Annotated in this window: 55 protein-coding genes (1 of these 55 running past the window's edge); 37 read left to right on the forward strand and 18 right to left on the reverse strand. The window is 63.8% G+C overall.

Annotated features, from left to right (window positions below; genetic code table 11):
• Positions 1-148: 148 nt before the first annotated feature.
• Positions 149-628 (reverse strand): ribose 5-phosphate isomerase B, encoded by a 480-nt coding sequence (gene rpiB / locus HX881_RS30630; protein ID WP_177088317.1) that lies wholly within the window; start codon positions 626-628, stop codon positions 149-151.
• Between the two features lie 269 nt (positions 629-897).
• On the opposite strand from rpiB, the gene HX881_RS30635 reads away from it, so the two are divergent.
• From HX881_RS30635 to dhaL, 5 genes are all read left to right on the forward strand, one after another.
• The gene (locus tag HX881_RS30635) at positions 898-2,385 is read left to right on the forward strand and encodes a sugar ABC transporter ATP-binding protein (RefSeq protein ID WP_177088319.1); all 1,488 of its coding nucleotides are present in this window, start codon (positions 898-900) and stop codon (positions 2,383-2,385) included.
• Positions 2,382-3,377, forward strand: a complete 996-nt coding sequence (locus HX881_RS30640) for an ABC transporter permease (protein WP_017128301.1) — start codon at positions 2,382-2,384, stop codon at positions 3,375-3,377. The genes HX881_RS30635 and HX881_RS30640 overlap by 4 nt, the downstream gene beginning before the upstream one ends.
• 104 nt (positions 3,378-3,481) lie before the next feature.
• Positions 3,482-4,240, forward strand: coding sequence for an SDR family oxidoreductase (locus tag HX881_RS30645; RefSeq protein WP_017128300.1), 759 nt, complete (start codon positions 3,482-3,484; stop codon positions 4,238-4,240).
• A 35-nt stretch (positions 4,241-4,275) separates the two neighbouring features.
• Positions 4,276-5,277 carry a dihydroxyacetone kinase subunit DhaK gene (locus tag HX881_RS30650; protein WP_177088321.1) on the forward strand — a complete coding sequence of 334 codons (1,002 nt, stop codon included), beginning with the start codon at positions 4,276-4,278 and terminating at the stop codon, positions 5,275-5,277.
• Positions 5,278-5,280: 3 nt separating this feature from the next.
• Positions 5,281-5,928: a dihydroxyacetone kinase subunit DhaL gene (gene dhaL / locus HX881_RS30655; protein WP_017128298.1), complete on the forward strand. Its 648-nt coding sequence runs from the start codon at positions 5,281-5,283 to the stop codon at positions 5,926-5,928.
• Between the two features lie 63 nt (positions 5,929-5,991).
• Here dhaL and HX881_RS30660 read toward each other — a convergent pair whose 3' ends face one another.
• Together HX881_RS30660 and fabF are read right to left on the reverse strand one after the other, a co-directional pair.
• Entirely contained in the window at positions 5,992-6,975 is a 984-nt protein-coding gene (locus HX881_RS30660; protein WP_017128297.1) for a sugar-binding transcriptional regulator, read from the reverse strand.
• Between the two features lie 157 nt (positions 6,976-7,132).
• A complete protein-coding gene (fabF, locus tag HX881_RS30665) occupies positions 7,133-8,401 on the reverse strand; it encodes a beta-ketoacyl-ACP synthase II (protein WP_177088323.1) in 1,269 nt (422 codons plus the stop codon).
• A gap of 113 nt (positions 8,402-8,514) precedes the next feature.
• Between fabF and HX881_RS30670 the strand changes: the two genes are divergently transcribed.
• Entirely contained in the window at positions 8,515-8,997 is a 483-nt protein-coding gene (locus HX881_RS30670; protein WP_017128295.1) for a winged helix-turn-helix transcriptional regulator, read from the forward strand.
• On the opposite strand, the gene HX881_RS30675 is transcribed toward HX881_RS30670, so the two are convergent.
• Positions 8,973-9,392: a VOC family protein gene (locus HX881_RS30675; RefSeq protein WP_177088325.1), complete on the reverse strand. Its 420-nt coding sequence runs from the start codon at positions 9,390-9,392 to the stop codon at positions 8,973-8,975. The two genes, HX881_RS30670 and HX881_RS30675, sit on opposite strands and share 25 nt — an antisense overlap.
• Positions 9,389-9,940 carry an ester cyclase gene (locus HX881_RS30680; RefSeq protein ID WP_177088327.1) on the reverse strand — a complete coding sequence of 184 codons (552 nt, stop codon included), beginning with the start codon at positions 9,938-9,940 and terminating at the stop codon, positions 9,389-9,391. The genes HX881_RS30675 and HX881_RS30680 overlap by 4 nt, the downstream gene beginning before the upstream one ends.
• 301 nt (positions 9,941-10,241) lie before the next feature.
• Between HX881_RS30680 and HX881_RS30685 the strand changes: the two genes are divergently transcribed.
• The 15 genes from HX881_RS30685 to HX881_RS30755 all read left to right on the forward strand — a co-directional run bounded on the left by HX881_RS30685 (position 10,242) and on the right by HX881_RS30755 (position 24,778).
• The gene (locus HX881_RS30685) at positions 10,242-11,102 is read left to right on the forward strand and encodes a MurR/RpiR family transcriptional regulator (protein WP_017128292.1); all 861 of its coding nucleotides are present in this window, start codon (positions 10,242-10,244) and stop codon (positions 11,100-11,102) included.
• A 35-nt stretch (positions 11,103-11,137) separates the two neighbouring features.
• Positions 11,138-11,677 (forward strand): D-alanyl-D-alanine dipeptidase, encoded by a 540-nt coding sequence (gene ddpX / locus HX881_RS30690; RefSeq protein ID WP_177088329.1) that lies wholly within the window; start codon positions 11,138-11,140, stop codon positions 11,675-11,677.
• 206 nt (positions 11,678-11,883) lie between these two features.
• A complete protein-coding gene (locus tag HX881_RS30695) occupies positions 11,884-13,464 on the forward strand; it encodes an ABC transporter substrate-binding protein (RefSeq protein WP_177088331.1) in 1,581 nt (526 codons plus the stop codon).
• A 74-nt stretch (positions 13,465-13,538) separates the two neighbouring features.
• Positions 13,539-14,555 (forward strand): ABC transporter permease, encoded by a 1,017-nt coding sequence (locus HX881_RS30700; RefSeq protein WP_017128289.1) that lies wholly within the window; start codon positions 13,539-13,541, stop codon positions 14,553-14,555.
• Between the two features lies 1 nt (position 14,556).
• Positions 14,557-15,438, forward strand: coding sequence for a D,D-dipeptide ABC transporter permease (gene ddpC / locus HX881_RS30705; RefSeq protein ID WP_177088332.1), 882 nt, complete (start codon positions 14,557-14,559; stop codon positions 15,436-15,438).
• Between the two features lie 2 nt (positions 15,439-15,440).
• Positions 15,441-16,430, forward strand: a complete 990-nt coding sequence (locus HX881_RS30710; RefSeq protein ID WP_425503551.1) for an ABC transporter ATP-binding protein — start codon at positions 15,441-15,443, stop codon at positions 16,428-16,430.
• The gene (locus HX881_RS30715) at positions 16,430-17,401 is read left to right on the forward strand and encodes an oligopeptide/dipeptide ABC transporter ATP-binding protein (RefSeq protein ID WP_177088334.1); all 972 of its coding nucleotides are present in this window, start codon (positions 16,430-16,432) and stop codon (positions 17,399-17,401) included. Before HX881_RS30710 ends, HX881_RS30715 begins: the two co-directional genes overlap by 1 nt.
• Positions 17,402-17,527: 126 nt before the next feature.
• On the forward strand, positions 17,528-17,773 hold the full coding sequence (locus tag HX881_RS30720) for a type II toxin-antitoxin system ParD family antitoxin (protein WP_177088335.1): 246 nt from the start codon (positions 17,528-17,530) through the stop codon (positions 17,771-17,773).
• Positions 17,766-18,059 carry a type II toxin-antitoxin system RelE/ParE family toxin gene (locus HX881_RS30725; protein WP_017128284.1) on the forward strand — a complete coding sequence of 98 codons (294 nt, stop codon included), beginning with the start codon at positions 17,766-17,768 and terminating at the stop codon, positions 18,057-18,059. The genes HX881_RS30720 and HX881_RS30725 overlap by 8 nt, the downstream gene beginning before the upstream one ends.
• Positions 18,060-18,310: 251 nt before the next feature.
• Positions 18,311-19,120: a response regulator transcription factor gene (locus HX881_RS30730; RefSeq protein ID WP_017128283.1), complete on the forward strand. Its 810-nt coding sequence runs from the start codon at positions 18,311-18,313 to the stop codon at positions 19,118-19,120.
• Between the two features lie 105 nt (positions 19,121-19,225).
• Positions 19,226-20,353 (forward strand): ABC transporter ATP-binding protein, encoded by a 1,128-nt coding sequence (locus HX881_RS30735; protein WP_343054873.1) that lies wholly within the window; start codon positions 19,226-19,228, stop codon positions 20,351-20,353.
• Between the two features lie 39 nt (positions 20,354-20,392).
• Positions 20,393-21,535: an ABC transporter substrate-binding protein gene (locus HX881_RS30740; RefSeq protein WP_017128281.1), complete on the forward strand. Its 1,143-nt coding sequence runs from the start codon at positions 20,393-20,395 to the stop codon at positions 21,533-21,535.
• 31 nt (positions 21,536-21,566) lie between these two features.
• Entirely contained in the window at positions 21,567-22,484 is a 918-nt protein-coding gene (locus HX881_RS30745; protein ID WP_017128280.1) for an ABC transporter permease, read from the forward strand.
• Between the two features lies 1 nt (position 22,485).
• Positions 22,486-23,313, forward strand: a complete 828-nt coding sequence (locus HX881_RS30750) for an ABC transporter permease (protein ID WP_177088336.1) — start codon at positions 22,486-22,488, stop codon at positions 23,311-23,313.
• A complete protein-coding gene (locus HX881_RS30755; protein ID WP_177088337.1) occupies positions 23,306-24,778 on the forward strand; it encodes an aldehyde dehydrogenase family protein in 1,473 nt (490 codons plus the stop codon). The genes HX881_RS30750 and HX881_RS30755 overlap by 8 nt, the downstream gene beginning before the upstream one ends.
• Here the strand turns inward: HX881_RS30755 and HX881_RS30760 are convergent.
• On the reverse strand, positions 24,751-26,244 hold the full coding sequence (locus HX881_RS30760) for an FAD-dependent oxidoreductase (protein ID WP_177088338.1): 1,494 nt from the start codon (positions 26,242-26,244) through the stop codon (positions 24,751-24,753). The two genes, HX881_RS30755 and HX881_RS30760, sit on opposite strands and share 28 nt — an antisense overlap.
• Before the next feature lie 55 nt (positions 26,245-26,299).
• On the opposite strand from HX881_RS30760, the gene HX881_RS30765 reads away from it, so the two are divergent.
• Positions 26,300-26,773, forward strand: coding sequence for a MarR family winged helix-turn-helix transcriptional regulator (locus HX881_RS30765; protein WP_042936356.1), 474 nt, complete (start codon positions 26,300-26,302; stop codon positions 26,771-26,773).
• Positions 26,774-26,796: 23 nt separating this feature from the next.
• On the opposite strand, the gene HX881_RS30770 is transcribed toward HX881_RS30765, so the two are convergent.
• From HX881_RS30770 to HX881_RS30780, 3 genes are all read right to left on the reverse strand, one after another.
• Positions 26,797-27,234: a RidA family protein gene (locus tag HX881_RS30770; RefSeq protein WP_177088340.1), complete on the reverse strand. Its 438-nt coding sequence runs from the start codon at positions 27,232-27,234 to the stop codon at positions 26,797-26,799.
• Between the two features lie 71 nt (positions 27,235-27,305).
• Positions 27,306-28,625 (reverse strand): flavin-containing monooxygenase, encoded by a 1,320-nt coding sequence (locus HX881_RS30775; RefSeq protein WP_177088343.1) that lies wholly within the window; start codon positions 28,623-28,625, stop codon positions 27,306-27,308.
• Between the two features lie 109 nt (positions 28,626-28,734).
• The gene (locus HX881_RS30780) at positions 28,735-29,358 is read right to left on the reverse strand and encodes a TetR/AcrR family transcriptional regulator (RefSeq protein WP_177088345.1); all 624 of its coding nucleotides are present in this window, start codon (positions 29,356-29,358) and stop codon (positions 28,735-28,737) included.
• A gap of 131 nt (positions 29,359-29,489) precedes the next feature.
• On the opposite strand from HX881_RS30780, the gene HX881_RS30785 reads away from it, so the two are divergent.
• The 3 genes from HX881_RS30785 to argE all read left to right on the forward strand — a co-directional run bounded on the left by HX881_RS30785 (position 29,490) and on the right by argE (position 32,889).
• Positions 29,490-30,872: an aspartate aminotransferase family protein gene (locus tag HX881_RS30785; RefSeq protein ID WP_177088346.1), complete on the forward strand. Its 1,383-nt coding sequence runs from the start codon at positions 29,490-29,492 to the stop codon at positions 30,870-30,872.
• 190 nt (positions 30,873-31,062) lie between these two features.
• A complete protein-coding gene (locus HX881_RS30790) occupies positions 31,063-31,737 on the forward strand; it encodes a DUF1028 domain-containing protein (protein ID WP_017128271.1) in 675 nt (224 codons plus the stop codon).
• Positions 31,738-32,889, forward strand: a complete 1,152-nt coding sequence (argE, locus tag HX881_RS30795; RefSeq protein ID WP_177088348.1) for an acetylornithine deacetylase — start codon at positions 31,738-31,740, stop codon at positions 32,887-32,889. It abuts the gene before it with no gap.
• 6 nt (positions 32,890-32,895) lie between these two features.
• On the opposite strand, the gene HX881_RS30800 is transcribed toward argE, so the two are convergent.
• Positions 32,896-33,810, reverse strand: a complete 915-nt coding sequence (locus tag HX881_RS30800; RefSeq protein WP_017128269.1) for a LysR family transcriptional regulator — start codon at positions 33,808-33,810, stop codon at positions 32,896-32,898.
• 388 nt (positions 33,811-34,198) lie between these two features.
• Here HX881_RS30800 and HX881_RS30805 point away from each other — a divergent pair, with 388 nt between their 5' ends.
• The 5 genes from HX881_RS30805 to HX881_RS30825 all read left to right on the forward strand — a co-directional run bounded on the left by HX881_RS30805 (position 34,199) and on the right by HX881_RS30825 (position 40,319).
• Positions 34,199-35,689, forward strand: a complete 1,491-nt coding sequence (locus HX881_RS30805) for an aldehyde dehydrogenase family protein (protein WP_177088350.1) — start codon at positions 34,199-34,201, stop codon at positions 35,687-35,689.
• A gap of 74 nt (positions 35,690-35,763) precedes the next feature.
• Positions 35,764-37,398, forward strand: a complete 1,635-nt coding sequence (locus tag HX881_RS30810; RefSeq protein ID WP_177088352.1) for a GMC family oxidoreductase — start codon at positions 35,764-35,766, stop codon at positions 37,396-37,398.
• A 298-nt stretch (positions 37,399-37,696) separates the two neighbouring features.
• Positions 37,697-38,683 (forward strand): ABC transporter substrate-binding protein, encoded by a 987-nt coding sequence (locus HX881_RS30815; protein ID WP_017128266.1) that lies wholly within the window; start codon positions 37,697-37,699, stop codon positions 38,681-38,683.
• 8 nt (positions 38,684-38,691) lie between these two features.
• Positions 38,692-39,495: an ABC transporter permease gene (locus tag HX881_RS30820; protein ID WP_017128265.1), complete on the forward strand. Its 804-nt coding sequence runs from the start codon at positions 38,692-38,694 to the stop codon at positions 39,493-39,495.
• Positions 39,483-40,319 (forward strand): ABC transporter ATP-binding protein, encoded by an 837-nt coding sequence (locus HX881_RS30825; protein WP_042936353.1) that lies wholly within the window; start codon positions 39,483-39,485, stop codon positions 40,317-40,319. The genes HX881_RS30820 and HX881_RS30825 overlap by 13 nt, the downstream gene beginning before the upstream one ends.
• A gap of 76 nt (positions 40,320-40,395) precedes the next feature.
• Here the strand turns inward: HX881_RS30825 and HX881_RS30830 are convergent, their stop codons facing one another.
• Entirely contained in the window at positions 40,396-40,614 is a 219-nt protein-coding gene (locus tag HX881_RS30830) for a hypothetical protein (RefSeq protein ID WP_177088354.1), read from the reverse strand.
• 522 nt (positions 40,615-41,136) lie between these two features.
• Here HX881_RS30830 and HX881_RS30835 point away from each other — a divergent pair.
• Both HX881_RS30835 and HX881_RS30840 read left to right on the forward strand, forming a co-directional pair.
• Positions 41,137-41,556: a hypothetical protein gene (locus HX881_RS30835; protein WP_177088356.1), complete on the forward strand. Its 420-nt coding sequence runs from the start codon at positions 41,137-41,139 to the stop codon at positions 41,554-41,556.
• A 66-nt stretch (positions 41,557-41,622) separates the two neighbouring features.
• On the forward strand, positions 41,623-41,928 hold the full coding sequence (locus tag HX881_RS30840; protein WP_177063681.1) for a hypothetical protein: 306 nt from the start codon (positions 41,623-41,625) through the stop codon (positions 41,926-41,928).
• A 28-nt stretch (positions 41,929-41,956) separates the two neighbouring features.
• On the opposite strand, the gene HX881_RS30845 is transcribed toward HX881_RS30840, so the two are convergent.
• Together HX881_RS30845 and HX881_RS30850 are read right to left on the reverse strand one after the other, a co-directional pair.
• The gene (locus HX881_RS30845) at positions 41,957-43,141 is read right to left on the reverse strand and encodes a sugar transporter (RefSeq protein ID WP_017128256.1); all 1,185 of its coding nucleotides are present in this window, start codon (positions 43,139-43,141) and stop codon (positions 41,957-41,959) included.
• A gap of 180 nt (positions 43,142-43,321) precedes the next feature.
• On the reverse strand, positions 43,322-44,941 hold the full coding sequence (locus HX881_RS30850) for a methyl-accepting chemotaxis protein (protein ID WP_177088358.1): 1,620 nt from the start codon (positions 44,939-44,941) through the stop codon (positions 43,322-43,324).
• A gap of 476 nt (positions 44,942-45,417) precedes the next feature.
• Here HX881_RS30850 and HX881_RS30855 point away from each other — a divergent pair, with 476 nt between their 5' ends.
• Positions 45,418-45,627 carry a hypothetical protein gene (locus HX881_RS30855; RefSeq protein ID WP_017128255.1) on the forward strand — a complete coding sequence of 70 codons (210 nt, stop codon included), beginning with the start codon at positions 45,418-45,420 and terminating at the stop codon, positions 45,625-45,627.
• 83 nt (positions 45,628-45,710) lie between these two features.
• On the forward strand, positions 45,711-46,382 hold the full coding sequence (locus HX881_RS30860) for a class I SAM-dependent methyltransferase (protein ID WP_177088360.1): 672 nt from the start codon (positions 45,711-45,713) through the stop codon (positions 46,380-46,382).
• 64 nt (positions 46,383-46,446) lie between these two features.
• On the opposite strand, the gene HX881_RS30865 is transcribed toward HX881_RS30860, so the two are convergent.
• The 5 genes from HX881_RS30865 to HX881_RS30885 all read right to left on the reverse strand — a co-directional run bounded on the left by HX881_RS30865 (position 46,447) and on the right by HX881_RS30885 (position 53,337).
• Complete coding sequence (locus tag HX881_RS30865; protein ID WP_177088362.1) at positions 46,447-48,093, reverse strand: HAL/PAL/TAL family ammonia-lyase; 1,647 nt, start codon at positions 48,091-48,093, stop codon at positions 46,447-46,449.
• Positions 48,094-48,157: 64 nt separating this feature from the next.
• Entirely contained in the window at positions 48,158-49,507 is a 1,350-nt protein-coding gene (locus HX881_RS30870; protein ID WP_218171815.1) for an MFS transporter, read from the reverse strand.
• A 15-nt stretch (positions 49,508-49,522) separates the two neighbouring features.
• Positions 49,523-51,172, reverse strand: coding sequence for a thiourocanate hydratase (locus HX881_RS30875; RefSeq protein WP_103032795.1), 1,650 nt, complete (start codon positions 51,170-51,172; stop codon positions 49,523-49,525).
• Positions 51,169-52,269, reverse strand: coding sequence for a thiohydantoin desulfurase (locus HX881_RS30880; protein ID WP_017128250.1), 1,101 nt, complete (start codon positions 52,267-52,269; stop codon positions 51,169-51,171). Before HX881_RS30880 ends, HX881_RS30875 begins: the two co-directional genes overlap by 4 nt.
• Positions 52,270-52,452: 183 nt before the next feature.
• Entirely contained in the window at positions 52,453-53,337 is an 885-nt protein-coding gene (locus HX881_RS30885; protein WP_017128249.1) for a LysR family transcriptional regulator, read from the reverse strand.
• A 179-nt stretch (positions 53,338-53,516) separates the two neighbouring features.
• On the opposite strand from HX881_RS30885, the gene HX881_RS30890 reads away from it, so the two are divergent.
• The 3 genes from HX881_RS30890 to HX881_RS30900 all read left to right on the forward strand — a co-directional run.
• Complete coding sequence (locus HX881_RS30890) at positions 53,517-54,890, forward strand: dihydroorotase (RefSeq protein ID WP_177088364.1); 1,374 nt, start codon at positions 53,517-53,519, stop codon at positions 54,888-54,890.
• Positions 54,887-56,140 carry a Zn-dependent hydrolase gene (locus tag HX881_RS30895; RefSeq protein WP_177088366.1) on the forward strand — a complete coding sequence of 418 codons (1,254 nt, stop codon included), beginning with the start codon at positions 54,887-54,889 and terminating at the stop codon, positions 56,138-56,140. The genes HX881_RS30890 and HX881_RS30895 overlap by 4 nt, the downstream gene beginning before the upstream one ends.
• A 147-nt stretch (positions 56,141-56,287) precedes the next feature.
• Positions 56,288-56,567: the beginning of a phytanoyl-CoA dioxygenase family protein gene (locus tag HX881_RS30900; RefSeq protein ID WP_177088367.1), read on the forward strand. Its footprint extends 401 nt past the window's final position; only the first 280 of its 681 coding nucleotides appear in the window; its start codon is at positions 56,288-56,290; the stop codon falls past the right edge of the window.

A 56,567-nucleotide genomic window follows, 5' to 3' on the forward strand; every position in this document is an offset into this window, starting at 1 on the left:
TGAGGGCACGAATGGCGTTGGCCAGGGTACGCTGGCTCGGTTTCGGAATCGGTTGCAGGTTGGACATTTCTTGGGCTCTTGTTGATTTTTATTTCAGTCCCTGGCGCTTATCCCGACCAGACTTCATGCAGGCGCGGCAGCCCTGGCCCTAGAGGCCGGTCAGTGCCCTGTTCGCCGCCTCGACGGCGCTGATCCGCTCGACCTTCGGACCGGAGCGCTCGGCTTCGAAGTCGGACTCGAGAAAGATTTTCACAATGCTCTTGGCCAACTCGGGACCGATCACCCGTGCACCAATGGACAGGATCTGCGCATCGTTGCTCTTGCGCGCACGCTCGGCCGAATAGGTGTCGTGGGCCTGGGCCGCACGCACACCCTTGATCTTGTTCGCGGAAATGGCCATGCCGATACCGGTGCCGCAAATCAGGATACCCAGGCGATGCTCCCCGCCACCCACGGCCGTCGCGACCGCGGCGGCGATATCCGGGTAAAGCACGGGGCTGGAGGAGTAACAGCCGAAATCCTGGAGCCCGTAGCCCAGGCTTTCGATATGGAGCTTGAGCAGCTCCTTGAGCTCGTAGCCGGCCTCGTCGCTGCCGACGGCTACCGAAAACAATGTGGTTGCATCCATAAATTTTCCTCTGCTGCCCGACAGAAGCACAGACAGCGATCAAATGATCACTCAATGAAATTTTGCACAAGTATTAGCCCGCTAGAAACAGAGGAGTGTCAAGCTGTTTTTTGAATGATCCGTTGCCATAACAGCCATCACCCATTGAAAAGCACCAAATAACAGAAAGCCTCGTTGACACATACCAGGGATTTGCTTTAAACATATGATCACTCGCCGATCATTTGATCGACTTGATCTAACAAGAAAATCAGCAAGAGGACACCCCGATGGCTACGCCATTACTGCTCCAGGCTGAACATGTCGCCAAAGCCTATGCAGGGATCCCCGCCCTGCGCGACGGGCGCCTCTCTCTCCGTGCAGGTAGCGTGCACGCCTTGTGCGGCGGCAACGGTGCGGGCAAATCGACCTTTCTCAGCATTCTCATGGGCATCACCCAGCGTGACGCCGGCAGCATCCTGCTCAATGGCCAACCGGTGCATTTCCAGCGCCCCGGCGAGGCGCTGGCCGCCGGCGTGGCGATGATCACCCAGGAGCTGGAACCGATCCCCTACATGACCGTCGCCGAGAACATCTGGCTGGGCCGCGAACCCCGCCGCGCCGGCTGTATCGTCGACAGCAGGGAGCTGAACCGGCGCACCCGCGAATTGCTCCACAGCCTGGAGTTCGAGGTGGACGCCACCAGCCCCATGCATCGCCTGAGCGTGGCACAGATCCAGTTGGTGGAAATCGCCAAGGCCTTCAGCCACGACTGCCAGGTGATGATCATGGACGAGCCGACCTCGGCCATCGGCGAACGCGAGACTGAAACATTGTTCAAGGCCATCCGCCGCCTGACCGCCCGCGGCGCCGGGATCATCTATGTATCGCATCGCCTGAGCGAGCTGGCGCAGATCGCCGATGACTACAGCATCTTCCGCGACGGCGCCTTCGTCGAAAGCGGACGCATGGCCAATATCGACCGCGCCCATCTGGTACGCGGCATCGTCGGCCAGGAACTGCAACGCATCGATCACAAGGTCGGCCGCGAATGCACCACGCAGAACTGCCTGGATGTCGAAAACCTGAGCCGCGACGGCGAGTTCCAGGACATCAGCCTGCAACTGCGCCAGGGCGAGATTCTCGGCATCTATGGCCTGATGGGCTCGGGCCGCAGCGAGTTCCTCAACTGCCTCTACGGCCTCACCGAGCCCGACTCGGGGACGGCCACCCTGCAAGGCCGGCCCCTGCCGATCGGCGTACCGGCGGCCACCATCCGCGCCGGCATGTCGCTGGTCACCGAGGATCGCAAGGACAGCGGCCTGGTCCTCAGCGGCAGCATCATGGCCAACATCGCCCTCTCGGCCTACAAGCAGCTATCGAGCTGGTCGGTGATCAGCGCGCGCAAGGAAAACGAACTGGCCCGCAGCATGGTCAAGCGCCTGCAGATCAAGATTTCCTCCCTCGACCTGCCGGTGGCGTCCATGAGCGGCGGCAACCAGCAGAAAGTGGTGCTCGCCAAATGCCTGTCGACCCAGCCGATCTGCCTGCTTTGCGACGAACCGACCCGGGGCATCGACGAAGGCGCCAAACAGGAGATCTACCACCTGCTCGACGAGTTTGTCCGCGCCGGTGGCGCGGCCATCGTGGTCTCGTCCGAAGCCCCGGAACTGCTCCATCTGAGTGATCGCATCGCGGTATTCAAAGGCGGCCGACTGGTCACCGTCAGCACCGATACCGCTCTTTCCCAGGAAGCCCTGTTGAGTCTCGCCTCATGAACAGTAAAATCCTTGCCGCCCCTGCCCCCCTTCCCGTAGCCGCGACCGGCCGCCCGCGCGCGCGCCTGCGCCAGGCCATGGACCGCTTCGGCCTGCCGCTGGTATTCATCCTGCTGTGCATCGCCATGGCCTTTGCCAGCGAATACTTCATGACCTGGCGCAACTGGATGGACATCCTGCGCCAGACCTCCATCAACGGCATTCTCGCCGTGGGCATGACCTACGTGATCCTGACCAAGGGCATCGACCTGTCGGTCGGCTCGATTCTCGCCTTCGCCGGCCTGTGCAGCGCCCTGGTGGCGACCCAGGGCCACGGCCTGCTGGCGTCGGTCAGCGCCGGCATGTTCGCCGGCGCCATGCTTGGCGTGGTCAACGGCTTCATGGTCGCCAACCTGTCGATCCCGCCCTTTGTCGCGACGCTGGGTATGCTCAGCGTCGCCCGCGGCATGACCTTCATCCTCAATGACGGCAGCCCGGTCACCGACCTGCCCGACAGCTACCTGGCCCTGGGCATCGGCAAGATCGGCCCGATCGGCGTGCCGATCATCATCTTCGCGGTGGTCGCGCTGATCTTCTGGATGGTCCTGCGCTACACCACCTACGGCCGCTATATCTACGCGGTGGGCGGCAACGAAAAAAGCGCGCGCACCTCGGGGATCGGCGTGCGCAAGGTGATGTTCTCGGTCTATGTGGTCTCGGGGCTGCTGGCCGGTCTGGCCGGTGTCGTGCTCTCGGCGCGAACCACCTCCGCCCTGCCCCAGGCGGGTACGTCCTATGAACTGGACGCCATCGCCGCCGTGGTGATCGGTGGCACCAGCCTCTCCGGCGGCACCGGGAGCATTGTCGGCACACTGTTCGGTGCCCTGCTGATCGGCGTGATCAACAACGGCCTGAACCTGCTCGGGGTATCCTCTTATTACCAACAGGTCGCCAAGGGGCTGATCATCGTGTTCGCCGTACTGATCGATGTCTGGCGCAAGAAAAAACGCTGAGCCAGGCGTTGCTCTTCGCCCCCGTCAAACGAACGACAACCTATAAGCAAGCGTCTGCCCAATCGAAAACCCGGGCCGGATCCGACCCGTATGGAGTGTATGCAATGTCCAATTTCTGGAACCAGGCGTTCGACCTCAACGGCCGCTGCGCCGTGATCACCGGTGGCGCCGCCGGTATCGGTCTGGCCTGTGCCAGCCTGCTGGTGGAGCGCGGCGCCAGGGTCGCCCTGCTGGATCGCGATCCGGCGGTGGTCGAGGTGGCAGCCGGCCTCGGCGCCGGGCATATCGGCCTGGCCGTCGACCTGCGTCAGCTCGACCAGGTGCAGACCGCCGTCGACCAGGCCGCCGCGCACCTCGGCCGGCTGGATTTCCTGGTCAACAGCGCGGGCGTCGCCCTGCTGGACAAGGCCCTGGACGTCGACGAAAGCGCCTGGGACACCACCCTGGACATCAACCTCAAGGCCAGTTTCTTCGTCGCCCAGGCCTGCGCCCGGCACATGATCGGACAAGGCACCGGCCGCATCGTCAACCTCGCGTCCCAGGCTGCCGTGATTGGCCTGGACCGGCATGTGGCCTACTGTGCCAGCAAGGCGGCGGTAGTCGGCATGACCAAGGTGCTGGCCATGGAGTGGGCGTCCCATGGCATCAACGTCAACGCGGTATCCCCGACCATCGTCGAGACGGCCCTGGGCAAGAAGGCCTGGGCCGGCGAGCTCGGCGAACGGGCCAAATCGCAGATCCCGGTCGGACGCTTCGCCCAGCCGGAAGAAATCGCCGGGCTGGTGCTTTATCTGCTCAGCGACGCAGCGAAGATGATCACCGGCGAGAACGTCGTGATCGACGGCGGCTACAGCATTCAGTAATCGGCTCAGACCTTACAAGAACAAGGAAACACGCCATGAATCGAGTCATCAACGATCCGGACCAGGTAGTCGAGGACATGCTCAAGGGCATCCTCGTGGCCCATCCGGAGCTGGCCCAGTACGAAGCCAACCCACGGGTCATCGGCAAGCGCACTCCTTCGCCAGAGGGTCGGGTGGGGATCGTCACCGGTGGCGGCTCCGGCCATGAACCGGCCTTCCTGGGTTATGTCGGTCCAGGACTGGTCGATGCCGTGGCCGTCGGCGAAATATTCTCCTCGCCCACCGCCAAGAGCTTCTTCGACGCCTTCCGCGCCGCCGACCAGGGCGCCGGGGTCGCCTGCCTGTACGGCAACTACGCCGGCGACAACATGAACGTCAAGCTGGCGATGAAAATGGCCGCCAGCAAGGACATGACCATTCGCACCGTGGTCGCCAACGATGACGTGGCCTCCGCCCCGCCGGCCGATATCGCCAAGCGTCGCGGGGTCGCCGGGGAAATCTTCATGTGGAAAGTCGGTGGCGCCGCCGCCGCCCGGGGCTACGACCTCGACGGCGTGATCCGGGTCGCGCAGAAGGCCGTCGACCACTGCCGCTCCATTGGCGTGGGCCTGACTCCGTGCGTCATCCCGGCGGTGGGCAAGCCGAACTTCCAGATCGCCAATGGCATGATGGAACTGGGGATCGGCCATCACGGCGAACCGGGGATCGAGGTCATACCCGTCGAGTCCGCCGCGGCCATGGCCGAGCGCATGCTCGCACCGATTCTCGCCGACCGCGACTTCAGCCGGGACGACAGCGTGGTGGTCCTGGTCTCCGGCCTGGGCGCCACGCCGGTGATGGAGTTGTATATTTTCTATGCCGAAGTCGAACGCCTGCTCAAGGCCAAGGGCCTGCGGGTTCATCGCTGCTATGTCGGCAATTACTTCACGTCCCTGGAAATGATGGGCGTCACCCTGACCCTGCTCGGACTCGATGCCGAACTGACCACCCTGATCGATCAACCGTGCCGCTCCATCGGCCTGTCGCAGTCGGAGTAAACCATGAGCCAGCATTTCTCCAGCAGCACCGGCAGCGCCATCGTTACCAACCTGGTCTCGGTGATCGTCGCCAACCGCGAATACCTCAGCGAAGTGGACGGTGCCATCGGCGACGGCGACCACGGCATCAACATGGCCAAGGGCTTCTCCCGCTGCGGCAAGAGCCTTGAAGGTCGCCAACTGTCCCTGGCCGACGCGCTCGACGAGCTGACCCTGGCCCTGATGGAAGGTATCGGCGGCTCGATGGGGCCGCTCTACGGCAGCCTGTTCATCGGCATGGCCGACGAAGTACGGGGCCGCGCCGAGATCGATGGGGCCAGTTTCGCCCGGCTGCTGCGCGGCGGCCTCACGTCGTTGCAGGACATCACCGATGCCGGTGTCGGCGACAAATGCCTGATGGACACGCTGATCCCCTCCGTGGAAGCCTTCGAACAGGCCCATGCCAGCGGCGCTTCGTTCCAGGATGCCCTGGGCCAGATGAAAAGCGCGGCGTCCCGGGGCCGCGACTCCACCCGCGACCTGGTGGCGAAAATCGGTCGGGCCAGTCGCCTGGGCGAACGCTCCCTGGGCGTGCTGGATGCCGGTGCGGTGTCCTGCTGCCTGATCCTCACCAACCTCGCCGAATCGGTCGAGGCGCAACTGCTCGACTGAGCATCCAGCCCCCCCTGACCGGGCGCTCGTCGAGAAGCGCCGGTCAGGGCACTCTTGAGCCCTTCACGCGAGTTTGCGAGTCGCATCGTCCAGCGCGAGGATGGTGTAGGCGTTGGACACGGTTGTCGCCAGGGTATTGATCACCCCGGAACGCAACGCGCCGAGCGTCGCCGCCGCCTTGGTATTCTCGCTGGCAATCGCCACGACATCGGGAATCCGCGCCAGCTCCTGGACCGACAGCCCGATCACCCGCCCCTGCATGGTGTTGACCGCCGGCTGGCCATGGATATCGATGAAGTCGTACCCCATCATGTCGCCCACCGTACCGGACAGTCGCGCCTGGGCGATCTCCTGGGGAGAGAACCAGCCCATGCGCACCATGTTGCTGTTCTCGCTCATGTCGCCGATGCCGATCAGCGCGATATCGGCACGACGCGCCCGATCCAGGGTCGAGCGCACCGTGTCGTTGTTGATCAGGGCGCTGCGCAACTCGTGGTTTGCCACCAGCGCCGGGGCGTAGAGGGTTTCGCTTTCCGCACCGAAGCGCAGGGCAAGCCGACGGCAGATGTGGTCGGGATTCATGTATTCGCCGGCCTTGAGCGAACCGCCAATGGCGCAGACGAACGTGCAGTTGCGCGTCACCGGCAGGAACACGTTTTCAGCCACGGCGCCGACATTGCGGCCCATGCCGACGGCGACGATCATGCCGTCGTCCAGGGTCTTGTTCAGGTAGTGGGCCACCAGGCTGGCGACCGCGGAACGCTGGGCATCCGGGTCACCGTGATCGACGGCGATCAGTGCCCGATCCAGCTTGAAACGCTCGACCAGCGTCTGCTCCAGCTCGCTGTTCATCGCCGGGTGCTGCAGTACCCGCACTTCGACGATCCCTTCGTCGCGCGCGCGCTTGAGCAGCCGGCTGACTTTTGCCCGGGACAACTCGAAACGCTTGGCAATAGCCTCCTGCGTGATGTTCTCAAGGTAATAAAGCATGGCAACGTCCGTCATCAGATCGATGTCACTGGGGCCGCGCTGTGCACTGTCACTCATGAGAGCTTCCATTTCCGCATCAAAAACACATTGTCCCCATTCGATGCGGGTCAAGTCCAGTGGCGAGAGGGGGAAAAACGGTCGTGGCCCGCCACTCGATCCCGCGGGACAGGCCACGGCTGGCCGGCCTGTCCCGCGGGATCGTTGCCTGAGCCCTCTACACCCAGCGTTTGAACAGCACGCTGGCATTGACCCCGCCGAAACCGAAGCCATTGGACAACGCGTACTCCATGGTCAACGGCCGCGCCCCGCCGCGAATCAGGTCAAGGCCTGCAGCGGCCTCGTCGGGGTTGTCCAGGTTGAGCGTGGCCGGCGCGATCTGGTCGCGCAAGGCCAGAACTGTGAAGATCGCCTCGATCCCGCCGGCGGCGCCCAACAGGTGGCCGGTGGCGGATTTGGTCGAGCTGATGGCCGGGCCGTCCAGCGTACCGAACAGCGCCTTGATCGCCGCCATCTCGCCCTTGTCGCCCACCGGGGTCGAGGTGGCGTGGGCATTCAGGTGGCGAACTTGAGCCGGCTCGACACCGGCCTGGCGCAAGGCCTGCTGCATCGAACGACGAGCACCGTCGCCGTCTTCGGGGCCGGCGGTCATGTGGTAGGCATCGGAGCTGGTGCCATACCCCACCAGTTCGGCCAGGGGCTTGGCGCCACGGGCCAGGGCATGTTCGAGTTCCTCGATCACCAGCAGGCCGGCGCCCTCGCCCATGACAAAACCATCGCGGGCCTGATCGAAAGGCCGCGAGGCACGCTCCGGTGTGTCGTTGAAATCGCTGGACAGCGCCCTTGCCGCGGCGAAACCGGCCAGGCTGACGCGGTGGATGCAGGCCTCGGCGCCACCGCAGATCGCGACATCGACTTCTCCCGCACGGATCATCCGCGCGGCGTCGCCGATTGCCTGGACGCCGGCCGCGCAAGCGGTCACCGGTGTACCCAGCGGCCCCTTGAAACCGTAGCGGATCGAGACATGCCCGGCGGCCATATTGCCGAGAAACGACGGGATGGTGAACGGCGACAGGCGCCGCGGGCCCTTGCTGTCGGTGGTGCGCACCGCCTCGGCAATGGCCGGAAAGCCGCCGACACCAGTGGCGATGATGGTCGCCGTGCGTTCCCGCGCCTCGTCGGTATCTGGCGCCCAGCCGGCCTGGGCCAGGGCTTCATCGGCGGCCGCCAGGGCGAACAGGATGAAGCGGTCCATCTTGCGCTGCTCCTTGGCCGCCAGCAGTTGGTCGGGATCGAAGCCGGCCTGCGGGTCCTGGAGGCGGTCCGGCACCTGGCCACCGATGCTGATCGACAGGTCGCCGATCAGCTCCGGCGGCAGCGGCCGGATCCCGGACTGTCCGGCCAGCAGGCGCTGCCAGGTCGGTTCGACGCCGCAGCCCAGTGGGGTCAATGCGCCCATGCCCGTGACAACGATGCGTTTGTTCATGACAATCCAACTCCTTCAGGTGATTGAGCGAGGTATTGGCTTATGGACGCTACTATCATCATGAAAGTAACATACTCACCGGACAAAAATCCGCTCGCCCGACAGGAGCCACCATGCAACGCAAGACCCTGATCCATGCCGAATGCCCCATCGCCCGCAGCCTTGAACGGGTTGGCGAGTGGTGGAGCATCCTGATCATGCGCGACGCCTTGCAGGGCCTGAAACGCTTCGACGAATTCTCCCGCAGCCTGGAGATTGCCCCGAACATGCTGACCCGGCGCCTGAATGCGCTGGTGGAAGACGGCCTGCTCGAGCGCGAGGCCTACAGCCAGCGCCCGCTGCGCTACCAGTATGTGCCGACCGCCAAGGGCAGGGATTTTCGCGTGGTGATCCTGGCCCTGGTGGAATGGGGCAATCGCCATTACGCACCGGAGGGCGAAAGCGTGCAGATCGTCGAACGCGACAGCGGCCGGCCATTGCACCTGATGATGGCGGATAGCGCCGATGGCCGTCCGGTGCCGCTGGAGCGCAGCACCGTGCAGGCCGGACCGGCGGCCAGTGAAGGAATGCGTCAGCGACTGGCCGGCGGCGAATAGGCAAAGATCAGCTCGATCCCGATGCCGTTCGGGTCTTCGACGAACAGTTGGTGTTCCGCCAGGTCGGGGACCACCCGCTCGTCAAAGGGCAGGCCGAGGTCGCGCAGGCGTTGGCGCATCCCCGGCAGGTCGCTGCAGCGAAAGGCGATGTGATCGAGCGCGCCTGTTCCCCCTCCACCGACACGGGCGCCCAGATAAGCCTCCAGCGCGGAGTTGCCGCGGTCCAGGTCGGCGATATGCAACAGTGCCCGTTCTCCCGCGTAGAGCCATTGGCCCGGGAACGGAAACGCCGGGCGCCAGCCCACTTCAAGGCCGATGGCATCGCGAAAGAACGCCACCGTCTCGTCGACCCGCGAGGTACGCAGGGTGAAGTGATCGAGATGCTGGATCGTCATAGTGCCCCCAGTTGCTTCATCAAGATCAGGTTGTCTTCAAGGTGCCAGTCGGCGGCAATCTTGCCGTTTTCGATCTGGTAGATATCGAAGGCGATGAAGTCCACCACCTGGCCGCTGCCCTTGCGCTCGCCAAAGGTCCCGGTGAAATGCCCGCGAAAGCGCAGCTGCGCGCTGACCCGATCACCGGCGACGATCATTTGCACGACTTCGCACGTCAGGTCGGGGACCGCGGCCCGAAAGGTCCGGGAAGCCTGCAACGGCCCCTCAGGCCCCTGCTGGCGCCCGGCAGGCAGGGTGTGATCGACGAAGTTGTCCGCCAGTGCCGTACGGGCCAGGGCTTCGTCACCCGTGTGCCAGAACGTGTCATAACGCAGGGCCGCGGTCTGCGCAAGTTTCAGTTGGGCGGCTGGCAGGCTCTTGTCGGCTGCCAGCACGCCCGGCCTCACCAGGTCGGGAGTAGCGGCGCTGGCCAGGCCCGAAAGTGCCAGGGCGATGAACGTACCCGTGATACGGGTGGTGAGACGGCGGGACAGGGTTGAACGTGGCATGGTCCAGGGCTCCATTGAGGGGACTGATCGGGGAAATCGGACGTGGACGCCGCCAGTTGGCAGCCCGTCGCCCGATCGCTGGACACCACGTTAATCATTCGGCCCTGCCTTGATAATCGAGCCTTGATCGAAAATCCATTTCGGTATTTCCGAATAATCAGCCCGAATGGCCCGAGTCGTTTTTACGCGTTGCGACCTCGTCAAAAAAAGGCATTGTGCTATCTCGAAAGCCGATGTTATGTTTATAACAAGGTCAGAACAAATGACACAAACATAACAACCCCCATGCTGGCGCGCCGATATGTCCACGGAAAAGAACAGCTTTCTTCAAGTGCTGGAACAGCAGTTCTCCAGCCTGACCCCCACCGGCAAGCGCATCGCCAGCTACCTGCTGGGCAACCCTGAGCAACTGCCGTTCGAGTCGGCCGACAGCATCGCGCAGCAGGCTTCCACCACGGGGATTTCCGTGGGGCGCTTCCTGCGCTCGCTGGGTTACCAGAACATCGATGAGGTCAAGAAGAGCCTGCGCGGCGAAGCACCGAGCTCATGGCTGATCACCGACCGGATTGCCGCCTTTCGTGCCGAGACCAACCAGGAAGATGCCCTCGACAGGTCCATGAGCCGCGAGCTCGAGGCCATCCAGCATGCCTATGGCCTGGCACGCAGCGAGGCTTTCGCCAGGATCGTGCAACGCATCCATGAAGCCGATGCCGTGTTCATTCTCGGGATTCAATCCACCCGCGGGATTCTCACGGCGTTCCACAGCCACCTCGAATACATTCGTCCCAAGGTCTACTACGTCGATGGCCTGTCGGGGATCTACGCCGAAACGCTGAACTCCGGCTTCGCCAATCCCTACGCCATCATTGCCGACTTCCGCGCCTACTCCAGCGTGACCCAGGCCTTCTGCAACGCAGCGATCGACAACGAGTTGGCCACGGCCCTGATCACCGACCTGCAATGCCCCTGGGCGCGAGACTACCCGCTGGATCTGCTGCAACTGAAAACCGATGTCGGGCAGTTCTGGGACTCCCCTGCTCCACTGGCCTGCCTGTTGAACCTGGTGGTTTCGGCGGTCGCGGAGAAATACGGCGAGCGCCTCGACGAGCGCCTGGCCAGGAACCGTCAACTGCAAAAAGCCTTCGGCCAGTTCGAAGGCTGACCCACCGCCTCGCCGAATCCCACTGGAGTGTTTGCGTGAACGACAGCCCCCTTGTAGAGATTGATGCCCAGCGCTATCAGGTGCAAATCGACCTGATCTACGCCAGTGCAGACAACCTGGCTGGAAAAGTGATCTACCCGACGGCCCGCTGCCTGCTGCATCGCCGCGCCGCCGAGTGCCTGGACAAGGCCAGCCGACTGGCGCGCCTGGCCGGATTGACCCTGCGCCTCTATGACGCCTACCGCCCGCCCTACGCTCAGTACCTGTTGTGGGAAGCCTTGCCGAACAACGACTACGTGCGCGACCCGCACCTGGGCTCCCATCACAGCCGTGGCGTGGCCGTGGACCTGACCCTGGTGGGCAGCGATGGCGAGCCGTTGGACATGGGCACCGCCTTCGACGCCATGGAAGAACGCTCCCATCAGTTCTACCCCGACCTGCCCGCCGATGTGCAACGCAATCGCCTGCTGCTGCTGGGGATCATGCTCGGCGCCGGGTTCCAGGCCATCGATACCGAATGGTGGCATTACGAATTACCGAACGCCGACGACTACCCATTGCTGGAGGAGGATTGAGCCACCGTCCCGAGAAACCCGATCCACGCGCAACGCCAGCACCGACGAAACCGCAGAGTTTCGCAAGCGACACAGCACAGCCCGCCCCGGTGTGGCTGAGAACAACAATAACCCGCATGACTTACGTTTCACCTGCAACTGCCCGGTTATAGCTTTTATAAAAAACCTGACGAACTTCCATACATCGAATGATCAAGGAAACCGGCATGAACCCAACGAACACCGTGACCCGCAACCCCTCTTCCGGCACTGGCAAACTGCTGCTGACCGTCCTGTGCAGCGCCTTGAGCCTGGGGGCCTGGCAGGCTGCCACGGCGGCCGTGCCCCAGGACACGCTGGTCATCGGCAAACCGGCCGATCCGCAGACGCTGGACCCGGCCGTGACCTTCGACAACAACGACTGGACCATCACCTACCCGTCGTACCAGCGCCTGGTCGGCTACAAGGTCGAAGGTGACAAGAGCAGCACCGAAGTCCAGGGCGACCTGGCCGAGAGCTGGACCGTATCCCCGGACAACCTGGTCTGGGAATTCAAGATCAGGCCCGGCAACAAGTTCGATGACGGCGCCCCGGTGGATGCGGCCGCGGTGAAGTTTTCCTTCGACCGCCTGATGACCCTCAAGCAGGGGCCATCGGGGGCCTTTCCGGAAGACATGGTGGTGACCGTGGTCGACCCGCAGACCATCCGTTTCACCCTGAAGACACCGTTCGCGCCATTCCTCTTCACCCTGGCCCATAACGGTGCCTCGATCATCAACCCGGCGGTGATGAGCAAGGGCGCCGACGTCAATGCCTGGCTGTCCAGCCACACCGCCGGCTCCGGGCCCTTCCGCCTGAGCAACTGGCAGAAAGGCCAGTCGTTGACCCTGGAACCGAACAGTTATTTCGCCGGCCCCAAACCGGCGCTGAAAAGCGTGGTGATCAAGATCATCGCCGAGCCTTCCGTGCGTCGCCTGCAGCTCGAACACGGTGACCTGGACATCATCGAAGACATGCCCGAAGACCAGCTCGGCGCGCTCGGCAAAAAGTCCGGCGTGGTGGTCCGGGAGTTCCCGTCGCTGCGGGTGACCTACCTCTACCTGAACAACAAGAAGGGCCCGCTGGCCAACGTCGATGCCCGCCGGGCGATCACCGAGGCCGTGGACTACAACGGCATTGTCAAAGGTATCCTCAAGGACAAGGCCAAGCTGATGAACGGGCCGATCCCGGACGGCATGTGGGCCTATGACAGCTCGCTGCCACCGATGAAACAGGACCTCGCCGGCGCCAGGGACAGCCTCGCCAAGGTCCCGCAGAAGATCACCACCCTGAGCTACATGTACTCGGACAAGGACCCCAACTGGGAACCGATCGGCCTGACCCTGCAAGCGGCGCTGGCCCCCCTGGGCATCAACCTCAAGCTGGAAAAACTCGCCAACGCGACCTTGCGCGAGCGCGTCGGCCAGGCCGACTTCGACATCGCCTCGGGGGCCTGGAGCCCGGACTTTGCCGACCCCTACATGTTCATGAACTTCTGGTTCGATTCCAAGATGCAGGGCCTGCAGGGCAACCGCTCGTTCTACAGCAATCCCGAAGTCGACCAGCTGATCCGCGAAGCGGCCTCCACCAGCGATACCGCCAGGCGCGTCGAGCTGTACCAGACGGCACAGAAAAAAGTGCTCAAGGACAGCGTCTACGCCTACCTCTATCAGAAGAGCTATACCTTGCCGATGCGTGATTCGGTCAAGGGCTACGTGTTCAACCCGATGCTCGAACAGGTCTTCAACCTGGGCAGCATGAGCAAGTAAACCTGCTCGCGCGCGCCGGCCTTGCGGGGGCGGCGCGTGTCTGATTCTCGTCGTTCGTGTGACTGAGGTGCCCGATGGCCTTCCTGACTCTGTTGCGCAAGCGCCTGCTCGGCCTGGTGTTGGTCGTGTTCGGCGTTTCGCTGATTACCTTTGCAATTTCGCACCTGATTCCCGGGGACCCTGCCCGACTGATCGCCGGCGACCGGGCCAGCGACGCGCTGGTGGCCGGTATCCGTCACCAGTTGGGCCTGGACCTGCCGCTGTATCAACAATACGGTCGTTACCTGATGGACCTGCTGCACGGCGACCTGGGTACGTCGATACGTACCAACCGTCCGGTGCTGGAAGACCTGCAGGCGTTCTTCCCGGCCACCCTGGAACTGGCGCTGGTGGCGCTGGTGCTGGCAATCCTGGTCGGCGTGCCGCTGGGCGTGCTGTCGGCGGTCTATCACAACCGGGCCATCGACCAGATCGCCCGCACCCTGGCGGTCACCGGTATTTCCACCCCGGCCTTCTGGCTCGGCCTGGGCGCGATTGTGCTGTTCTACGGCCAATTGGGCTGGTTGCCTGGCGGTGGACGGCTGTCCGAAGGGCTCGTCCCGCCACCGACCTTTACCGGTTTCTACCTGATCGACGCGTTGCTCGCCGGTAACGCCGGCCTGTTTCTCGATGCCCTGCAACACCTGATTCTGCCCGCCGCGACCCTGGGCTTCGTCACCCTCGGCGTGGTTGCCCGGCAGATCCGTTCGGCCATGCTCGATCAACTGGGCGAGGACTATATCCGCACCGCCCGTGCCTACGGCCTGTCGCGCTGGACGGTGATCCTGCGCCACGCCCTGCCCAACGCGCTGATCCCCTCGGTCACCGTGCTCGGCCTGACCCTGGGCGACCTGCTGTATGGCGCCGTGCTGACCGAAACCGTATTCGCCTGGCCGGGCATGGGCGCCTACGTGGTCAAGTCGATCCAGTCGCTGGATTTCCCGGCGGTGATGGGCTTCGCGATCCTGGTGTCATTCATCTATGTGCTGTTGAACATGGCCATCGATCTTCTGTACCGCGTGATCGACCCACGCATCGGCGAGGTGAATTGAAATGTCCGTCCCCCTGACCGCGGCGCGCGGCCCGCGCTGGAGCGAGAAACTCGCCTACCTGGCCTACCAGGTCCGCCGCAGCCCGCTGACCATGGCCGGCCTGGCGATCACCAGCATCGTCCTGCTGTGCATGATCTTCGCCCCCTGGCTCGCCAGCCACGACCCCAACGCACTGGACCTCACCGCGCGGCTTATGCCGCCGTCCGCCGAACACTGGTTCGGCACCGATGAAGTCGGTCGAGACCTGTTCAGCCGAGTCCTGTTCGGCAGCCAGCAATCGGTGGGCGTCGGCCTGTTCGTGGCCTTTGCCTCCTGCCTGATCGGTGGCCTGCTGGGCTGCTTCTCCGGGATCATCGGCGGGCGTTTCGACGCGCTGATCATGCGCCTGATGGACATCATGCTGTCGGTGCCCTCCCTGGTGCTGATCATGGCCCTGGCCGCGGCCCTGGGCGCCAGCCTGTTCAACGCCATGCTGGCGATCACCCTCGTGCGGATCCCGTCCTATGTGCGCCTGGCCCGCGGCCAGGCCCTGAGCATCCGCCAGATGGGCTACGTCAAGGCGGCCCAGACCTTCGGGGCCGGACGCTGGCACATGGTGCACTGGCACGTCGCCCGCAACGCCATGCCGCCGCTGCTGGTGCAACTGAGCCTGGATATAGGCAGCGCCATTCTCATGGCCTCGGCCCTGGGCTTTATCGGCCTGGGGGCACAGCAGCCCACCGCCGAATGGGGCGCCATGGTCGCCACCGGGCGCAACTACATCCTCGACAACTGGTGGTACTCGACCTTTCCCGGCCTGGCGATCCTGATCACCGCCACCGGTTTCAACCTGCTGGGCGATGGCGTGCGCGATCTGCTCGATCCACGGCAACAGGGGAAATGACCATGCACACCGCCACTCCCGTATTGCTCATCGACAACCTGAGCCTGGAATTCCCGGCGTACAAGAACAACGTCAAGGCCCTCAACGGCGTCTCGCTGCACGTCGATCCCGGCGAGATCGTCGGCGTGGTCGGCGAGTCCGGTTCGGGCAAGTCGGTCACCGCGATGCTCAGCATGCGCCTGCTGCCCGAGCGCAGTTATCGCATCACCGCCGGCAGCCTGAGCATGCTCGACCGCGACATGCTCGCCGCCTCGGAAAAGGAACTGCTGCAGATACGCGGCCGCGATGCGGCGATGATCTTCCAGGAGCCGATGACGGCCCTGAACCCGACCCGGCGCATCGGCCGGCAAATGCTCGACGTGATCATTCATCACCAGAAGATCAGCGCGACCGAAGCCCGTCTCAAGGCCATCGCGCTGCTGCGCGACATGCATATCGCCAGCCCCGAGCAGGTGCTGGAAAGCTACCCGTTCGAGCTGTCCGGCGGCATGCGCCAGCGGGTGATGATCGCCCTGGCGTTCTCCTGTGAACCGCAACTGCTGATTGCCGACGAACCGACCACCGCCCTCGATGTGACCGTGCAACGCCAGGTGCTGTTGCTGCTCAGGGAGAAGGCCCGGCAGAAAGGCACGGCCATCCTGCTGATCACCCACGACATGGCCCTGGTTTCGCAGTTCTGCGACCGGGTCTATGTCATGTACACCGGTGCCGTGGTCGAACAGGGCCGCACCGACGAGGTGATGGGCAATCCGCAGCATCCCTACACCCAGGGACTGCTCAGCGGCCTGCCGGAAATGGTCGAACCGGGGCAGCCCCTGATGACCATTCCCGGCCAGGTTCCCAACCTGGCTTCCCTGCCCGTGGGCTGCACCTTCGAGGAGCGCTGCCCCCACAGCATGCCGATCTGCGCCCAGCGCCCGCGCCTCAACCCCGTCAACGGCAATGAGCAACGCCGCAGTGCGTGCTGGCTGCCGGTCAAGGAGCTTTCGTGATGAACAGTGCCGTTATCTCCTCCCCTACGCAAAGGGCCCCCGACATTCTCCGGCTGGAGGATGTTCGCGTGCGTTTTCCGGTGAGCAACGACTGGCTGGGCCGGCCACGGGGCTACGCCCATGCACTGAACGGTATCGACCTGCAGGTCAGGGCCGGTGAAACCCTGGGCATCGTCGGCGAGTCGGGCTGCGGCAAAAGCACCCTGGCCCAGTTGCTGATGGGGCTGCTGGCCCCGAGCAGCGGCGAACTGAACTGGCCTCCTCGCCCCGACGGCAAGGCCAGGAGCAATGTGCAGATCGTCTTCCAGGACCCGCAATCCTCGCTCGATCCACGGTTGCCGATCTGGAAGATCATCACCGAGCCGTTGTACGCCCGTGGTCACGCGCCCCGCCAGCAGATGCGCGACATCGCCGCCCGGGTCGCGTCCCAGGTCGGCATCCGTCCGGAATACCTGGACCGCTTCGCGCATCAGTTTTCCGGCGGCCAGCGCCAGAGGATCGCGATTGCCCGCGCCCTCTCGTCGGACCCGGACATCATCGTCCTGGACGAACCGACTTCCGCCCTGGACATCTCGGTCCAGGCGCAGATCCTCAACCTGCTGGCGGAACTGCAACGGGCACGCAACCTGACCTACATCCTGATTTCCCACAACGTTTCCGTCGTGCGGCACATGGCTGACCGGGTGGCGGTGATGTACCTGGGGCAGATCGTCGAACTGGGCAGCGCTGCCCAGGTGCTTGAACAGCCGCGCCATCCCTACACCCGCCTGCTGTTCGAGGCGGTGCCACGCCTGGGCGTACCCTTGCACGCGGAGCAGGTGGCGGCGCCGACCGAGTTGCCGGGCAACCGTATCCTGCCGCAGGGCTGCTTCTTCCGTGAGCGGTGCGATTTGTGTACCAGCGGTTGTGAAAAACCGCAGGTCTTGCGGGGGGATGAACGACAGCAGACCAGGTGCCACTTACAGGCCTGAAACCGGCGAACGACAACGCCGGGGCGGCGGGCAACCGTCACTCCGGGCGATAATCGTTACGCACAATACCGCACCAATAGTATGATACGCTTTACCCTATCGATGAAATGTCTCTGAGGCCCAATCATGGGAACCGTGCGTAAAACCATTACCGTGACCGCTCAGCAAGACGGCTGGATCAAAGCGCAAATCGACGCCGGTCACTATACCAATGACAGCGAATATATCCGTGACCTGATCAGACGCGAGCAGGAGCGCAGTGCCGAACTTGAAGCGATCCGCAGCGCGCTGCTGGAAGGTGAGGCCAGCGGGGAACCACGCCCATTCGACGCCGATGAATTCAAGCGCAGAATGATAAGCACGCATGGCTGAATATCGCCTTACGCCCGCTGCCGAACGCGATCTTGAAGCGATCTGGATTTATACCGTTCGGCAATGGGGCATGGATCAGGCCAATCGCTATATCGATGTCATGACTGCCGCTTTTGCAGAACTGGCGCAGACGCCCAAGACCGCCCAGGCATGCGATCACATTCGGCCCGGCTATCGCCGCAGCAGCGCCGGACGGCACATGATCTACCTGCGTATCACCGCTTACGGGATCGTGATCGTTCGCATCTTGCACGATCGAATGGATGCACCGCGCTATCTGCTGTAAGCGATGAGTGTTCGTGCCGAAGATCTCGCGGACTGTCCAGGCCCTGGAACAGCAGCCACCGAGCGGCGCCTGGCGACCAGGGCGGGTTTCCTCCGCGAGAATGACCGACCCTGTGGTGCTCGGTAACACACGGCCCTGTTGCGGTGCGTCTTTTCCCGCAAGGGCCGGGACGCAGCGCAGCCCTGCAAGGCTGCAACGGCCCTGGCGTAAATCGTGCATCTGGATGCGCTCCCACTTCGCCTGAAGCCGTCATGCGCCCCAAGGAACTGAAACTCTGGACTACCGGTGTCGCCCATCTGCTCGACCTGCCTCCCGGGCAGGCGCGGCTGATGGGGCTGAGCCACTGGTTGCGGCAGGTGTGCCCGGTCGATCACTTCGTCTTGTTCGTCTACGAGGGCAATCACCGGCCGCTGGCGCTGTTCGACACCTTCGCCGCCGACAAGCGCGCGGTGTATGTCGATGACTATCAGTGCGGGCCCTATCTGCTGGATCCGTTCTACCTCGCCTGTACCCGCGGGCAGGCGCCCGGACTCTGGCGCCTGCGCCAGTTCGCCCCGGACCACTTCTACCTCGGCGAGTACTACCTGACCTATTACCAGCTCACCGGCCTGGCCGAGGAAGTGGCGTTTTTCGTCGACCTCGGCGACGGGGCCATGGCCGTGCTGTCGCTGATGCGCTCCACCGCCAACTGCGCCTTCGGCCGCGACGAGATGCAGTTGATCGAGTGCGCGCAGGCGGTGGTCGAACAGGTCGTCAACCAGGCCTGGCGCCTGCACCAGGCCCAGCAACCGCGCCCGGCGCGAGACCTGGACTTCAAGATCCGCGAAGCCTTCGACCAGTTCGGCGCCCATATCCTCACCCGCCGCGAACAGGAAATCGTCCAGTTGCTGCTGCGCGGGCACTCCAGCGCCTCGGTGGCCGAACAACTGAGCATCAGTCCGGGGACGGTAAAGATCCATCGCAAGAACATCTACGCCAAGCTCGGCATCGGCAGCCAGGCCGAATTGCTCGGGCTGTTCATCCGCGACCTCACCGGCCACCAGCAGGCCGCCGAAGCCTGATGGCTGAAAACGACTCTATCCCCCAAGGGATATATACAGCGCAAAACCCTCGTTGCTAGTTTGGCCCCCGACGCACTGATCCATCACTGCAAGGGAGCCCGCCTCGTGAACAACAGCGTGAATGACAGCCCGCCAAGCGATATCGAATTCTGCAACGTGGTCAAACGCTATGGCGAGGTACCGGCCGTCAACGGGCTGAACTTCGCGGTGCAGCGTGGCGCGTTCCACTCCTTTCTCGGCGGCTCGGGCTGCGGCAAGACCACCACCCTGCGCATGATCGCCGGCTTCGAACAGCCCACCAGCGGCGAAGTGCGCCTGGCCGGGAAAAGCGTTGCCGGGGTCCCGGCGTTCGAACGCCCGGTGAACATGGTGTTCCAGCACTACGCCCTCTTCCCGCACCTGACCGTGGCGCAGAACATCGCCTACGGCCTGCGTTATCGCACCCCGCGCCCGGACAAGAAAAGCCAGCTGCGCATGGCCGACGAAGCCCTGGAGATGGTCCGGCTCAGCGGCTTCGGCCAGCGCAAGCCGAGTGAACTGTCCGGCGGCCAGCAGCAGCGCGTGGCCCTGGCCCGGGCGCTGGTCAACAAACCCACGGTGCTGCTGCTCGACGAGCCGCTGGCCGCGCTGGACCGCAAGTTGCGCAAGGAGATGCAATCGGAACTGCTGCGCCTGCAACGCGAAGTCGGCATCACCTTCGTGCTGGTCACCCACGACCAGGAAGAAGCCCTGTCGATGAGCGACAGCATCAGCGTGATGCACAACGGTTCGATCATCCAGACCGCCACCCCGGAACAGCTCTATGAAGCACCGGCCAGTCGCTACGTGGCCGACTTTATCGGCGAATCCAATCTGTTCAACGGCACGGTTCGCCATCTGCACGGCAACTCGGTGGTCCTGCGCACCGAACAGGGCCTGGAACTGACCAGCCCGCTGACGCCCACCGGCAAGGCCTTGAGCGCGAACGCCGCCGGGTGCATCGCCGTGCGCCCGGAGCTGATCGGCATCGCCGGCGCCCAGGCCGAACTGGTCCGTGAAGTGAAGCTGCAGGGCTGCGTGGAGGACCGCATCTACCTCGGCAACACCACCGAGTACCGCGTGCGCACCCAGGCCTTCGGCGTGGTCTGCGTGCGGGTACCGCGCCAGCAGGATCACGGCGCCAACACATTCGAACACGGCGCGGCAGTGAGCGTCGGCTGGGATCACGCCAATGGCCTGGCCATGGTGTTGTAAATCATCGATTCGTTTCATCAACCGATTGGGGAGCGTGACATGGACCAGAAGACCTTTATCAAGACCCTGCGCAGCTGGCAGAACGGCTCGATCAGCCGCCGCGATTTCCTCGGCCGTACCGGCCTGGGTATCGCCGCGGCGGTGGTCGCCAGCAACATGCCCGGCCTGCTGACCGCCAGCGCCGAAGCCGCCGAAGCTGGCAAACTGGGGGACCGGCTGTCACTGGCCACCTGGCCGAATTACCACAGCCAGGAAAACCTCGACAACTTCGCCAAGACCACCGGCGCCCGCGTCTCCATGAGCGTGTTCGGCTCCAACGAAGAAATGCTCGCCAAGTTGCAGGCCGGCGGCAGCGGCTGGGACGTGCTGGTGCCGACCAACTACACCATCAGCACCTATGTCGGCCTGGGCCTGATCGAACCGCTGGACCTGTCGCGCATTCCCAACTTCCAGGCTTCGGCCTTCCAGCAGAAGTTCATGGCCCAGGGCACGGTGGACGGCAAGGTCTACGCGGTGCCGAAGAACTGGGGCACCACCGGCATGCTCTACGACACCGGCAAACTGAAGAACGGCCCCACCAGTTGGAAAGAGTTCTGGGCCGCCGCCCAGGGGCCCGCCAGCGGCCGGACGATGGTGCACGACTATCAGCTGACAGCCATCGGCAACGCCCTGAAAAGCTTTGGCTACAGCTTCAATTCCCTCGATGCGAAAGAACTCGCCGACGCCGAGAAACTGCTGATCGCGGTCAAGCCACACCTGTTCGCCATCAACTCCGATATCCAGCCGTCGATGCGCAGCGGCGATGCCTGGCTGGCGATGTCCTGGACCGGCGACGCCTCGCAACTGCACCGCGACAACGAGCAGATGCATTTCACCCTGGGCAAGGAAGGTGGCGAACTCTGGAGCGATTTCTTCGCCATCCCGAAAAGCTCGGAACACAAGGACGCCGCCTACGCCTTTATCAACTATCTGCTCGATCCCCAGCACAACAAGCTCGAAGTGCTCAGCCACGGCTACCCCAGTGGCGACAAGCGCGTCGACGCCTTGCTGCCCGTGGCCATGCTCGACGATCCGATCATGTACCCGGCCGCCGAGGCCCTCAGCCCGCTGGAGTTCGGTGCCGCCGCGACGCTGACCAGTCCGGCCCGCGCCGAACTGATGGCCCGCTTCAAGTCCGCCTGATCGCCCCGCCATGGCCAATGAGGAGTCCCCCATGAACGCCGCCGCCCACCCGCAAACGGTGCCGCTGGGCAATGCCCTGTCGGCCGAGGTTCGCCAACGGCGCAGCCTCGGCCGGCGGATCAGCCTGCTGATGCTCTTGCCTTCGACCCTGTGGTTCCTGCTGCTGTTGCTGATGCCATTGGTGATTATCCTGGTGTTCAGCTTCGGCGAACGCAGCACTGTGGGCGGTTACGCCGGCGGCTTCACCCTGGCCAACTACCTGAACCTCGGTTCCCGGGGAGCGGCGTTCGGCAACACGCTGATGCTGGCGCCACTGGGCACCCTGGTGTGCCTGGTGGCGGCTTACCCGCTGGCGTACTTCCTGGCGGTGAAGGTGCGCAAGAACCGCTCGCTGCTGCTGACGCTGGTGATCGTGCCGTTCTGGACCAGCTTCCTGATCCGCACCTATGCATGGATCTTCATCCTCAGCGGCAAGGGCATCCCGGCGTTGCTGGCCAGCCTCGGGCTGGAGGACGTACGTCTGATCAACACGCCCTGGGCGGTGCTGATCGGCATCGTCTACGGCTACCTGCCGCTGATGGTTTTCCCGATCTACGTCAGCCTGGAAAAACTCGACAAGCGCCTGCTCGAAGCGTCGGCGGACCTGGGGGCCAGTGCCTTCGAAAGCTTTCGGCGGATCACCCTGCCGCTGTCGGCGCCGGGCATCATCACCGGGGTGATGCTGGTGTTCATCCTGCTGATGGGCGAGTTCCTGATCCCGGCCATCCTCGGCGGCGGCAAGGTGTTCTTTGTCGGCAACGCGCTGGTCGACCTGTTCCTGCAATCGCGCAACTGGCCCTTCGGCAGTGCGCTGGCGATGAGCCTGGTGGCCATGATGCTGCTGATCATCGGGCTGTATCTGAAACTGGTGGCGCGCTACGGCGGCCGGCCTGCCGATGGAGGTGTGTGATATGTGGCTGCGCAGCTATTCGACGTCGCTGTACCTGTTTCTCTATGCGCCCATCGCCCTGATCGTATTGTTCAGCTTCAACGCCGGACGCAGTGGCCTGGCCTTCGAGTGCTGCTCGACCCAGTGGTTCGGCCGCGCCTTCGGCAATCCGTTCATCATGGAAGCACTGGGTCACAGCGCCTTCATCGCCTTCACTTCGGCGCTGATCGCCACGCTGTTCGGCACCCTGGCGGTGTTCGGCCTGCAGCGTTGCGGACCGAGGATTCGCCTGCTGTTCGATGCACTGACCTACTGCGCGATCATCGTGCCCGGCATTGTCATCGGCATTTCGACGCTGATTGCCTTCATTAGCCTGTTCGACCTGATCAACCCGCTGCTGGCTCGCTGGATACCGGACGTCCCGCGCCTGAACATGGGCTTCTTCACGGTGATCGCCGCCCACTCGCTGTTCACCATGGCGCTGGTCATGGTCATCGTGCGCAGCCGCGTCGACGCCCTGGACAAGGCCTTGCTGGAAGCCTCCGCCGATCTCTATGCGCCGCCGATGCAGACGTTCTGGCGGGTCACCCTACCGCAGATCAGCCCGGCGATCATGGCCGGGTTCCTGCTGGCGTTCACCTTCAGCTTCGACGATTTCATCATCGCGTTCTTCGTCGCCGGCTCGGAAACGACCTTGCCGATCTATATCTTTTCCTCCATTCGCCGGGGGGTGACTCCGGAGATCAATGCGGTCTCGACGGTGATCATCTGCGCGTCGCTGGCCCTGCTGTTTACTTCCCGCCACCTGCAAAACCGCCGCACCGGCGCCCAGGAGTCTCACCATGCGTGACCAGCACTACATCAACGGCGAATGGGTCGGCCCGGACCTGGGCGGCTACCTGCCGGTCATCGACCCGGCCACCGGGCAGGTGTTCCAGCAGATCGCCGCTGGCACCGAGGAGGATGTCGATCATGCGGTGCGGGCGGCCCGGCGGGCGTTCGACAGTGGCTGGAGCCAGACCACCGGGGCCGAGCGCGCGCAGTGGCTGGAGGCGCTGGCCGATGAGCTGGAAGGCAGCCAGCAGGCGCTGGCCGAACTGGAGGTGGGCGACAACGGCAAGCCCTTGCCCGAAGCCCTGTGGGACGTGGGCGATAGCATCGGCTGTTTTCGCTACTACGCCGGCCTGGCCCGCGAACTCGACCAGCGCCAGGACCAGCCGCTGGCCCTGGCCGACGAGCGCTTTCGCTGCCGCATCCGCCATGAACCGATCGGTGTCGCCGGGCAGATCATTCCCTGGAACTACCCATTGCTGATGGCCGCCTGGAAGGTCGCGCCGGCCTTGGCCGCCGGGGCCACGTCAGTGCTCAAGCCCTCCGAACTGACCTCGCTGACGGCGCTGGAACTGGCCGCCGCCGCCGACCGTATCGGCCTGCCGGCCGGTGTCCTGAACGTGGTCACGGGCCTGGGCGCCGATGCCGGCAGCCCGCTGACCGAACATCCCGGCGTGGACAAACTGGCCTTTACCGGCAGCGTGCCGACCGGGGCGCGGATCATGTCGGCGGCCGCCCGCGACATCAAGAACATCAGCCTGGAGCTGGGCGGAAAGTCCGCGTTCATCGTGTTCGACGACGCCGATGTCGAGGCCGCGGTGGAGTGGATCCTGTTCGGGATTTTCTGGAACCAGGGCCAGGTGTGCAGCGCCACTTCGCGCCTGCTGGTGCAGGAGCAGATTGCCCCGCGCCTGATCGAACGGCTGGTGGAAGCCACCCGCAGGATCACCATCGGGCCAGGCCTGGAACCCGGCGTCCTGCTGGGCCCGCTGGTCAGCCAGGGCCAGCACGAAAAGGTCCTGGGGTTCATTGACCAGGGCCAGGCCGGTGGCGCCCGCCTGCTCACCGGCGGGCGACGCCCGACGTATCTGGAACACGGCTATTTCATCGAACCGGCGATCTTCGACGAGCCCGACCACAACAGCATTGTCTGGCGCGAGGAAATCTTCGGTCCGGTGCTGTGCCTCAAGCGCTTCAAGACCGAGGAACAGGCCGTGCAGATGGCCAACGCCAGTCGCTTCGGCCTGGCCGCCGCGGTCATGAGCGCCGACCTGCAACGCACCGCCCGCGTCGCCAACCAGTTGCGAGCCGGGATCATCTGGATCAACTGCTCGCAACCGACCTTCGTCGAGGCGCCGTGGGGCGGCATGAAACACAGCGGCATTGGCCGGGAACTCGGCCAATGGGGGCTGGACAACTACCTGGAGGTCAAGCAGGTGACCGAGTACGTCAGCGATCAACCCTGGGGCTGGTACCTGAAGTAATCCTCCAGCAACGCCAGGTCATCGCTGCCGACAATGGCGGCGATGTAGCCGTCCGGGCGCACCAGTATCCAGTCGCCGTCAGCGGGCGCGTAGGCGTCACGGAAGTGGCCGTGCGCATCGGACAGGTCGCCGTGCGCACCGAACGCATGAATGTGCAGGCCCGGGCGTGGCGGCACCGAACCACGCTCGACCTGGTAACCCAGCAACGTCCAGTGACCGCCCCGGAACAGCTCGAACAGCCGGGTCGATTGGCCGGCCGCGCCCCGCACCGGAGCGTCCGGGGCCCGGTCGCCCGCCACCACGCCGCTGACGCGCGCGGTATTGCGCAGGGCAAGGGAAGCGTCGGGATAACCGATATCGAGCTGATGCACTTCGCGTCCGCGGCGCATGTTGCCTCGCACCTGGGCATCGAGCAGTCGGGTCGACAGGCCGAGCATGGCCGCGGCGACCGGCCGGCGTTCTTCTTCATAGGTATCGAGCAACGCATCAGCCGCGCCCCGGGCGACCGCCGCCAGTTTCCAGCCGAGGTTGTAGGCATCCTGCACGCTGGTGTTGAGCCCCTGGCCACCGGTCGGCGGATGGGTGTGCGCGGCATCCCCGACCAGAAACACCCGAGCGCTGCGGTAGCTGTCGGCCAGCCGGGCATTCATGGTGTAGGCCGAAGCCCAGGAGACGGACTGGATGGCGATATCGTCGCGCCCCGTACGCTGCGCCACCAGGGCGGCCAGGCCTTCGGCGCCAAGGTCGACGTCGATGTCCAGGGCAATCGGTCCCTGTATCTGAAACATCTCGGTGCCGGCGAGCGGGCAAAGGGCGATCTGGCGCAGCCTGTCGCCTTCGTTGAAGCAGTGCCAGGCATCGCGCCCCAGGCCGGTCAGCCGCACATCGGCGACCACGGCACGTACACCGAGGGTCTTGCCGGCAAAGCCGATACCCAGCGCCGTGCGCACGAAGCTGCGACCGCCATCGGCGCCCACCAGCCAGCGCGCTCGAAGGGTTTCTTCACCACCCTCGCCGACCAGCCGTGCCGTGACGCCACCGGCATCCTGCTCGAACCCCACCAGCTCGCAGCCGAATTGCGGCCGCTGGCCCAGTTCGAGCAGGCGTTCACGCAGGATGCCCTCGGTGAGGAACTGCGGCAGCATCAGCGGCTGCTGATAAGGCTCGCCCGGCGTCGGCGGGTTGCGCTCCATGACATCCGCGTCGATGTAACCGCCATCGTCGCGGTACTGGCGCTGGAGGGGGTATTGCCCACCCGCCGCGACCATGCGATCGAGAACGCCGAGGTCCTCGAAGATTTCCTGGGTCCGGGGCTGGATACCCTTGCCGCGCGAACCGCCGAACGGGCCGTCCCGCTTCTCGATCAGGCGCAAGGAAATGCCCCGGCGTGCCAGGTCGATGGCCAGCGTCAGACCGGCTGCTCCCGCACCACAAATCAGTACGTCAACTTCACCTTGTTCTTTCATCTCGACCTCGATATGTGTAATTTGCACATATAAGTGTCAAGCCGGAGCAGAAACCGTGTCAACAAAAAATGTGCAAAATACACATATCAATGCACAGATCCGTGAATTGCATGGGGCATTGGTCGAGATTGTCGGGGTCATGAACCGTCCCCAGCGCGATGAGGCAATGGTTCGCGAGGCCGGCATTTCCCTGGACCGCGCGCTGTTCCCACTGTTGGTGCTGGTCGAGCGGCTGGGCCCTATCGGCGTGGTCGAGCTGGCGGATCGGGTGGGACGCGACTACACCACGGTCAGCCGCCAGGTGGCGAAGCTGGACAGTCTCGGCCTGGTCGGGCGCCAGGAAAACGCCAACGACCGGCGTGTGCGAGAAGCTGTCATCACGGCGAAAGGCAAGGCGATGACCGATCGGATCGACGCCGCCCGGGAAAGGATGGGACAGGGTATTTTCGCGAAATGGGAGCACCAGGATGTGGCTGACCTGGTGCGTCTCATCCGTCGGTTTGCCGACGACCTCAAAGGGGATGACTAGACGGGTCCACCGCCCCGCTCACCTCAAGCCCGACTGGCGGGCCAGTCGTCGGGAATCACCGCGATCACATCGATCTCCATCAGCCACTGCGGCTGGCCCAGGCCCGAGATCACCAGCCCGGTGGAAATCGGGAACACGCCCTTGAGCCATTTGCCGATGACCTGGTACACCGGCTCGCGATAGCGCGGGTCGATGATGTAGGTGGTGGTCTTGACGATATGGGACAGGTCCGAGCCGGCCTCCTCCAGCAACTGCCTGACGTTTTTCATCGCCTGTTCGGCCTGCGCCGCGGGGTCGCCCAGGCCCACCAGGTTGCCGTCGAAATCAGTACCGATCTGACCACGGACATAGACCGTGTTGCCGGCTCGCACGGCCTGGCACAGGTCATTGTCCAGCGCCTGGTTCGGGTAGGTATCCTTGGTGTTGAACATGCGGATGCGGGTATGGGTTGGCTTGGACATCTGCGACTCCTCAAGAAAAAGACTGCGCCGCGCACGGCGCTACGGCGACGGGGCGGTGCGGCAACCGAAGGTCAGGCACTGACGGCGGATCGGCTGGCGATCGGATCGGCGTCGGCCGCGTCCGCTTCGCGCTGCGCGGCATCGCGGTAGGTCAGGTACTGGCGCTGGATCGCAATCTGGTCGGCGATGTACTTGGCATCGTGCCAGACGCCCCAGATAAACGAGGACCCCCGGCGTGACTGCCACGGCAGGCCCAGGAAGTAGATACCCGACTCGGTGGAAATCCCCCGCTGGTGACGCGGCTTGCCGTTGGCCTCGAAGGCATCGACCTTCAGCCAGCTGTAGTCGGTGGCAAAGCCGGTGGCCCAGATGATCGTGGTGATGCCCGCCGCGGCCAGGTCGAGCTGGAGAATCGGCCGGGTCACGCACTCGGGATCCGGAAAGGTCCGGCGGGCCTCGGGGTCCAGTGGCAGGTCGAGGCCGTTGCGCTCGATATAGGCATCGGCGGCATCGAGCAGCGCCAGGTAGTTTTCATCACCGCGGTTGAGGTTGTCGGCCAGGTCCGCCTGGAAGCTGACCACGCCGTTGTCGAACGCGCGGGTCAGGCCCACCAGGTTCAGACCGCGCTGGGCCAGCTCACGGAAATCCACCGTGCGCCCACCTTCTGCGCCACTGACAGCGATGGTCACGTGTTCGCGGCCCGGCTTCATGACCGCGGCATCCCATTCACCGAGCACCCCCAGCCACCAGCAGAAATCCCGGTTGCGATAGGCACGCGGCGGCCGGTCGTGCTGGCCGACCGAGAGGTACACGGTCCTGCCGTTTCGCTGCAGTTCGTCGGCGATCTGCGTGCCCGAGGAACCGGCCCCCACCACCAGCACGGCACCGGCGGGCAGTTGCTGGGGATTGCGGTAATGCGCGGAGTGAATCTGGTTGAGCCCTGGAATCTGCGGGGCGATGGCCGGAATCACCGGACGCTGGAACGGCCCGGTGGCGACCACCACGCGGTTGGCCTGGATCACGCCGTCGGAGGTTTCCACGGTAAAGCCGGGGCGGCCGTGGTTGCGCTCGACCTTGCGCACCTCTACGCCGGTGCGGATCGGCGCGTTGAATTTCTTCGCATAGGCCTCGAAATACGCCGCTACCCGCTCCTTCGGCGCAAAGTCATCGGGGCTGAGATCGTCGAACGCCAGGCCGGGAAAACGATCGTGCCAGGCCGGCCCGTTGGCCACCAGCGAATCCCAGCGACCGGTGCGCCAGGCCTCGGCGATGCGACTGCGCTCGAGCACCAGGTGCGGCACGCCCAGTCTGCTCAGGTGCTCGCTCATGGCCACACCGGCCTGGCCGGCGCCCACCACCAGGGTATCGATTTCAATCATTCCAGCTGTCATGCCTGTGTCCTTCTCGAAGACGGGTGTGCAGGCATTCTGTGCAGATACCGGGAATAGCGAAATTATGTTTTTTGTCGTCGCAAGACAGGAAAAAGCTAGGGCTTGAAAACTAGAACTCGCCTGTGTCCTGGTCGGCCAGCATGCCATGGCACATCAGCGCCAGGACACTGCGCATGTGCCGGGCATGGGCGGCGCGGTCGGGACTCGGCTCGGTGGCCAGGCGGATAAAGGCGACGTTGGCATACTGGTTGAAGAGGGTCGCGGCCACTTCGATGTCCACGTCCTGGCGCACCTTGCCCAGGCGCTGGAAGTGCTGGAGCAACGCCTGGGTTTCTTCGATCACCGCGTCATTCCACGGCTGCAGGGCCTGGGACAGTTCCCCGGTGAACAGCGACGGCGCCAGTTCGCGCCACAGCGACGCCGGCATGGCCCGCAACTGGTATTCGGTCATCAGCCCTTCCAGCTCGCACAGGGCTTCCAGCGGATCGCTGCGCTCGTCGAGATGGGCCCGAGCCTCGCGTATCGCCAGTTCGTCGGGGGCCTTGAGCAAGGCCACCAGGATTTCCTGCTTGCCACCGAAATAATTCACCACCGTCGGCGCCGAGACACCGGCCCGGTTGGCGATCTGCTCCAGGGTGGTGGCGACGAAACCGTGGGTCTTGAACAGCGCCAGCGCGGCATCGGCGATCACCTGCCGACGCTGCTCCTTTTGCCGCTCCCTGAGTCCGGTCATGGGGTGTCCTGATGGGGTTGGGCGATAGCTCCCAGCCTACGGAAATCTCTTTTCGCCAACAAATATTTTCTTTACAAAAATATTTTATGGTGACAAACATTATTCGGAACACCCCACCCTGGAGACCCGCCATGACCGCCGAACTCGACGCCAACCGCCCCACCCGTGACTACCAGGCCGCCGATGCCGCCCACCACATCCATGCGTTCGTCGACCAGAAGGCGCTCAACGCGGAAGGCCCGCGGGTGATGGTCGGCGGCGACCGCCTGACGCTCTGGGACAACGATGGCAAGCGCTACCTGGACGGCATGTCGGGCCTGTGGTGTACCAACCTCGGCTACGGCCGCAAGGACCTCGCCGCCGCCGCCCACGCGCAACTGCAACAGCTGCCCTATTACAATATGTTCTTCCATACCACCCACCCGGCGGTGATCGGGCTGTCGGAGCTACTGTTCAGCCTGTTGCCGGCGCACTACAGCCACGCGATCTATACCAACTCCGGCTCCGAGGCCAACGAGGTGCTGATCCGCACGGTGCGCAAGTTCTGGCAGGTGATGGGCAAGCCCGAGAAGAAAATCATGATCGGCCGCTGGAACGGCTACCACGGCTCGACCCTGGCGGCCACGGCCCTGGGCGGCATGAAGTTCATGCACGAAATGGGCGGCACCATTCCTGATGTGGCGCACATCGACGAGCCGTACTGGTTCGCCCACGAAGGCGACCTGACACCAGAGGCGTTCGGCCTGCGCGCGGCCCGCCAACTGGAAGAGAAAATCCTCGAACTGGGCGCCGACAAGGTCGCCGCCTTTGTCGCCGAGCCGTTCCAGGGCGCTGGCGGGATGATCATTCCACCCGCTACCTATTGGCCGGAAATCCAGCGCATCTGTCGCCAGTACGACGTGCTGCTGTGTGCCGACGAAGTCATCGGCGGCTTCGGTCGCACCGGCGAATGGTTCGCCCACCAGACCTTCGGCTTCGAGCCCGACACGCTGTCCATCGCCAAGGGCCTGACCTCGGGCTACATCCCCATGGGCGGCCTGATCCTGTCACGACGCATGGCCGAGGCGCTGGTGGAAAAAGGCGGAGTGTTCGCCCACGGGCTGACCTACTCCGGCCACCCGGTAGCGGCGGCCGTGGCGATCGCCAACCTCAAGGCGTTGCGCGACGAAGGGGTGGTGCAGCAGGTGAAAACCGATACCGGGCCGTACCTGCAGCGTTGCCTGCGGGAAGTGTTCGGCCAGCATCCGCTGGTGGGTGAAGTGCAGGGCGTCGGCCTGGTCGCCGCGCTGCAGTTCGCCGAGGACAAGGCGACCCGCAAGCGCTTTGCCAACGAGAACGATATGGCCTGGCGCTGCCGCACCCTCGGCTTCGAGGAAGGCCTGATCATCCGCTCGACCCTGGGCCGCATGATCATGGCGCCGGCACTGATCGCCACGCGGGCCGAGCTGGACGAACTGGTGGACAAGACCCGCATCGTCGTCGACCGCACCGCGCGCGAGTATGGGCGCCTGTAGGCTACGCAGGGCGAGTGGCAAGCTTTTACCCTAGCCCAGCTTTTGCCTAAGCCAGCACCATAAAAAACCTCGTTTCGCCCGCGGCCACTCATGGACAGAATGCCGTCATACCCACCCCGCGCCCGGGCGGCCTTGAACAGGTTGCCCGGGACGCGGATGGCGAGTCTGGCCGGAAACAGGATACCCCACCATGACGTTTTCCATCGTCGCCCGTTGTGCCGAAACCGGCCAGCTGGGCATAGCCATCAGTTCTTCCAGTATTGCCGTGGGCGCCCGCTGCCCCTGGCTGCGTCCCAGCGTGGGCGCGGTCGCCACCCAGAACATCACCCTCCCCGCCTTGGGCCCGCACGTCCTCGACCAGCTGGAGCAAGGGCTGTCGCCGACCCAGGCGCTGGACAAGGCGCTGACCAGCAACGGCTACAGCCAGTTCCGCCAACTGACCGCCATCGACCACCTGGGCAATACCGCGCACTTCAGCGGCAGCGAAACCCTGGGCTGTCACAACGCGCTGTCCGGCGAACAGTGCGTGGCCGCCGGCAACCTGCTGGCGAACACCGCGGTGATCGAGGCCATGGTGCGCACCTTCGAGACCAGTGGCGGTCAGCTCGCCGATCGCCTGATCGCAGCGATGCAGGCCGCGGTGGCCGCCGGGGGCGAAGCCGGCCCGGTGCATTCGGCGGCGATGGTGGTGGTCGGCGAACTGATCTGGCCGATCATCGACCTGCGGGTCGACTGGGCCGACGAAGACCCGGTCGGCAAACTCGCACAACTGTGGACCGATTACCGCCCGCAGATGCAGGACTATCTCGTCCGTGCCCTCGATCCGACCAAGGCGCCGAGTTACGGCGTGCCCGGGGACGAATGAATGAGCAGCAGCCGTGAGGTACTGGCCGCGCTGATCGCCTTCGACACCACCAGCCGCGAGTCCAACCTGCAACTGATCGAGTTTGTCCGCGACTACCTGGCGCGCCTCGGCGTGCCTTGCGAATTGATCTTCAATGAAGAGCGCAGCAAGGCCAACCTGTTCGCCACCCTGGGCCCGGTTGATCGCCCGGGTATCGTGCTGTCCGGCCACACCGATGTGGTGCCGGTGGATGGCCAGCCCTGGACGGTGGCGCCATTCGAACTCACCGAGCGGGACGGCCGCCTGTATGGCCGTGGCACCGCCGACATGAAAGGCTATATCGCCTGCGTGCTGACGGCCGTGCCGCAGTTGCTGGCGGCGCCGTTGCGCATGCCGGTACACATTGCCCTGTCCTATGACGAGGAAGTCGGCTGCCTGGGCGTGCGCTCGCTGCTCGCCGAGCTCGCACAGCGACCACACAAGCCGCTGCTGTGCATCATCGGCGAGCCCACCGAACTCAAGCCGGTGCTGGGCCACAAGGGCAAGCTGGCGATGCGTTGCGATGTCCATGGCGCGGCCTGTCACTCGGCCTATGCACCGCAGGGCGTGAATGCCATCGAATACGCCGCCGAACTGATCGGCGAACTGGGCCGCATCGGCTCGCGCCTGCGCGCGGCCCATCTGCATGACCCGCGCTTCGACCCGCCCTTCAGCACCGTGCAGACCGGCGTGATCAGCGGCGGCAAGGCGCTCAATATCGTCCCCGCCGACTGCCGTTTCGACTTCGAGGTGCGCGCCCTCCCCAGCCAGGATCCCCGTGACGTCGCCCAACAGCTGGCGCAGTACGCCGAGCAACAGGTGCTGCCGAAAATGCAGGCGGTGGACGCCGGCAGCAGCATCCGCTTTTCCCAGCTGTCGGCCTACCCCGGACTGGCGACCGACCCGCAGAGCCAGGCGGCGCAGTTGATTGCGCAGTTCTGTGGATCGAGCGACTTCAGCACCGTCGCCTTTGGCACCGAAGGCGGCCTGTTCGACGCCATCGGCATCCCCACCGTGGTCTGTGGCCCTGGCAGCATGGACCAGGGCCACAAGCCCGATGAGTTCGTCAGTGTCGAGCAACTCCAGGCGTGCGATGCCATGCTCGCGCGCCTGATCCAGGCGCTGCGAACCTGACCCGGCTCAGGCGCCCGGCTTGGGCGCCAGCACTTCGCGACAGTGATCGACAAACAGCTGCGCCGGCTTGGTCAACTGCGAGCGGCGCAGCCACGCGGCGGACAACCCCGAGCCGGTGACCGTTTCAGCCAGCGGCACGCGCACCACTTTCTGCCCGTCGTAGGTGTAGTCCGAATGCGGCCGGGTCACCAGGATGGAAAATCCGAACCCGCGCCCGACCATGCCCCGGACCATCTCGATGGAGGGCGAACTGAACAGGATGTTCGGGGTCAGGCCCCGCTCCTCGAAGATGCTCACGAAGTAGGTGCGGCTGGGCTGCACATCCAGCAGCACCATCGGCTCCAGTACCAGGTCGTTCAACGAGACCTTGGCCTGGTTGGCGAAGCGATGACCTTCCGGCAACAGCGCATAAGGTTGCTGCGGCGCCATCAGTGGCACGGTGTCGATGGTGCTGTCCAGGTCGTGCTCGTAAAGAATCGCCAGGTCGATACTGCCTGAGGTCAGCGCCTGCACCAGTTCCTGCTGCTCGCCATCGCGGATACGGATTTCCACCCCCGGCCAGCGGTCGCGAAAGCCGGCGATCAGGCGCGGCAGATAGAGTGGCGCGACGGTTTCGAAGCAGCCGATATCGATCTGCCCGGCGACCACATCGTTGTCCGCCAGGGCGTTCTGCTCGAACTCGTGGGCCACCCGCAGCAGTTCCTGGGCCTTGCGATAGAAACGCGCCCCGCTGGGAGTCAACGACACCCCCTGGGCGTGATGCCGAATGAACAACTGCACGGCAAAGCTTTCTTCCAGGTGCTTGATCGCGGTCGAGACCGAGGGCTGGGCGATATAGAGCTTGCGCGAGGCTTCGGCGACGCTGCCGCACTCGACGGTGGTCACGAAATATTTGAGTTGTCGCAAGTTGTAAGCGGCCATGGCTACCTCGGAAGTGGCAAAGCGAATGCATCGACAGCGCCCATCAAGAATCGGGCCGGGTCCCGCAGGAGCGGTGCTTGCCCGCGCAGCTTTCGCAGGGCTCAAGGGCCCCTTCGCGGGCAAGCCTCGCTCCCACAAGGTTAGGTGATGTTTTCCATCTCCCGTTTTCCCGGATTTTGCGGTGTTCGCGGCGCGCGATAAACCAGTAATTTCCTCGGGCCTGACCTTAAAAAACCTGTCCAGGCGTGCGCCATCACGGTGCAGGGCTGGTGAGTTTTTTTATCGATAGCGAAGACATTTTTACTAATTTCCCGAGTCGCGTGCTTACCCCACTATCGAGGCCACCGATCGTGAACATAGCTCGTCGCGGGCTATCAGGGAGAATGCAGTGACTGACTTGAACACCTGGCAGCGCCTGGCCGGACAACAACGCCTGATCGATCTCGCCTGCATCGACGGGCGCGCCCACGCCGCCCGGGACGGCCATACCTTCGCCGTTATCAACCCCGCCACCAATGCCCTGCTGGCCCATGTCGCCGCCTGCTCCGAGGCCGATATCGACCTGGCCGTGAGCGTGGCCCGCAACAGCTTCGCAAACGGCCCCTGGGCCCGCATGCAACCGCGGGAGCGCAAGGCGATCCTGCTGCGCCTGAGCGAACTGATCCTGGCCCATCGCGAGGAACTGGCCTTGCTGGATTCGTTGAGCATGGGCAAGCCGGTGATGGATGCCTACGCCATTGACGTCCCCGGCGCGGCCCAGGTGTTTGCCTGGTATGCCGAAAGCCTCGACAAGCTGTATGACCAGGTCGCGCCCACCGGGCCGGGCACCCTGGCGACCATCACCCGTGTGCCCCTGGGCGTGATCGCGGCGGTGGTGCCCTGGAATTTCCCCCTGGACATGGCCGCCTGGAAACTCGCCCCGGCCCTCGCCGCAGGCAACAGCGTGATCCTCAAGCCCGCCGAACAGTCGCCCTTCTCCGCCCTGCGCCTGGCCGAACTGGCCCTTGAGGCCGGTGTGCCGCCGGGCGTGCTGAACGTGGTCACCGGCCTTGGCGAACAGGCCGGCCGCGCCCTGGGCCTGCACCCGGATATCGATGCGCTGGCCTTCACCGGTTCGACCCAGGTCGGCAAATACTTCATGCAATACGCCGCGCAATCGAACCTCAAGCAGGTCTGGCTGGAATGCGGCGGCAAAAGCCCGAACCTGGTCTTCGCCGATTGCCAGGACCTCGACCTGGCGGCGGAAAAGTCCGCCTTCGGGATCTTCTTCAACCAGGGCGAAGTCTGTTCGGCCAACTCGCGCCTGCTGGTGGAGCGCTCCATTCACGATGAGTTCGTCGAGCGCCTGCAGGACAAGGCCCGGCACTGGCAACCGGGCGATCCCCTCGACCCGGCCAGCCGGATGGGCGCCCTGGTGGATGCCCGACAAGCCGCGCGGGTGATGGCCCATATCGACCAGGCCAGCGCCGACGGTGCCCGCCGGGTGGCCGGTGGCGAACGGGTGACGATCAACGGTTCGGACAACTTCATCCAGCCAACGCTGTTCACCCGGGTCAGCCCCGAGATGCGCCTGTCCCGCGAGGAAGTGTTCGGCCCGGTGCTGGCGATCAGCGCCTTCGACGACGAAGACCACGCGGTACGAATGGCCAACGACCATGTCTATGGCCTGGCCGCGTCGGTGTGGAGCGACGACCTCAACCGCGCTCATCGCGTCGCCTCGCGCCTCAATGCCGGCACCGTGTCGGTCAATACCGTGGATGCGCTGGATGTCTGCGTGCCCTTTGGCGGCGGCAAGCAATCGGGTTTTGGCCGCGACCTGTCGCTGCATTCGTTCGACAAGTACACCCAGCTGAAGACCACCTGGTTTCAACTGCGCTGACCCTGGACTGTCCATGACCTCGCGGGCCGGCATCACGGCCCGCCTCCATCCATTACCTTAGCGGGGACACGCGCATGAAGACGCACTTCGACTATGTCATCGTCGGCGCCGGCTCATCGGGCTGCGTACTGGCGAACCGGCTGAGCGCCGATCCGGCCATCAGCGTCTGCCTGATCGAGGCCGGCGGCCACGACAACAGCCCACGCATCCAGACACCGGCCGGTACCATCACCCTGTACAAGAGCAGGAAGTACAGCTGGAACTTCTTTTCCGCGCCGCAGCGCCACCTGGGTGGCCGTAGCCTGCACACACCGCGGGGCAAGGCCCTCGGCGGTTCCAGTTCGATGAACAGCATGATCTATATTCGCGGTCATGCCAGCGACTACGACCGCTGGGCGCAAGCCGGTTGCCCGGGTTGGGACTGGGCCGGGGTGCTGCCCTACTTCAAGAAATCCGAGAACAACCGGCTCGGCCAGGACCCGCGCCTGCATGGCAGCGCCGGCGAGCTGAATGTCGAGGCCGCCCGTGATCCCAACCCGGTGTCGACGCTGTTCGTGCAGGCCGCCGAGCGCCTGGGCCTGCGCCGCAACGACGACTTCAACGGCGAACGGCTCGAAGGCTGCGGGATCTACAACCTGACCCAGAAGAATGCCCGCCGGCTGTCCAGCTACCGGGCCTTTGTCGCGCCCGTGATCGACCGCCCCAATCTCACCGTGCTGACCGACTGCACCGTACAGTCGCTGATCGTCGAACTGCGCACCGCCAAGGGCGTCAGGGTCGAGGTGGACGGCAACCACCACACCCTGCACGCCTACCGCGAGGTCATTCTCTGCGCCGGCGCCCTGGGCAGCCCGCAACTGCTGCTGGCGTCCGGTATCGGTCCGGCGCAGGAACTGCAGGCAGCCGGTATTGCGGTGGCCCACGACCTGCCCGGCGTCGGCAAGAACCTGCAGGACCACCTCGACGGCCTGGTCACGATCCGCTCCAGGAGCCCCTTGACCCTGGGATTCTCCCTGAGGTCCCTGCCGAGCGTGCTCGCCGCACCGCTGCGCTATCTGCTGAAAAAGAAAGGCTGGTTGACCACCAACTACGTCGAGGCCGGAGGCTTTGCCCGTACGCCCCTGGCCGATGCCCTGCCGGACGTGCAATTCCACTTTGTGCCGGGTTATCGCAGCCATCGCGGGCGATTGTTCGAATGGGGCCATGGCTACGCCCTGCATACCTGCGTGCTGCGCCCGAAAAGCATCGGCTCGCTGCACCTGGACCGTGACGGCAGGCTGATCATCGATTTCAACTTCCTCGCCGATCCGACCGATGCCAGGGTGCTGGTCGAAGGCCTGAAGCTGGCCCGGCGTATTCTCGCCGCGCCGCAGTTCGACGGGATTCGGGGTGAGGAAATGCTGCCCGGCAAGACCGTGCAAACCGATGAACAACTGATGGACTACGTACGCAACCATGCCTCGACAGTGTTCCACCCGGTGGGCACCTGCAAGATGGGCGTCGATCCCATGAGCGTGGTCGGCCCCGATCTCAAGGTCCATGGCCTCAAGGGGCTGCGGGTGGTCGACGCCTCGATCATGCCGACCCTGGTCAGCGGCAACACCAACGCGCCGTGCATCATGATCGGCGAGAAAGCCGCGGACCTGATCCTGCGACAAGCGCCCCTGGGCGCCGCCGACGCGCGCAGCAGCGACCTTCTGGCAAGCTGATTGCTACTGCTGTGAAAAACGCCGCCACCCCGCACCGGGTGGCGGCGTTGTGCTGCGGGTTCGCCGGCCTGGAACGGCCGTCCCGGAGGATTTCGCCGCCTCAAGGCCAAGACAGCTTTTTCCTCATTAGCGACGACATATTTACTAATTTTCCTGGCTCGCGACATCAGCCAACATCAACCTCGCCCCAAAGAGGCACAAGGTCCGTCAGAGACCGCCAGGTCTGCTCAGTTTTTGGCGTCTAGCCCCACTGCCCCGAAATATACGAACTAAAAAACCATCATTCCGGGAGTGCACAATGATCAAGTCTTTCGTCTCGCGCTGCATCCGTCCGCTGGCCCTGACCGCTATCGCCGCCGGCGTTGCCAGCGGTGCCCAGGCCGGTACCCTGTCGATCGGTCATACCACCTGGGTCGGCTACGGCACCCTCTACCTGGCCAAGGACCTTGGCTACTTCAAGGAAAAGGGCCTGACCGTGGAGTTGCCGACCATCGAAGAAGCCTCCATGTACATGGCCGCCCAGGCCTCGGGCAAATTGTCCGGCTCGGCCTCGACCCTGGACGAGATCCTCAAGTACCGCCCGCAGTTCTGCTTCAAGGCCGTGGCCGCCCTGGACGAGAGCCATGGTGGCGATGGTGTGCTGGTGGGCAAGGACGTCAACAGCCTGCAAGACCTCAAGGGCAAGGCCGTGGCGGTCAACGAAGGTTCCGTCTCGCAGTTCTGGCTCAACTACCTGCTGAAGAACGCCGGCATGAAGATGAGCGACCTGACCATCCAGAACATGACCGCCGACGACGCGGCGACCGCCTTTATCGCCGGCCGCGTCCCCGCCGCCGTGACCTGGGAACCCCACCTGTCCACCGTGCGCGCCAAGCAGACCGGCAAGGTACTCGTGGACAGCAGCAGCACGCCAGGGGTGATCGTCGACGTGGTGGCCCTGAGCTGCGATGTGGTCGACAAGCAGCCGGACGATATCAAGGCCCTGGTCGCCGGCCTGTACAAGGCGGTGCAGTACACCCAGGAGCACCCGCAGGAAGCCTACGCGATCATGGCCAAGGGCGTGGGCGGCTACCTGGCGGATCCGAAGGAACTGGCCTCGGCGGCCAAGGGCGTGCGTTTCTATGACCAGGCCATGAGCGAAGCCCTGCTGGGCAGCAACGGCAGCAAGGGCACGGCTGAAAACGTCATCAAGCTGGCCAACGAGACCGCCAGCGAGTTGCAGGGCAAGCCTTACAACGTCAGCTACAGCGATCTGATCGACAACCGTTTCATCACCCCGAAATAGGAGGCGGCATGTCCAAGCGTAATTCGTGGTTCAACCGTTGCCTGACGCCCAAGACCGGCTTGCCGATCCAGGTGATCTGGAGCGCCAGCGCACTGGCCTGGGCGCTGCTGATCGGCCTCTGGGCCGTGCTGTCCTACGGTGGCGTGGTGCCGGCGATGTTCCTGCCCACCCCGGGCGCGGTCATGGATGCGGCCCTGCGCCTGGCCCATGACGGCACCCTGGGGCCGCATGTCTGGGCCAGCGTGGAAGTGGTCATGGTCGGTTTCGTGATCTCTTCGGTGGTGGCGGTGCCCATCGGCTTGCTGATGGGCAGTTTCCGGGTGGTGCAGGCGTTCCTGGAACCGCTGGTCAACTTCATCCGCTACCTGCCGGTGACCTCGTTCGTGCCGCTGTTCATCCTGTGGATCGGCATCGGCCTGGAACAGCGGGTCTCGGTGATCATCTTCGGGGTGTTCTTCCAGCAACTGGTGATGATCGCCGACGTGTCCAAGGGCATTTCCAAGGACCTGATCAACGCCTCCTACACCCTGGGCTCCACCCGCAGGGATGCGGTATTGCACGTCATCGCCCCGGCCTCGTTGCCGGGTGTGCTGGACACCTTGCGCGTCACCATGGGCTGGGCCTGGACCTACCTGGTGGTGGCCGAACTGGTGGCGGCTTCCAGCGGCCTGGGCTACCTCAGTCTCAAGGCCATGCGAGGCTTTCAGGTCGACGTGATTTTCCTGGCGATCGCTGTCATCGGCCTGCTGGGCCTGGTCACCGATCAACTGTTCAGACTTCTTCGCTTGAAGGTGGCCGCATGGGCTCAGTAACCGCGACAATGCCAAGGCTCGTCACGCCGACGAACATCGCCCCCGAGGCCGCTGCGCGGCTGCGGGTCGACAATGTCAGCCTGCAATACAAGACGCCCTCGGGCGACACCTTCACCGCGTTGGAAAATGTTTCTTTCGAAGTCCCCGACCAGCAGTTCGCGGTCCTGGTCGGCCCTTCGGGCTGCGGCAAATCGAGCCTGCTCTACCTGACGGCGGGGCTGGCCGAGCCTACCTCGGGCGAAATCTACGTCGGCGGCCAGCAGGTCGACGGCCCCGGCGCCGACCGCGGCATGGTGTTCCAGAGCTACACCCTGTTTCCCTGGCTGACGGTACGCAAGAACATCGAGTTCGGCCTCAAGCGCCGTGGCATCCCCGCCGCCGAGCGCCGCGAGACGGTCGACTACTACCTGAACGAAGTCGGCCTGCTGCGCTTTGCCGACAACTACTCCAAGCAACTGTCGGGCGGGATGATGCAACGGGTGGCGATTGCCCGCGCCCTGGCCAACGACCCGCAGATCCTGCTGATGGACGAACCTTTCGGCGCGCTGGACAGCCAGACGCGACTGCAGATGCAGCAACTGCTGCTGAAGGTCTGGGAAAACACCAAGAAAACCGTGTTGTTCGTAACCCATGACATCGACGAAGCCATCCTGCTGGGGGATCGTATCTTCGTCATGGGTGCCCGGCCCGGGCGGATCAAAGAGGTACTGGATGTACCCATCGGTCGCCCGAGAAACCTGGACATGGTCATGGAACCTTCGTTTATCCGGATGAAGCGGGAGATCTTTCACCTGCTCCATGATGGACCGGAGGAACAGCACTAGGCCGGGCTTATCTTCGGGGACTGGAAGGCCCAATCGGTGAGGATTGGGCCAGGTTTCTTCTTGGGGGTTTGGTATTTCAAGCGTCACATTTGAGTTTGTGCTGATCCCATCGCTTCGCCAGCAATTCAAGCTCTTGATTTTCGTTGTGGGCAATGGACTGGCGAGAAAGACGTCCATTGATGATGATCGTGAGAACGGCGGCTTCGGCACCTAGCAGGATTACCACCGTCTGAACCCAAAATCCGATGGTTTCACCAAGAATCTTGAGTGGCTGCTCTATGGCAACTGAATCCATTCAATAATCTTCCCATCCATCCTTTATGCAGGCTGTCATCACATTGTCCTCCTGATTGGTGCTTTCCATGGCTTAACAACATCTCGACGGACGCTACACCACCGAGGAGCCTCAAGTACCTGCCATGAAACGTTTTGAGAAAAAAGCAAACCGTGTCGCGACAAAGGGTAAAAGGAGACGAGCCGTACACAGGTTTGCAGACCGGCAACAAAGGAACCGGCAGGCCAAAGCCTCCTGCGCACAACTCGCCATAACGTGGACACCAAACGCTGATTGCGCGGCGCTGTGCGCCTGCTCCCTATGGCTGCGAAGCTCGCGCCTCCGAATTTTCGGCGACCTCTCGAACCAACGGTATCCGCCGCATTTGGTGCACGCAATGCTCTTCCATGCCTGAAATACGTGGGAAATATTAGATTTTTCAGCAAGCTACTTCTTCATAAAAAGCAATGGCAAGTAGCCATATCCCTTGCGCTGGTTATTTAGTAGCATCTTGGGCTTAACCACTTTTCTACAAGGAATGTTATGAAGCGGGTAGTCACTTTTCTTCTATTGGCAACCCTTTTGGGTTGCTCAAAAAAAGATGCTGAGTCTGCAATTTCCGATATCACCGTCTACGCCATCGCTTATGCCATCCACTACAAGGACACTCACAATCCTGCGCTCGCCGCCCAATGTGCCAGAAGTGTTAGCGAGAAATATGCAAATTTGACTGACATAGAACAAATCGCCGCGTTTGCGCCCAAGGCTTTCAAGGGGTTGAGGGCGACTTACCAATGCGCAGCGTCACAGATGGTTTATGCCAATGACTTGCTCAACGCCAGGGAAATCAGCTCCGTCCCGATTCCGCTGATCTGCTTCGAAAAAGAGAACATGGCGGCCATGCAGGCACTGGAGCCTGCCACTCGGGAATTCATCGTTCCCGTCTGTAGCACCAAGAGCTAATGAAGGACTCCATGGACCTGAGCGTTCACACTGCCCTCAGTTCAAAATGTTGCCTGAGAAGAAACCATGTTTGATTTTATCCTCGGGATTCTGCAAGGAGTGGACCTTCTGGATTCCGAGGCCCAGAAAGACAACTCCCCCACATGGCTTCGACGACATCGAAAGTTGATCCGGGTGTTGTTTATCATCTGCATGTACCCCTTCTACGCAGGACTGCTGATTCTCCTGATCATATGGTTGATCAACCTGGGGCCAGTGGCGCAGAAAGTGGCTATGGGGGTAGTCGCGATCCAGGTGCTGGGCCTCCTCGCATTACTGGATCGCCGGCGCCGAACTCCCCGAGCTGCGGGCCGCCGCTCAAGCGGGACTTGAGCTCATCCCTGCCCATCGATGGTGAGGCTCAGGCCCCCGCTGCAGCCCGATTCGCGCGATAAACCGACCAGCCATAAAACGCCAGGGCCACGCCCGCCAGCACGCCGCCCACCACACCGATATAGGCGAATCCGAGCTGTCGGCCGACCCAACTGCCCACCAGTGCTCCGCCACCGATGCCGATGTTGTAGATCCCCGAGAACAGTGCCATCGCCACATCGGTAGCGTCCGGTGCCAGCACCAGTACCTTGCGCTGCAGCGACAGGCCGAAGCCCATGATCGCCATGCCCCAGAACACGCTGAGCACGCCCAGGGTCGAAACGTCACCGCTCAACGGCAGCAGCAAGGCCAGGCACACCACCAGCAATGAGGTGGCCGCGATCAGAAAGCTTTGCGGGTGCTGGCGGTTGAAGCGACTGAACAGCAGCGATCCGAAAATCCCCGCGCCCCCGAACAGCAGCAGGATCAGGGTCACCACCTCGCCACTCATGCCCGCCACCGTCTTGATGAAGGGCTCGATGTAGCTGTAGGCCGTGAACTGCGCGGTGATCACCGTTGCCGTGAGGATATAGACCGCCACCAGGGCAGGACGCTTGAACAGCACCGGCAAGCTTCTCAGGGACCCCGAGTTCTGGCTTGGCAACAGCGGCAAGGTCCTGGCCAGCCAGAGCACCAGTGCGCCGGCCATCAAGGCGATCACCAGGAAGGTGGTGCGCCAGCCCATGGCTTCGCCGAGCAATCGGCCCAGGGGGATACCCAGCACCATCGCCATGGACGTGCCGGTCGCCAGCAACCCCAGCGCCTGGACCTGCTTGCCCGGTGGCGCCACCCGCACCGCCAGGGAAGCGGTGATGGACCAGAACAACGCATGAGACAAGGCGATGCCGATACGGCTCACCATCAGGACGCCAAAGCCGGTTGCCAGGCTGGACAGCACATGGCTGACAATAAACAGCCCGAACAACACCATCAACAATTTGCGCCGCTCGACGTTGCGGGTGAGCAGCATGATCGGCAGCGAGGTCAGCGACACGACCCAGGCGTAGATGGTGAGCATCAGCCCGACCTGGGCGGTCGACATGTCGAAACTGTCGCCGATGGCGCTCAACAGGCCGACCGGCACGAACTCGGTGGTGTTGAAGACAAAGGCGGCCAAGGCCAGGGCAATGACCTGGTGCCAGTTGCCGGTGTGTTCAGGTGCAGGGGTGTTCATTGGAAATCCGTCATACGCTATCAAGGCTCAAGCGGCCGGGAGGTTATTCGCCGGGCGCTTGAAAGAAAAGCAGGTCGAGGTGAAATGCCTGACTCATGGAGTGCAAGTATCGCTCCTTGGAGAGGATTCGTTGCGGGAAAGTTGCGATCGGCTTCGTGAAATCCCGGCCCCGCCCTCCTCTCAGACCTTGAAGCGCCCGACCGTGGCATGCAGATCGCCGGCCATCTGCGCCAGTTCCTGCCCCGCCCTGTCGGTCTGCTGTGCCCCCAGCATGACCTGCTCCGACAGCGTGCGAATGCCCACCAGGTTACGATCCACCTCCCGCGCCACCTGCGCCTGCTGTTCGGTGGCGGCGGCGATCAACTGATTACGCTCGTTGATCTGCGAGATCGAGCCGGTGATCTCATCCAGCGCCTCGCCCGAGCGTTGCGCGATGGCCAGCGTGGCACCGACCAGGTCACGGCTGTTCTGCATGGCCGTGACCGCCTGCCCGGTGTCCTGGCGGATATTGCCGATCATCTGCTCGATCTCCTGGGTCGACACCTGGGTGCGATGGGCCAACGCCCGCACTTCATCGGCCACTACCGCGAAGCCACGTCCGGCGTCTCCCGCCCGTGCCGCCTCAATGGCCGCATTGAGGGCCAGCAGGTTGGTCTGCTCGGCAATGCTGCGGATCACGTCCAGCACGGCGCTGATGTCCTGCACGCGGCCGGCCAGTTGCTGGATACGCCCGGAAGTGTCGCTCACACCGTTTGCCAGGGCACCGATGGAGGTCACGGTTTCCTGCACCTGTTCACGCCCGCGCTGCGCCGTCTGCTCCGACACCCGCGACGCTTCGCTGGTGCTGATCGCATTGCGCGCCACCTCTTCAACGGCCGCCATCATCTGGTTGACCGCCGTGGCCGCCTGTTCGATCTCCAGTCCCTGGGCCTTGAGGCTGGTGCTGGTCTGGCCGCTGACCCGGCTCAAGGCCTGCGAAGAACTGGCCACGCGATCCACCGAGGCGGCGATCTGCGTGACCAGGGTGTGCAGGTTCTGCTGCATCGCCTGCATATGAGTCATCACACTGACGCCGTTGCCCGGGCGCGCCGGCACCTCGATGGTCAGGTCGCCCTGGGCGATCAGGCTCAGCACTCGCGCGGCATCGGCCGGTTCGCCCCCCAAGGGACGGGTGACACTGCGAGTGACGATAATCGCCGCCACACCAACCGTGACCAGACACAGCACAAACAGCCCCAGCATATTCAGGCGGGCATCGTCATAAAGGGTTTGCGCGGCGACCTGGCGTTCGGCGAACAGCCGGCCCTGGAAAGCCATCAGCGCATCCAGGCTCTTGTACACCTCGCGCTCGGCGGGGATCACCTGCTCATTGAGCTGCGCCGTGGCCTCGTCGATCTTGCCGCCACGAATCAGCGCCTGGACCTTCACAAAGGCGGCGACATACGCCTCGCGACGGCTTTTCAGCGCGGCGAAAGCAGCCTTGCCTTCAGCAGTTGGCAACAACGGCTCCAGAACCGTGAACGCCTGGCTGATCGCCTGCCGGGTCGCGTCGATGGACTGCTGCACCTGCTGGTTGTCCTTGTTGATCAGCAAGTCACGGGTATTGCGGCCGTTGTCGCGCACGCCGGTGGCGATCACCATGATCGGATCGATCTTCGGCCAGTCCTGCTTGACGATCACCACCGCCTGCTCCTTGAGGATCTCCATGTCATGCGAGGCATACAGCCCCATGGCGATCAGCGCCAACGGCGCCACGGCAAACCCTATGACAATACGTTTGGCCGTACTGAGTCTGGACATATCAACTGCATTCCCGATCGATGGTTGCCCGAACAAAAAAACGCCTGAAGCCTTTCGGCTCCAGGCGTCGTTGCCTGTTCGAATTCATGGTGCAAAGTGGCCAGGCGGATACCGCCCAATCGGCATCGATCCTCGTTGACCGATGCGGCGTGCCTGCCTGGTGCTGGAGACCGGCAAGCGTCAGGCAATGGCTTGCAGCGTTTGTGCCATCAGTGCGGCCAGTACTGCTGGCCGTCCCTGATACCCCGAAACGCGCAACTCCAGGTCATCAGCAGCCGCTTCAAATGGGCGCAAGAATGGATCGGGTGCACCGGCATGGTGAGTCCAGGTACTGAGCAAGCAGTCCATTGACGAGAAAAGAGAGTCGGCAGTCGAACGGAAAACTTGGCGCGAGGTTCTGTCGCTATAATGCTCGGCGGCAGCTGACTGTTGGCCTGCCATGAATCAATCTGCCCTTAATCGTCGAAGGTCCGCAAATGCCAAAGACACAGCCATCAGGCACCTCGACCGCCACCGCGGCAGACATCGAAAAATCCATCCAGGCCTTGAACAAAATGGCCGAACGGCTGTGGGGGGATGGTCGCGAGACCGAGGCCAAAGCCCTTCTCGATGCCCTGGATGCGTTGAACCGGGCGCTGGACAGGATCCGGATCGGCGAGAGTCGCCGGGCGGTGACGCTTCATTGAGTGACCTGGGGGCTCAGGCGCAACGGGATGCACATGCGCCTGTCCTATGCTTGTGCATCTGACTCTCCGTTCAGGACATTGAAATGCCTGCCTCCGAATCCCCGCTCCTGCAAAGCTGGCACCACAACGCCCACGCCTGGATCGATGCCGTGCGCAGCAGCGCCATCGAAAGCCGCCGCCAGGTCACCGACCAGGCCATCCTGCTCGCAGTGCTAGGTCGTCAGCCCGAACGCGTGCTCGACCTGGGCTGCGGCGAAGGCTGGCTGTTGCGGGCGCTGGCGCAACGGGCCATCAACGCGGTCGGGGTGGACGGCGATGTGACCCTGGTCGAAGCGGCGCGGGCGGCGGGTTCCGCGCAGGTGCATTTGGCGAGTTATGAAGAGTTGGTGGCGGCAACAGTCGACATCGGCCGCGATTACGAGCTGATCTGCGCCAACTTCGCCCTGCTGCACCAGGACATCATCCCGTTACTCGCCGCCATGAGTGCCCTGCTCGCCCCCGGCGGTGCGCTGGTGATCCAGACGCTGCATCCGTGGACCGCGGCGGCGGGCGATTACCAGGATGGCTGGCGAACCGAGACCTTCGATGGATTCAAGGGACAGTGGCAGCCCATGCCCTGGTATTTCCGTACCCTGTCCAGCTGGCTCAACGCACTGGATATGGCGGGTTTGCGACTGGCCACCCTGCAGGAGCCACAGCACCCGCAAAGTCCCGTGCCGCAGTCGTTGCTGTTAGTCGCCGAGCAACGGGAGTGAGCGCTCGACCAGAGGCTCAAACGCAACACACCCAGGGCGCGCCACATGGCTATCGCGCAATCGCTCACTCTGGCCTGTAGGCCCGCGCCACCGCTTCAGCCGCCGCAAAATCCGGGGTCATGGCCCGGTCGGTGGCCATGAAGGTGACCTTCCTGCGCAGCGCGTCATACAACCCCGCGGTCTTCGGCGCCAGCACAAAGCCTTTCCCACCCTGCTTTCTCAGGTCGATCGCCTGGACATCATGTACGAGCACGATGCCCAGCAGCTCGTAGCTGTTGTCGATCTGCTGTTGCAGGCGCTCGACCACCATCGGCGCGTTGGTGGCGATGTCCTCGATGTCGCCGGCCACCGGAAAGTAATCCATGGACACCGGCATCGCCAGATTCTTGTTCTGCATCGCCAGCATCGCCGCCGGTTTCTCCATGGCGCCGAATGCGTGGACCGTCTTGTCGGTACCGAGGAAACGCGTAAGGCCGGTGATGCCCGGGTTGTTGAGCTTGATGATCTGCTGCACGTTGGCCAGGGAGTTGTGGGCCAGGGCCAGGCTCAGTTGCTCGAACGCCAGCACCCAGGGCAGCGGCTCGAAATTGGCGCTGGGCAGCACCGCGCCTTTCACGCCGTTGCTGTCGACATAGCCGAAAGCGTCCTGGTCGCGGTCCGACGGCGCGCTGACATCCAGGGCGATGCCCGGGTTATCGTCGGAGTGGTTGAGCTGGATGGTCAATTGCTCGTTGGCCAGGCCGTAGCTGCGCTGCAGTTCGGCGAGCAGGTACACGCCGGAACGGAAGCTCAGCGGATCCTGCAACGGCCGCTGGTCGTCGTGCCGCCACAGGCTGGCGCCTTGCAGCAAATCCCGCAGCTGCGCGCCCATGGCCCGCACTTCGGGGTATGGTCGCAGGGCCAGGGTGTTTTCCAGGAACGGCGAGACATTGCCGTTCAGGCCTTGCAAGCTCAGGGTGAAGGTCAGCGTATTGAGCGGCAGCAGATGGGCCAGGTCATTCAACGCCAGGGCGGCATTGGCGGCAGACCAGGCATTGGAGCTGAGGATCGACAGGGCATCCTTGGCATACGGCACGATGGCCTTGGTGCCCGTGCTTTGCAGCGCCTGCTTCGCCGGGACCCTGGCCCCCTGATAGAACACCTCGCCTTCACCGAGCATCGCCAGGCCGACATGGCTCAGCACGGTGATATCACCCTCGCCCACCGAGCCGTGAACCGGCACATACGGCGTGATGCCCTTGTTCAGGAAAGCCACATAGGCATCAACGATCTCTGGCGCCACCCCGCCGCTGCCGGTGAGCAGGGTATTCAGGCGCACCACCATGGCCGCACGTACGGCGCGTACCGTGGCCGGGGCGCCCGCACCGCCGGAATGTGCATGCAGCAGGCCGATATTGAATTGGCGCGAGGCCTCAATCACTTCCTGGCTCAATTGACCATGGATGTCGACCATTTTCCGGTCTTTGTTAAGCCCCACGCCGACGGTCAGGCCGTAGATTTTCTGACCGTGGCGAGCCGCTTCGAGCAGCACCTGATGACCTTGCGCGACGCGCTGGGTGGCCGACGCCGCCACCGTGACCGGTTCGCCATCCGCCACCTGGGCGATGATCGCCGGCGTGATGGATCGGCCATCGAGTTGCACCGCGAAAATGAACGGGCTGAATCCTGCGCACACCGTGGAAACTAACAGCAAAGCGAGCCTGTTTAGCATGATGAACCTTCGAGGTTATGCAAGTGGGGAGTGGCAGGGACCGGTTGGCCGGCCCTTGCACGGATCATTGGGTGGATGAGGTGTTACGGGCGATGGAACACAAGGTCAGCAGCGCGATGACACTGGCGATCATCACGTACCAGGCCGGGGCAAAACGCGTGGCGGTGTTGTCCGCCAGCCACGTCAGGATCGCCGGAGCAAAGCCGCCAAACACCGTGACCGCCAGGTTGTAGGAAACGGACATGCCACTGGCCCGCACCTCGGTGGGAAACAGGTCGGCCAGGGCCTTGGGCGCCACGCCGACAAACAGCGAGACCAGCGCGCAGAACAGCGTTTGCACCAGGATCAACATGCCGGTGGTGTGAACCTGATCGAGCAGCACCAGCAACGGATACGGCGCGACCAGCAACAACCCCGCCCCCGTGGCGAGAATGCGGTAGGTGCCCACCCGATCGGACCAGGAGCCGGCCATCACACAGGCCACGACCATCGCGCAGTTGCCGATCAGCGCGGCGAGAAACGCCTGGTGACTTTCAAAATGCAGCACCCGCTGCATATAGATCGGCATGTAGATCACCAGCGAATACACGCTGATGGCCCACAACACCGACAACCCGGTGCCCTGGAGCAGTGCGCGTTGCTGGCTTTTGAACAGGTGCATCAGGGGTGCCAGCGGGGCCGCCTCGGGCTGATGCTCGCGACGCGCCTGCTCGGCCTCGAACACCGGGGTTTCATGCAGGGTACGACGCATCCACAGGCCAATCGGCGCGATGGACAACCCCAGGATGAAGGGAATACGCCAGCCCCAGTCGCCGACCTGCTCATGGGTCAGGGTCAGGGTGACCGCCGTGGCCACCAGTGCGCCCAGCACGTTGGAAATGCCCATGCTCGCCTGCAACCAGGACGCGTACTGGCCTTTTTTATCGGCCGGCGCATGCTCGATCAGGAACGCCGCCGCCCCGCCCACTTCACCACCGGCGGAAAAACCCTGCAGCACCCGTCCACACAGGATCAACAGCGGCGCACCGATACCGATGGCGCTGTAGGGCGGCGCGAACGCGATGATCGCCGTGCCCGCCGCCATGGTCAGAATGGTCAACATCAGGGCGGCCTTGCGCCCTACCCGATCGCCGTACGCGCCGATCACCAGTGCCCCGAGGGGGCGGATCACAAAGCCGATGCCGAACGCCAGGAACGCCTCGAACAACTGCGCCCCCGCGTCCTGCTGCGCAAAGAAGTTCTGCGCGATGTACACCGCAAAAAACGCGTACACCGAAAAGTCATACCACTCCAGGGCATTGCCGATGGACGCGGCGGCAATCGCCCTGCGCCCGCTGTGGTGCCCGGCCGGGACCGCCGTCCCGGGGGGGACGGAGTGAATCATCACGGGCGCAATCGTGTTTTTATTATTCATGCTCATCGCCTGGGGTCAGTGGGCTGCCAACGGGATATAGGGCAAGGCCTTGCGGGAAATTTCGTCGAGCGACTCCGGGTAACCCGCATCGGCATAACGCATCACCCCGACGCTGGTGTCATTGGTCATCACCAGCTGCAAGCGCTGTGCCGCGGCCTCGCTGCCATCGGCCACGGTGGTCACGCCGGAGCTGGTCATATAGCCGCTGTAGCCGCCGCCACCGGAGTGGATCACCACCAGGTCGGCCATCGAGCAGCAGTTCATCAGCGCGTTGAGCAACGGCCAGTCGGCGATGGCGTCGGAACCGTCGCGCATGTTCTCGGTCATGATGTTCGGATGGGCCATGGCGCCGGCATCCAGGTGATCGCGGCTGAAGGCGATCGGGCCCTTGAGCCGACCGTCGGCGACCATGCGGTTGACCTCCAGCGCCAACTCGGTGCGCTCACCGTGGCCCAGCCAGGCGATCCGCGCCGGCAAGCCCTCAAACGGCACGTACTGGCGCGCCAGGTGAATCCAGTTGCTGACGATCCGGTTATCGGCGAATCGCTGCAGCAGGTAGTCGTCGATCACGCGGATATCGTCACTGTCGTTGGACAGCGCCATCCAGCGAAACGGCCCGATGGCCCGGCAGAACAGCGGCCGCAGATAGGCCTCGGTAAAGATCGGAATCTCGAAGGCACGGGACACGCCGCCCTGATGGGCGTGGGTACGGATCAGGTTGCCGTTGTCGAACACCACCGCGCCACGGTCCTTGAAGCCAAGCATGGCTTCCACATGGGCGACGATGGAACGGCGGCTGGCGTCCATCAGGCCATTGATATCGCTTTCACGCTGCTGCCTGACCTGCTCCAGGCTGTAGCCGGCCGGCACGTAGCCATAGACCAGGTCGTGGGCGGCGGTCTGGTCGGTGACGATATCGGGGACGATGCCCCGCGCGAGGATCTGCGGATAGATCTCGGCAGCGTTGCCCAGCAGGCCGACGGAGATCGGCACGCGTTTCGCCCGGGCGTCGGCGATCATCGCCAGGGCGCTGTCGAGGTCCGGCGCCTGGTGTTGCAGGAAGCCGATCTTCATGCGCTTGTCGAGGCTCTTCTGGTTGACCTCGACGGTGAGGATCGTCGCGTTGCACATGGTGCCGGCCAGGGGTTGCGCGCCGCCCATGCCGCCGAGGCCGGCGGTGAGAATGAAGCGCCCGGTCAGGTCACCATTGAAGTGCTTTTCAGCGATACGCGAGAAAATCTCGTATGTGCCCTGGATCACTCCTTGTGAGCCAATGTACTGCCAGGCGCCGGCCGTCAGCCCTCCCCAGCAGATCAGGTTGTCTTTTTCCCACTGGTAGAAATTTTCCGCCCTGGCCCACTGACCGACCATATTGCAGTTGGCCATGATCACCAGCGGCGCATTCGCGTGGGTCTGCAACAAGCCGATGGGCTTGCCGGACTGGATCATCAGCGTCTGGTCTTCACGCATGGTTTTCAGCGCGTGGACGATGGCATCGTGGGACGGCCAGTCCCGCGCCGCACGGCCCAGGGCGGCATAGACCACCAGTTCCTCAGGGTTTTCGCCCACCGCCAAAACGTTTTCCAGCAGGCGCAACAGGGCTTCCTGGCGCCAGCCGCGGCACCGCAGTTGGTTACCGCCGGTCACGGTGAAAGACTTGCTCATGACCGCGCTCCCTGATCCAGGTAGCTGAACAATTCAATCCCCAGGGTCTTCTCCACCGAGGGGTACACCGCCGGGTCAATCACCGACGACGACAGCGGAATCTGCCGATGGTGAATATGGAAAATCACCACTTCCATGCCCGGCTTGAGCTGACCGGCGCTGATGGGGTTGCCCTGCATATCCAGGGTGGTGATCACGTCCGGGTAGGTCGCCAGTCGCTGGCCCTGGGCATCGTCCACCGCCATGTGCTCATTCATCACATGCACCCGGCACATCCCGCTGCCCTGGCCAATATCCACCACCCCCACATCGAACGCTTCGTCGGTGTAACGCAAGGTGTTGGCCGTGACCTTGCCACTGCCGAGAATGTGCCCGCCGGTGTAGCTGCAGATCGCGTCGATCACCGCGCTGCCGCCCTTGCCGCCGGCGGCGATGATCGCCTCGCCCAGGCCAAGGGCCTGGCTGATACCGCCGAGCGCGGCGTGCTGGCGAACATAGGAAGCGGGAATCGGGTTGCGGCAACTGGCGATAAAGCCACCCGACATGTCGGACGCCTTGCGCAGGATCGGTGAGACTTTGGCGGTGGCGCCCTTGACCACCAGTTCGATGTAGGCGTTGTTCTTGCGGTTGCCGCCCACGGCGGCCTGGATCATCGGTGCCGTGCTGGACGCCAGCCCCAGGGAGCCCATGTCGCCGGTGGGGTGCGCCCGCAGATCGCCGACGGCATCGATGACCTTGGTGCCGAGAATTGCCGACGGCAACCAGCCGTTGAGGGTGCTGGACATACCGTTCTGGCCGACGATCAGGCCATGGATCGGCGCGCCCAGCTCCTGCTGTACCAACTGCACGGCCTTGACGTAATCGACGCCGAGCATCTGCCAGTCGGTGAGGCCACCGGGCGCACCGATGGCGGCGGCCGTGGCGATCCAGGCGTCATCCGCCACTTCATCCAGGCTGACCAGTTCCGGCCGGCCGATGGTCACGGCCAGACGGCCCAGTTCAAGGCCATGCTCGACCCAGCCACCGCCCCCACAAGCGAAGACGGAACCGCCCTTCACCGCGGCGTCCACATCCTTCAGCGTCAACACGCGCCCCATGTCTATTTCCTCTTTCGGCCTGTCTGATTATTCGTCGCGCACCGGCTCCAAAAGCCTTGGCCAATGGGTGGTTGCGCTGCATGGAGCCGATACTAGGGGGCGTTCAATCGTGTTGTCGTATTACTTTTTATTGCTTACGCATAACAGAATGTTAAGGATTTTTCTGACGCACTCGCAGGCCGATCAGCCCTGAACCTTCACCGCTTCCAGGGTCTCGATAAAGCGCTGGGCCAGGCGCGACAACGGTTCGTACATGCCGTGGACGATGCTGATCGGCGTGTTCGCCGTGGGCTCCACCGGACGGAACACCACGTTGGTCCACACCGGCCCCAGGGCGGTGATTTCATCGAGCAGGGCGATGCCCGCCCCGGCCTGTACCAGTGCACAGGCCACGTGAATCTGCTGCACCTCCACCGCCGAACGCAGGACGATATTGCGCTCGGCCAGCAGCTTCCTCACCAGGCGGCCGACGGGAATGTCGGTGCCGTAGCCAATGAACGGCTGATCCACCAGGTCCTCCAGTTGAATCACCGATTTGGCCGTCAGCGGGTGATCCACCGGTAGCGCAGCCACCAGGCGGTTTTCGTACAGCTCGCGGGATTCGACATTGGGATGGCCTTCGTGCAGGAAGGCGATGCCCAGTTCCACCTGCTGGGTGATCACCGCCTGCAGCAGCACATCGGGAATCATCGTGTGCAAGATCACCCGTGCCTCGGGCAATTCGCGGTGAAAGCGGGCGATGGCCGCCGGAATCAGGCTCAGCCCCAGGCTGGGGCTGCAGGCGATGCGCAGGTGGCCCATGCGGTTCTGGATCAGGTCTTCAGCCACCTCATTGACCCGCTGCACCCCCTGGTACACCGAGTTGACCTCGGCAAACAGAATGCGCGCCTCGGGCGTGGGGTACAGCCGTCCCTTGATGCGCTCGAACAGCACCAGGCCCAGGCGCTGTTCGGTGTAGGACAACAACCGTGACACCGCCGGCTGTGACACGTGCAGCAGTTTGGTGGCGCCGCTGATGGAGCCGGTCAGCATGATGGCGCGAAACACTTCGATCTGCTTCAGGTTCACTTCGGTCGCTCCCGCAAAAGGCATAACAACGTGTTATGCATGAGCAATAAACAAGCATAAGACATGATGAAAACGCGCAACTTACACTGGCCCCCTCATCGGTACAAGACGACAAGAAAGGCCTGTCGCTTCTGGCTTTTCCAGACGCAAACAGGCAACTGAACGAGGGTTCCAAGCACATGGGCGAGTACGATTTACTGGTGTTGGGCAACCTGGTCGATGCAGACCGGGTAACCGAAAACGGTTGGTTGGCGGTGCGCGACGGCAAGATCGCCGCCAGCGGTAACGGCCAGCCGCCACAGGCGCGGGAGGTGCTGGATGCACGGGGCAAATGGGTGTTGCCCGGGGTGATCGACGGCCAGGTTCATTCCGGCAGCCAGGCCAACCAGGAAGGCCTGGGCTGGGCCTCGCGGGCGGCCGCCGCCGGCGGGATCACCGTGATGGTGGACATGCCCTACGACGACCCGGAACCCATGGCCTGCCGCGAGTTGCTGGAAGGCAAGATCGCCGAGGTGGAGCGCGATTGCCATGTGGACGTGGCGCTGTTCGGCACCCTGAACAAGACCCATGGGTTCGCCGCCGCGGCCGGGCTGATCGAGGCCGGTGTGTGCGCCTTCAAGTTCTCCACCTTCGAGGCCAGCCCCGGCCGTTTCCCGCGCGTGGAAGAAGACGATCTGCAGACCGCCTTCGAACTGATCGCCCCCAGCGGCCTGGCCTGCGCCGTGCACAACCAGATGCAGGAACTGACCCGCAAGAACATCCAGGCCTTGCAGGCGGCCAACGACACCGGTTGGGACGCGTTCCTTCGCGCCCATACGCCGCTGATCGAAGACCTGGCCACGGTGCAGATCTATGAAATCGGCGCCCAGACCGGCGCCCGCGCCCATGCGGTGCATGTCTCCACCTCCCGAGGCTTCGAGCTGTACCAGATGTACAGGAACGCCGGGCACGACGTCAGCATCGAGACCTGTGTGCAGTACCTGATGCTCAACCACGAGGAACACACCCGCCGCTTCGGCGCCAGGACCAAGCACTACCCGCCGATTCGTCCCAGGGCCGAGTCGGAAAAACTCTGGGGGCATATCGCCGAAGGGCGTTGCACCTTCGTCTCGTCCGACCACGTGAGCTGGGGCCTGGAGCGCAAGGGCAATCCGGATGTGTTCAAGAACGCCTCTGGTGGCCCGGGCCTGGAAACCCTGCTGCCTGCCTTGTGGACCGGTTGCGAGCAGCATGGTCTGCCGCCCACCACCGTCGCCCAACTGCTGTGCCGCAATCCCGCCCGGCACTTTCTGCTGGATGACCGCAAGGGTTCGTTCGAGGTGGGCAAGGATGCCGACTTCGTGATTCTCAACCCGCAAAAATACCGCTTCGACCCGAGCACCAGCCTGTCCGCCGTGACCTGGAGCTCCTTCGAAGGCATGGAGTTCAGCGTGCGCGTCGAGGCCACCTATTGCCGGGGCCAGGCCGTGTTCAAAAACCACACGATCATCAACCAGGCCGGCTATGGACGCTTCCTGCGCCCCCGCGCCAATACCGTGGAAGCCAGCCAATGAACGTCACTGACCTGATCAACTCCGAACGCCTGTGGGCACGCACTGTGCGCCTGTCCGAATTCACCCGCGACGACATGCCCTGGACCCGCCGGGCCTTCAGCCCCTTGTTCATGCAAGCGCGCGAGTGGCTGACCGCGCAGATGCAAAAAGCCGGTCTCAGCGTGCACCTCGACGCCGGCGGCAACCTGATCGGCCGCCGCGAAGGCCGGAAAAACCTGCCCGCCCTGGTCACCGGTTCCCACTGCGACACCGTGGTCAGCGGCGGGCGTTATGACGGCATTATCGGCGTGCTGGCCGGTATCGAAATCGCCCAGCGTTTCCAGGAACAGGGTATCGAGCTGGATCATCCCCTGGAGGTGATCGACTTCCTTTCCGAAGAACCCAGCGACTATGGCATCTCCTGCGTGGGCAGCCGCGCCTTTTCCGGAGAGCTGGACGCCGGCCAACTGGCGGCCAGAAACCAGGCGGGCGAAACCCTCGCCGAAGGCATGCGCCGCATCGGCGCGCGACCGGAGGCCCTCGCTCGCCCCCTGCGCCAGCCGGGAGAAACCGCCGCGTTTGTCGAGTTGCACATTGAACAAGGACCGGTGCTGGAACGGGCCGGCCTGCCGATTGGTGTCGTGACCCATATCGTCGGCATTCGTCGTGCGCTGATCACCGTGATCGGCCAACCCGACCACGCCGGCACCACGCCGATGGATATCCGTCGCGATGCCCTGGTGGGCGCGGCCCATGTTATTGACCAGGTGCAGCGCATGGCGGCGACACAAAGTGGCAACCCGCATTACGTGGTCGCCACCGTTGGCCGCATCGCCATGACGCCGAATGTGCCCAACGCCGTGCCGGGCTGGGTCGAGCTCATGCTGGAAGTGCGCAGCGACAGCCAGCAGGTGCTGGATACCTTTCCGGAAGCCATCATGGCCGAGTGCGAGACACGCCTTGAGGCGTTGCTACTGGAGGCCAAGATGGAACATGTCAGCCGCGCCCGCCCCACCCAGTGCTCGGAAACGGTGATGCAGGCCATCACCGAAGCCGCCGATGGCCTGGACCTGCCCAACCGTCGCCTGCCCAGCGGTGCCGGGCATGACGCGGTCTATGTGGCGCCGACCGGCCCCGTCGGCATGGTATTTATCCCATGCCTGAATGGCCGCAGCCATTGCCCGGAAGAGTCGATCACCGAAGAGCAACTGGCCCGCGGCGCGGCGGTATTGGCCCAGAGCCTGATCAATCTGGACAAGCGCCTGGGGTAAGGCGGAACACCCCACAGAAACGGCACCCACGGTGCCGTTTTTTTTTTCAGATACCGTATTGGCATTCTGCGCAACATTGGCCGATGCTTTTGCCCGGCCGTAGGCCGCACGGCAAAACACGTTGCTGACAAGGGAATTGACGACGCAATGACTGACCGCGAACAACTCCATCGAGACGGCTATGCGTTGCTTCGTCGTGCCATCCCGGCCGAGTGGCTGGCCGACCTGCGTGCCGTGTTCGAGGCGGGCGTGAAGCCGCCGGAGCAATGGCCGGTGCCACGTGGCATGGACTGGCGCCATTCGCTGCTGGACATTGACTCGAAGGTTCAGGCGGTGTGTCGCTTGCCGCAGGTGCTCGCGGTGGTGGGCGAGTTGATCGCCGAGCGCTTCTTTCTCTCCCAGGTGGAAGGCCGCGAGCCCCTGGCCG

The organism is Pseudomonas gingeri, from assembly GCF_013386115.1.
Lineage (GTDB): Bacteria > Pseudomonadota > Gammaproteobacteria > Pseudomonadales > Pseudomonadaceae > Aquipseudomonas > Aquipseudomonas gingeri.

Bases quoted from the DNA above. Each gene is read 5' to 3' on its own strand.
- HX881_RS30675 (WP_177088325.1), bottom strand. From the start codon at position 9,392: ATGACGATCCAGCATCTCGATCACTTCACCCTGCGTACCTCGCGGGTC.
- argE (WP_177088348.1), top strand. From the start codon at position 31,738: ATGAGCAGCAGCCGTGAGGTACTGGCCGCGCTGATCGCCTTCGACACC.
- HX881_RS30790 (WP_017128271.1), top strand. From the start codon at position 31,063: ATGACGTTTTCCATCGTCGCCCGTTGTGCCGAAACCGGCCAGCTGGGC.
- HX881_RS30710 (WP_425503551.1), top strand. From the start codon at position 15,441: ATGCACACCGCCACTCCCGTATTGCTCATCGACAACCTGAGCCTGGAA.
- HX881_RS30865 (WP_177088362.1), bottom strand. From the start codon at position 48,093: ATGCTAAACAGGCTCGCTTTGCTGTTAGTTTCCACGGTGTGCGCAGGA.
- HX881_RS30835 (WP_177088356.1), top strand. From the start codon at position 41,137: ATGAAGCGGGTAGTCACTTTTCTTCTATTGGCAACCCTTTTGGGTTGC.
- HX881_RS30770 (WP_177088340.1), bottom strand. From the start codon at position 27,234: ATGTCCAAGCCAACCCATACCCGCATCCGCATGTTCAACACCAAGGAT.
- HX881_RS30830 (WP_177088354.1), bottom strand. From the start codon at position 40,614: ATGGATTCAGTTGCCATAGAGCAGCCACTCAAGATTCTTGGTGAAACC.
- HX881_RS30720 (WP_177088335.1), top strand. From the start codon at position 17,528: ATGGGAACCGTGCGTAAAACCATTACCGTGACCGCTCAGCAAGACGGC.
- HX881_RS30860 (WP_177088360.1), top strand. From the start codon at position 45,711: ATGCCTGCCTCCGAATCCCCGCTCCTGCAAAGCTGGCACCACAACGCC.
- HX881_RS30670 (WP_017128295.1), top strand. From the start codon at position 8,515: ATGCAACGCAAGACCCTGATCCATGCCGAATGCCCCATCGCCCGCAGC.
- HX881_RS30890 (WP_177088364.1), top strand. From the start codon at position 53,517: ATGGGCGAGTACGATTTACTGGTGTTGGGCAACCTGGTCGATGCAGAC.
- HX881_RS30640 (WP_017128301.1), top strand. From the start codon at position 2,382: ATGAACAGTAAAATCCTTGCCGCCCCTGCCCCCCTTCCCGTAGCCGCG.
- rpiB (WP_177088317.1), bottom strand. From the start codon at position 628: ATGGATGCAACCACATTGTTTTCGGTAGCCGTCGGCAGCGACGAGGCC.
- HX881_RS30780 (WP_177088345.1), bottom strand. From the start codon at position 29,358: ATGACCGGACTCAGGGAGCGGCAAAAGGAGCAGCGTCGGCAGGTGATC.
- HX881_RS30895 (WP_177088366.1), top strand. From the start codon at position 54,887: ATGAACGTCACTGACCTGATCAACTCCGAACGCCTGTGGGCACGCACT.
- HX881_RS30840 (WP_177063681.1), top strand. From the start codon at position 41,623: ATGTTTGATTTTATCCTCGGGATTCTGCAAGGAGTGGACCTTCTGGAT.
- HX881_RS30750 (WP_177088336.1), top strand. From the start codon at position 22,486: ATGTGGCTGCGCAGCTATTCGACGTCGCTGTACCTGTTTCTCTATGCG.
- HX881_RS30825 (WP_042936353.1), top strand. From the start codon at position 39,483: ATGGGCTCAGTAACCGCGACAATGCCAAGGCTCGTCACGCCGACGAAC.
- HX881_RS30760 (WP_177088338.1), bottom strand. From the start codon at position 26,244: ATGAAAGAACAAGGTGAAGTTGACGTACTGATTTGTGGTGCGGGAGCA.
- HX881_RS30815 (WP_017128266.1), top strand. From the start codon at position 37,697: ATGATCAAGTCTTTCGTCTCGCGCTGCATCCGTCCGCTGGCCCTGACC.
- HX881_RS30660 (WP_017128297.1), bottom strand. From the start codon at position 6,975: ATGAGTGACAGTGCACAGCGCGGCCCCAGTGACATCGATCTGATGACG.
- HX881_RS30695 (WP_177088331.1), top strand. From the start codon at position 11,884: ATGAACCCAACGAACACCGTGACCCGCAACCCCTCTTCCGGCACTGGC.
- HX881_RS30650 (WP_177088321.1), top strand. From the start codon at position 4,276: ATGAATCGAGTCATCAACGATCCGGACCAGGTAGTCGAGGACATGCTC.
- HX881_RS30875 (WP_103032795.1), bottom strand. From the start codon at position 51,172: ATGAGCAAGTCTTTCACCGTGACCGGCGGTAACCAACTGCGGTGCCGC.
- HX881_RS30820 (WP_017128265.1), top strand. From the start codon at position 38,692: ATGTCCAAGCGTAATTCGTGGTTCAACCGTTGCCTGACGCCCAAGACC.
- HX881_RS30880 (WP_017128250.1), bottom strand. From the start codon at position 52,269: ATGGGGCGCGTGTTGACGCTGAAGGATGTGGACGCCGCGGTGAAGGGC.
- HX881_RS30680 (WP_177088327.1), bottom strand. From the start codon at position 9,940: ATGCCACGTTCAACCCTGTCCCGCCGTCTCACCACCCGTATCACGGGT.
- HX881_RS30740 (WP_017128281.1), top strand. From the start codon at position 20,393: ATGGACCAGAAGACCTTTATCAAGACCCTGCGCAGCTGGCAGAACGGC.
- HX881_RS30745 (WP_017128280.1), top strand. From the start codon at position 21,567: ATGAACGCCGCCGCCCACCCGCAAACGGTGCCGCTGGGCAATGCCCTG.
- dhaL (WP_017128298.1), top strand. From the start codon at position 5,281: ATGAGCCAGCATTTCTCCAGCAGCACCGGCAGCGCCATCGTTACCAAC.
- fabF (WP_177088323.1), bottom strand. From the start codon at position 8,401: ATGAACAAACGCATCGTTGTCACGGGCATGGGCGCATTGACCCCACTG.
- HX881_RS30855 (WP_017128255.1), top strand. From the start codon at position 45,418: ATGCCAAAGACACAGCCATCAGGCACCTCGACCGCCACCGCGGCAGAC.
- ddpC (WP_177088332.1), top strand. From the start codon at position 14,557: ATGTCCGTCCCCCTGACCGCGGCGCGCGGCCCGCGCTGGAGCGAGAAA.
- HX881_RS30810 (WP_177088352.1), top strand. From the start codon at position 35,764: ATGAAGACGCACTTCGACTATGTCATCGTCGGCGCCGGCTCATCGGGC.
- HX881_RS30645 (WP_017128300.1), top strand. From the start codon at position 3,482: ATGTCCAATTTCTGGAACCAGGCGTTCGACCTCAACGGCCGCTGCGCC.
- HX881_RS30730 (WP_017128283.1), top strand. From the start codon at position 18,311: ATGCGCCCCAAGGAACTGAAACTCTGGACTACCGGTGTCGCCCATCTG.
- HX881_RS30700 (WP_017128289.1), top strand. From the start codon at position 13,539: ATGGCCTTCCTGACTCTGTTGCGCAAGCGCCTGCTCGGCCTGGTGTTG.
- HX881_RS30870 (WP_218171815.1), bottom strand. From the start codon at position 49,507: ATGAATAATAAAAACACGATTGCGCCCGTGATGATTCACTCCGTCCCC.
- HX881_RS30725 (WP_017128284.1), top strand. From the start codon at position 17,766: ATGGCTGAATATCGCCTTACGCCCGCTGCCGAACGCGATCTTGAAGCG.
- HX881_RS30715 (WP_177088334.1), top strand. From the start codon at position 16,430: ATGAACAGTGCCGTTATCTCCTCCCCTACGCAAAGGGCCCCCGACATT.
- HX881_RS30775 (WP_177088343.1), bottom strand. From the start codon at position 28,625: ATGACAGCTGGAATGATTGAAATCGATACCCTGGTGGTGGGCGCCGGC.
- HX881_RS30685 (WP_017128292.1), top strand. From the start codon at position 10,242: ATGTCCACGGAAAAGAACAGCTTTCTTCAAGTGCTGGAACAGCAGTTC.
- HX881_RS30635 (WP_177088319.1), top strand. From the start codon at position 898: ATGGCTACGCCATTACTGCTCCAGGCTGAACATGTCGCCAAAGCCTAT.
- HX881_RS30785 (WP_177088346.1), top strand. From the start codon at position 29,490: ATGACCGCCGAACTCGACGCCAACCGCCCCACCCGTGACTACCAGGCC.
- HX881_RS30755 (WP_177088337.1), top strand. From the start codon at position 23,306: ATGCGTGACCAGCACTACATCAACGGCGAATGGGTCGGCCCGGACCTG.
- HX881_RS30800 (WP_017128269.1), bottom strand. From the start codon at position 33,810: ATGGCCGCTTACAACTTGCGACAACTCAAATATTTCGTGACCACCGTC.
- HX881_RS30850 (WP_177088358.1), bottom strand. From the start codon at position 44,941: ATGTCCAGACTCAGTACGGCCAAACGTATTGTCATAGGGTTTGCCGTG.
- HX881_RS30845 (WP_017128256.1), bottom strand. From the start codon at position 43,141: ATGAACACCCCTGCACCTGAACACACCGGCAACTGGCACCAGGTCATT.